Raw genomic sequence first — 47,065 nt, 5'->3', positions numbered from 1 at the left:
GGCGGGTCTGTTTGCGTTTGCCGGCGTACTCCGCATCGGCGAAGGACAGTTGCTTCATGCAAGGGGGGCTCCAGAGGGACTGGCGGCTATTTCACCAGATCGGGAAGTGTTTTTCAGACCTTCCCTAGGGTTTTTTAGTACCTTCCAAGGCCAGATCGGTTGGGGCCGTTGGGGGCTCAGGGCACCAACGGCCACGCCAATCGACTGACTGACTCGCACTGCTCGGCTGTTTCCACCGTTCCCCGCTTCGACGCAGCATGGCCGATGTGCAGCAGACATTGTGCATACCCTGGGTGAATTCGATCCGACGGACGCGGTCTACCCAGGGCCTGCCTGCCGAGGCAAAGGCCGCATGCCCATGTTAAGGTTGCCCCCTGATCCTGCTTGACCGTGGAAGTCGTCATGTCGAACCCGATCGCCGACCGTCAGTCGCGCCGTCGCCTGCTCAATGGCAGTGCGCTGCTGCTGACGCTGATCCAGCTCAGCGCCTGCGCCGAGCCCCCCATGTCCGGCGCCCCTGCCCCCGCAGCGCAGGTGCAACCGGCCCCGTCGGCCGCTGTCGCCGCGGCCCCCGTCGCCGAGGTGCAACAGAGCTTCAGCGAGTGGCGCGACGGCTTTCGCCGCGAGGCGCTGGCTGCCGGTATCGATAGCGCCACCTTCGAACGCGCCTTTGCCGGGGTGACTCCCGACCCGGCGGTGATCCGTGCCGACCGCAGCCAGCCGGAGTTCACCCGGCCGGTGTGGGAATACCTGGATAGCGCGGCGTCCCTGCCACGTGTGCGCAATGGCCAACGCCTGCTCGCCGAGCATGCCGAGACGCTGAGCATCATCGAGCAGCGCTACGGCGTCGAGCGCAACACCCTGGTTGCCATCTGGGGCATGGAGAGCAACTTCGGCGCCAATACCGGCAACATGAGCGTGATCCGCTCGCTGGCGACCCTCGCCCACGAAGGCCGCCGTCCGCAGTTCGCCCACGACCAGCTGCTCGCCGCGCTCTCGATCCTCGAGCATGGTGACGTGCAGCCACAGCGTATGCAGGGCTCTTGGGCCGGCGCGATGGGTCAGACCCAGTTCATCCCCACCACCTACCAGCGCTACGCCGTGGATTTCGATGGCGATGGCCGCCGCGATATCTGGGATTCCACTGCCGATGCGCTGGCCTCGACCGCCAACTATCTGCAGGCCTCCGGCTGGCAGACCGGGCAGAGCTGGGGCATGGAGGTGCGCCTGCCGGAGGGCTTCGACTATGCGCTGGCCGACCCGGAGCAGCGCAAGCCGCTGAGCGAATGGCTGGCGCTGGGCATCCGCCCGCTGAACGCCCCGCCGCAGGCTGCCGCCGGCGCGCAGAGCGCCAGCCTGCTGCTGCCCGCCGGCCACAATGGCCCGGCGTTCCTGGTGCTGGACAACTTCCGCAGCATCCTCAAGTACAACAACTCCACCGCCTACGCGCTGGCCATCAGCCTGCTCGGCGAGCGTTTCGGTGGCGGCGGCATGATTTACGGTAGCTGGCCGCGCTGGGAGCGGCAGCTGTCGCGCAGCGAGCGCATCGAGCTGCAGGAGCGGCTGAGCCAGCATGGCCATGAGACGGGCGCGGCCGACGGCATCATCGGCGCCAACACCCGCCGCGCGGTACGCGCCAGCCAGCAGCAGCTGGGCTGGCCGACCGATGGCTACCCGAACTATCGGCTGCTGGAGCAGCTGCGCCAGCTGCCTTGAACTTAAGCGCACACGGCGCGACGCATAGCCCTGGCAAAACCGAGGCTATGCGTTTGCCCCGTGCGCTAGCCCACCATGCATCGCACTGAAAGCGCCATCAGCCCCCAGCCGAACCACTCCCTTACCGTTCGTCGGCTCCAGGTCCTATTCGCTTCCGGCGATTCTGAAGATATTAACCTTTCTTAGACTTTAGTCTAAAATGCGTGCATCTAGACAGCCGGTCCACCGAGGACACGCACATGAACCAACCCCAGCTAAAAAACCTTCTTGATGATCTGGACTCCGCCAAGGCCGCATCCGACGGCCTAAGCCGCCTGGTGGTGACCCGCCTGGCCAAGCAGCGGATTCCCTACAAGGTGATGCTGGGTACGTTGGAGCTGAACGGCAAAGTGGTTTCGCCACACTTCTGGGTCGAGGCCAACGACTGCGTGATCGACTACCGCGCCCGTCAGCACCTGGATAATGCCAGCGCGCCCCATGGCGTGGTGCCGCTCGAAGGGCTCAAGGCGCACTATGAGGGCCAGGAAGTCGTCATCGATCCGCTGCCCGACTACCTGTTCAACCTGCTCAAGCACTGACCGGCGCGCAGCAGCGGATGCCTCCGGCATCCGCGCTCGCCCCACAACGCAAAACCCCGGCCAAGGCCGGGGTTTTGCGTTTCTGCAGATCGCTGAATGGCGCTCCTTGCGGAGCACGAACGGCTGTACAGGGCGGGGCAGACCGCAGTCCGCCCCACCTTGATCTCTCAGCTCTTCGTGTGGCCGTGGGCCTGCTGGTCGGCATGGTAGGACGAGCGCACCAGCGGACCGGAAGCGACGTTCTTGAAGCCCATCTTCGCCCCTTCCTCGGCGAACCAGGCGAAGGTGTCCGGGTGGACGAAGCGCTGCACCGCCAGGTGGTTGCGCGAGGGCTGCAGGTACTGGCCGAGGGTGAGCATGTCGATCTCGTGCTCGCGCATGCGCTGCATGGTCTCGATGACTTCCTCGTCGGTCTCGCCGAGGCCGAGCATCAGGCCCGACTTGGTCGGCACGCCCGGCACGCGCTTCTTGAACTCCTGCAGCAGGTCCAGCGACCACTCGAAGTCCGAGCCCGGTCGCGAGGACTTGTACAGGCGCGGCACGGTCTCCAGGTTGTGGTTGAACACGTCCGGCGGTTCGCTCGCGGTGATGTCGAGGGCGATTTCCATGCGCCCGCGGTAGTCCGGCACCAGGGTCTCCAGCTGCACGCCCGGCGACAGCTGGCGGATTTCGCGCAGGCAGTCGGCGAAGTGCTGGGCGCCGCCGTCGCGCAGGTCGTCGCGGTCCACCGAGGTGATCACCACGTACTTCAGGCGCAGGTCGGCGATGGCCACCGCCAGGTTCTTCGGCTCGTCCGGATCCAGGGCGTTCGGCCGGCCGTGGCCGACGTCGCAGAACGGGCAGCGGCGGGTGCAGATGTCACCCATGATCATGAAGGTGGCGGTGCCGCCGGAGAAGCATTCGCCGAGGTTCGGGCAGGAGGCCTCCTCGCACACGCTGTGCAGCTTGTGCTTGCGCAGCAGCTGCTTGATCCGCTCGACCTCCGGGGTGACCGGGATGCGCACGCGGATCCAGTCCGGCTTGCGCGGCAACTCTTCGGTCGGAATGACCTTCACCGGAATGCGCGCGACCTTCTCGGCACCGCGCAGCTTGACCCCGGCTTCAACCTTGCTCGGGCTCTGGTTGTTGTTGTCTGCAGTGCTCATGTCAGCTCCAGCCCTTGCGTGAGGGTTTCGTGTTCAGCGTAACCGAGCTGCGCCAGCAGCTGGCGAACCAGCGCGGCCTGCACCTCGGCAAAATCGATGGGTCCGGCCAGATCGCGCAGCTGGGTCATCGCCAGGCCGGCGTAGCCGCAGGGATTGATGCGCCGGAACGGCTCGAGATCCATGTCGACGTTCAACGCCAGGCCGTGAAAGGAGCGACCGTGGCGGATGCGCAGGCCGAGCGAGGCGATCTTCGCCGCGCCGACATAGACGCCGGGGGCGTCCGCCTTGGCGTAGGCCTCGACACCGTAGCCGGCGAGCAGGCCGATCAGGCTGCGCTCGATGCGGCTGACCAGCTCGCGCACACCCAGCCCCGAGCGGCGCACATCCAGCAGCAGGTAGGCGATCAGCTGGCCGGGGCCGTGGTAGGTCACCTGTCCGCCGCGGTCCACCTGCACCACCGGGATGTCGCCGGGCATCAGCAGGTGCTCGGCCTTGCCGGCCTGGCCCTGGGTGAATACCCGCTCGTGCTGCAGCAGCCAGATCTCGTCCGGAGTATCCGGGCCGCGCTCGTTGGTGAAGCGCTGCATGGCCTGCCAGACAGGCTGGTAGGGTTGCAGGCCGAGCTCGCGCACCCGCAGGGCGCTCATCAGAGCACCATGTGCACGCGGCCGGTGGCGCGCAGGTCGATATGGATCGACTGCAGCTGCTCGACGCCGGTGGCGCGGATCGCCACCTGCACCGAGACGAAACGGCCATTGCTGCTGTCGCGCAGGGTCAGGGTGGTGACATCCAGGTCCGGCGCATGACGGCGGACGATGTCGATCACCAGGTCGGCGAAGCCCTCGCCGGCATCGCCGATCACCTTGATCGGATAGCGCTCGCAGGGGAATTCGATTTTCGGAGCCTGAACTTCGGCCGTTGCAGGGGTATTGTCGGTCTTGATATCGGTCATGGTCGTGGCGGACTTGTGGCCCGCAAGGCGGACGCCCCGGATCGAGGCGTCACGCGCTGGTCAGAAGGTCAGTTGAACAAACCGTAGAAAAACAGTCGGATACTATCCCACACGCGGCGGAAGATACCACCCTCTTCGACCGCTTCGAGGGCCACCAGCGGCGCGCTGTGCAGCACCTGCTCGCCGAGGCGCACCTCGACCTTGCCGACTTCCTGGCCGGCCGCCACCGGGGCGACGATCATCGGCTGCAGGCTCATGCTGGCCTGCAGCTTGTCCAGCTGGCCGCGCGGCAGGGTCAGGGTCAGGTCCTCGGCCAGGCCGGCCTTGAGCTGACGCTCGGCGCCCTTCCACACCGGCGCCTGGGCCAGTTCGGCCCCCTTCTGGTAGAACTTGCGGGTCTCGAAGAAGCGGAAGCCGTAGGTCAGCAGCTTCTGGGTTTCGGCGGCGCGGGCCTGCTCGCTGTTGGTGCCGAACACCACGGCGATCAGGCGCTGGCCTTCACGTACTGCGGAGGCCACCAGGCAGTAGCCGGCTTCCTCGGTGTGGCCGGTCTTCAGGCCGTCGACGGTCTTGTCGCGCCACAGCAGCAGGTTGCGGTTGGGCTGCTTGATGTTGTTCCAGAAGAACTCCTTCTGCGAGTAGATCGCGTAGTGCTCGGCGTCCTCCTTGATGATCGCGCGCGCCAGCACGGCCATGTCGCGGGCCGACGAATAGTGCTCCGGATGGGGCAGGCCGGTGGCGTTCATGAAGTGGCTGTTGGTCATGCCGAGGCGCTGCGCCGTGGTGTTCATCAGGTCCGCGAAGGCGTCCTCGCTACCGGCGATATGCTCGGCCACCGCCACGCTGGCGTCGTTGCCGGACTGGATGATGATGCCGTGCAGCAGGTCGCCCAGGGCCACCTGAGTGCCGACCTGGACGAACATCCGCGAGCCGCCGGTGCGCCAGGCGTGCTCGCTGATGGTGACCTGGTCCTTCTCGCTGATCTGGCCCTTGCGGATTTCCAGGGTGGCGATGTAGGCAGTCATCAGCTTGGTCAGGCTGGCCGGCGGCAGACGCTCGTCGGAAACCTGCTCGACCAGCACGCGACCGCTGTCGGCATCCATGAGCACGTAGGCCTTGGCCGCCAGTTGTGGCGCAGCGGGAACGACCTGCTCGGCAGCCCAGGCGACGGGCGTAGCGGCGAACAGGACAAGCAGGAACAGGCGGTGCACGAAGGTGGTGATGTTCATCCGTCTCTCGAATAGCTAGGTAGGTCAATCAGGCCCTGGTGGGCATTACAGCACTGCGGTTTCAGTCCGGCCGCACCAGCGTCGGCTGGCCAAGACTGGCCACGCGCAGGGTGTCCTGCAGCTGCAGGACCTCATCCTGAGTTTCGATCGGCCCCAGCCGTACGCGGTGCAGCACCTGCTGGTTGCGCACGACCGAGCTGATAAACACCGGGGCAGTCCCCACCAGGCCGTTCAGCTTGGCCTTGAGGAGTTCCGCAGCGTCCGGGTTGGCGAAGGCGCCCACCTGGAGATACAGCCCAGCGACTGGGGCAGAAGCGTTTTTTTTTACCGCCAGTTCGACCGGCAAGACCGCGGCGGCGTGCTGTTCCGGCGGAGGCGTGTACTGCTCGATCGGCTGCGCCACGCTGCGCACCTCGGTCGGTGCCGGCAGGCTCAGCAGCTTGTTGCTGCGGTTGGCAGGCGCGCTGTTGCCGGCCAGTACCAGCGGCACCGGGCGGCCCTGCTGGGCCCACCACTGCTGCGGGTCGATACCCTCGACCTTGACCCGCGCGGTGCCCACCTCGGCATAGCCGAGCTTCTTCGCCGCGGCGAAGGACAGGTCGATGATGCGGTCGGAATAGAACGGTCCGCGGTCGTTGACCCGCAGGATCACGCTCTTGCCGTTCTCCAGGTTGGTCACTCGCACGTAGCTGGGCAGCGGCAGGGTCTTGTGCGCGGCAGTCATGCCGTACAGGTCGTAGGTCTCGCCGTTGGCGGTGGCCTGGCCGTGGAACTTGGTACCGTACCACGACGCGGTGCCGGTCACCCGATAGTTGCGCACGTCGCTGATCGGGTAGTAGGGCTTGCCGAACACCGTGTAGGGACTGGCCTTGACCGGGCCGTTGTGCGGCATCGGCACGGCATCGGGGATGCGCGAGACATCCACGTTCCACCACGGCTCGCCGTCCTTGTGCGGGCGGGCATAGTTGCCGGGTCCGGAGATGCGCTCGTCGGTCGGCGCGCGCGAGGTCGTGCAGCTGCCGAGCAGCAGGCTGACACCGATCAGCGCCAGCGGGGCCAGGGACGTCCGTAGGCGCATGCTCACGGCTCCTGACGCTGCGCCAGCAAGGCGGCGGACAGCTGATGCACGGCCAGCGAGTACATCACGCTGCGGTTGTAACGAGTGATCACGTAGAAGTTGGGCAGGCCCATCCAGAACTCGTCGCCCTGGGCGCCTTCGAGGCGGAAGGCGGTCACCGCATAGTTGTCGTTTACCGCGTCCAGCGGCGTCCAGCCCAGCTGGCGCAGGTCACCGACCGACTTGACCGGCTCCAGGCCCAGGGTCAGGCCGTCGGCGAAGCGGGTGCCGGCGACGCGCGCACGGGTCACCACCGGGTCGCCGGCGACCCAGCCGTGGCGCTGGAAGTAGCTGGCCACGCTGCCGATGGCGTCCACCGGGTTCTTCCAGATGTCGATGTGGCCGTCGTGGTCGAAGTCCACCGCATAGGCGCGGAAGCTGCTCGGCATGAACTGTGGCAGCCCCATGGCGCCGGCGTAGGAACCGGTCACGCTGAGCGGATCGACCTGCTGCTCGCGGCTGAGCAGGAGGAACTCGCGCAGCTCCTTGCGGAAGAAGTCGGCGCGCGGTGGATAGTCGAAGCCGAGGGTGGCCAGCGCGTCGATCACCCGCCAGTTACCGGTGTTGCGGCCGAAGAAGGTTTCCACGCCGATGATCGCTACGATCACCTGCGCCGGCACACCGTATTCGCGTTCGGCACGCGCCAGCGCCTCGGCATGCTGGTTCCAGAACTCGACGCCGCGGCTGATCCGCGCGTCGGTGAGGAAGATCGGCCGGTACTCCTTCCACGGCTTGACCCGTTCGGCCGGCCGCGCGATGGCGTCGAGGATCGGCTGCTTGCGCTCCACCTGGGCGAACAGCGCCTGCAGCTGGGGGGCGGCGAAGCCCTGGTCGCGGACCAGTTCGCCGATGAATTCGTCGACCACAGGCGATCCCTGATAGTCCCCGGCCAGCGCCGGAGTGGCGATGCCGATCAGGCCGACCAGGGCAATCCCTCGCCGCGCCCATGCGCGCAGTCTGTGCATCGTATGCTTCACTCTCGGATTCAAAGCGGCAGTCTCAAACCTGGGCGATCCACTTCCGGTGGGTGTGGATCGACATCAAAATGCCAAAACCAGACATCAGCGTCACCAGCGAAGTTCCGCCGTAACTGATGAAGGGCAAGGGTACTCCCACTACCGGCAGCAATCCGCTGACCATGCCGATATTGACGAACACGTAGACGAAGAAGGTCATGGTGATGCTGCCAGCCAGCAGCTTGCCGAACAAGGTCTGCGCCTGCACGGTGATGGTCAGGCCGCGGGCGATCACCAGCAGATAGACCAGCAGCAGCAGGCACACGCCCACCAGCCCGAACTCCTCGCTGAGTACGGCAATGATAAAGTCCGTGTGGCTTTCCGGCAAAAAATCCAGGTGCGACTGGGTGCCGAGCAGCCAGCCCTTGCCGAACACCCCGCCGGAACCGATCGCCGCCTTGGACTGGATGATGTTCCAGCCGGTACCCAGCGGATCGCTTTCCGGATCGAGGAAGGTGTGGATGCGCTGCTTCTGGTAGTCGTGCAGGACGAAGTACCACATGGCCACCGCGGTCGGCACCGCCGCCGCCACCGCGCCGCCGATCCACAGCCAGCGCAGCCCGGCGATGTACAGCACGAAGGCGCCGGAGGCGAGGATCAGCATGCCGGTGCCGAGATCCGGCTGCTTGAGGATCAGCACGAAGGGCACGCCGATCAGCACCAGGGCGATCAGCAGATGCTTGAGGCTGGGCGGCAGGCTGCGACTGGACAGGTACCAGGCGATGGTCAGCGGCATGATCAGCTTCATGAACTCCGAGGGCTGGAAACGGATCACCCCGGGGATGTTGATCCAGCGCGTGGCGCCCATCGCCGTGTAGCCGAAAAGCTCCACGGCGAGCAGCAGGGTTACCCCGCCGCCGTACAGCAGCGGCGCCCAGCGCGCCATGAAGCGCGGCTCCAGCTGGGCGATGACGGTCATCGCCAGCAGGCCGAGACCGAATGAGGTGGTCTGCTTGAGCAGCAACCCCCAGTGCTTGCCGCCGGCCGAATACAGCACGAACAGGCCGACGGCACCGAGGGTCAGCAGCAGCAGCAGCAGCGGGCCGTCGATGTGCAGGCGCTGCAGCAGGCTGGCGCGCCTGCGCATCACGTCCTCGCTGGACAGCGTGCGGTCGAAGTTAGTGGTCACGGGGTACCTCCGCCGCCTGCCGCGGTGCGAACTCGGCCTTGAGCCGGCCATTCTCGTCGAGCAGCCAGGCATCCAGCACCTGCTTGGCCACCGGCCCGGCTACGCCGGAGCCCGACTCGCCGTTCTCCACCATCACCGCCACCGCGATCTTCGGATCGTCGGCCGGGGCGAAGGCGACGAACAGGGCGTGGTCGCGGTGACGGTCGCGCACCTTGCTGCGGTCGTATTTCTCGCCCTGGCGAATCGCCACCACCTGCGCGGTGCCGCTCTTGCCGGCGATCAGGTAGGGCGAGCCGAGGCCGACCTTGCGTGCGGTGCCGCGCGCGCCGTGCACCACCTCGACCATGCCGTGGGTGACCAGATTCCAGTACTTCGGATCCTTGGCGACAATGTCCGGCGGCGTCTCGCGGCGCTCCAGCAGCTCGGCGTCCATCAGCTGCTCCGCACTCATGCCGTCGGCATCGCGGAGCAGGCGCGGGCGGCGCCACTGGCCGTGACTGGCGACCAGCGCGGTAGCCTGGGCCAGCTGCAGCGGCGTGGTGAGCATGTAGCCCTGGCCGATGCCGGTGATCACCGTCTCGCCGGGGTACCAGCCCTGGCGGCGGCTGATGCGTTTCCACTCGCGCGAGGGCATCAGGCCGGCGGCCTCCTCGGCGAGGTCGAGCGAGACCCGCTGACCGAGACCGAAGGCCGTCATGTACTGGTGCAGACGGTCGATGCCGAGCTTGATCGCCAGGTCGTAGAAATAGGTGTCGTTGGAGCGGGCCAGCGCCAGGTCGAGACTCACCCAGCCATCGCCGCTGCGGTTCCAGTTGCGGTACTTGTGAGTGTTGCCCGGCAGCTGGTAGTAGCCCGGATCGAAGACCCGCGTGCCGGCGTTGACCACGCCGGCGTCCAGCCCGGCCAGCGCCACCTGCGGCTTGACCGTCGAGCCGGGCGGATACAGGCCACGCAGCACGCGGTTGTACAGCGGCCGGTCGATGGAGTCGCGCAGCGCGGCGTACTCCTTGGCACCGATGCCGGTGACGAACAGGTTGGGATCGAAGCTGGGCTGGCTGGCCATGGCCAGCACGCCGCCGGTGGCCGGCTCGATGGCGATCACCGCACCGCGGCGTCCGGCCAGCGCCGCCTCAGCCGCCAGCTGCAGCTTGAGATCCAAGCTCAGGGTGATGTCCTTGCCCGGCACCGGGTCGGTGTGCTTGAGCACGCGCAGCACGCGGCCGCGGGCGTTGGTTTCGACTTCCTCGTAACCGACCTGACCGTGCAGGAGGTCCTCGTAGAACTTCTCCGCGCCGGTCTTGCCGATGTGGTGGGTGCCGCTGTAGTCCACCGGATCGAGGCGCTTGAGTTCCTGCTCGTTGATCCGCCCGACATAGCCGACCGAGTGGGCGAAGTGCTCGCCCTGGGGGTAGTGGCGGACCAGCTGGGCGACCACGTCGACCCCCGGCAAACGGAACTGGTTGACCGCGATGCGGGCGATCTGCTCCTCGCTCAGCTCGAACAGGATCGGCACCGGCTCGAAGGGCCGGCGGCCCTGGCGCAGGCGTTTCTCGAACAGACTGCGCTCCTCCGGACCGAGTTCGAGCACCTCGACGATGGTGTCGAGGGCCTGCTGCCAGTCCCCGGCGCGCTCGCGGCTCACGGTCAGGCTGAAACTCGGACGGTTGTCGGCGATGACCACCCCGTTGCGGTCGTAGATGCGCCCGCGGCTCGGTGGCAGCGGCTGCACGTGGATACGGTTGTTCTCCGCCAGGGTGGTGTGGTGCTCGTACTGGATCACCTGCAGGTAGAACAGCCGCGCGATCAGCGCACCGGTCAGCAGCAGCACGAACAGCCCGCCGACGATGGCGCGGTTGCGCACCAGACGGGCGTCGCGTTCGTGGTCCTTGAGCTGGATCGACTGCGGCATGAGAGACGGCGGGCTGCGCTACTTGTGGTACGGATGCCCGGACAACACGGTCCAGGCGCGATAAATCTGTTCGCCAAGCAGCACCCGCACCAGCGGGTGCGGCAGGGTCAACGGCGACAGCGACCAACGCTGCTCGCTGCGCGCGCACACCTCCGGCGCCAGCCCTTCCGGGCCGCCGACCATCAGGTTGACGGTGCGCGCATCGAGGCGCCAGCGGTCCAGCTCGGTAGCCAGCTGCTCGGTGCTCCACGGCTTGCCATGGACCTCGAGAGTGACCACGCGTTCCCCGGGCTGCACCCGTGCCAGCATGGCTTCGCCTTCCTGGCGGATCAGGCGGGCGACGTCGGCATTCTTGCCGCGGGTATGCAGCGGAATCTCCACCAGCTCCAGGGTCAGCTCGGGCGGCAGGCGCTTGACGTACTCCTGCCAGCCGTCCTCGACCCAGCGCGGCATGCGCGAGCCTACGGCAATCAGTCGGATGCGCATGCCCGCCGCTTACTCGTCAGCGTGCTGGGCGCGGCTCTGCTCGGCACCCTGCCACAGGCGCTCGAGGTCATAGAACTGGCGGGTGGCCGGCTGCATCACGTGCACCACCACGTTGCCGAGGTCGAGCAGACCCCACTCGCCGCTGTCCAGGCCTTCGCTGCCGATCGGCTTGACGCCCTGCGCCTTGACCTTCTCCAGCACGGTGTCGGCCAGCGACTTGACGTGACGGCTGGAGCTGCCCGAGGCGATCACCATGAAGTCGGTGATGCTGGTCTTGTCGCGCACGTCGATGGTGGTGATGTCTTGAGCTTTCATGTCTTCCAGGGCGGCAATCACCACCTGGACCAGTTGTTCGGCTTGCATTGTCAGATATTCACTCTTGAGTCGAAGGGGCGGCACGGTACAGGCCGTGCGCATGGATGTAGGCCAGCACCGCGTCGGGCACCAGAAAACGGATGGAACGGCCGCTGCCGAGGCGCTCGCGGACCTGCGTGGCGGAAATCGCCAGCGGCATCTGCCAGACGAAGGCGATCTGCCCGGCCGGTCCCTTGAGTGCCTTGGGGTCGGCCACGCTGCGCGCGGCCAGCAGGTTGCGCAGCGCATCGGGTGCCTCGCTGCCGGCGTCCGGCCGCTGCAGCACGAGGATGTGGCAGTGATCGAGCAGTTCCTGCCAGCGATGCCAGGTCGGCAGACCGCAGAAGGCATCCCAGCCGACCAGCAGCAACAATTGGACCTCGGCGCCCAGCTCGGCGCGCAACGATTCCAGGGTGTCGATGGTCCACGACGGCCTGTCGCGCCACAGCTCGCGGTCGTCCACGCTCAGCGGCGGCACATCGGCCACCGCCAGGCGCACCATGTCCAGGCGCGCCTGGGCGCTGACCTGCGGCGTGCCGCGATGCGGCGGACGCGCGCTGGGAATCAGGCGCAGCTCGTCGAGGGCGAACTGCTCGGCCACCTCCAGCGCGGCGCGCAGGTGGCCGATGTGGATCGGATCGAAGGTGCCGCCGAGCAGACCAATGCGTTGGGTCATCAGCCGCGCACGTGACCGTCGCCGAACACCACGTATTTCTCGCTGGTCAGGCCTTCCAGGCCGACCGGGCCACGTGCGTGCAGCTTGTCGGTGGAAATGCCGATCTCGGCGCCCAGACCGTACTCGAAGCCGTCGGCGAAGCGCGTCGAGGCGTTGACCATCACCGAGCTGGAGTCCACCTCGGTGAGGAAGCGCCGCGCGTCGGTGAAGCTTTCGGTGATGATCGCGTCGGTGTGCTGCGAACCGTAGTGGTTGATGTGCTCGATCGCCTGCTCCAGCGAGTCGAGCACGCGGATCGACAGGATCGCCGCGTTGTACTCGGTATGCCAGTCTTGCTCGGTCGCCTCCAGCACGTCGGCACCGAGCAGCGCCCGGGTGCGCGGGCAGCCGCGCAGCTCGACGCCCTTGGCGCGGTAGATGTCGGCCAGCGGCGGCAGCACACGAGCGGCGATGCCCTCGTGCACCAGCAGGGTTTCCATGGCGTTGCACGGCGCGTAGCGATGGGTCTTGGCGTTGTCGGCGACGCGAATCGCCTTGTCCACGTCGGCGGCGACGTCGATGTAGACGTGGCAGATGCCGTCCAGGTGCTTGATTACCGGCACCTTGGCGTCGCGGCTGATGCGCTCGATCAGGCCCTTGCCGCCGCGCGGCACGATGACGTCGACGAACTCCGGCATGGCGATCAGCGCACCCACGGCGGCGCGGTCGGTGGTTTCCACCACCTGCACGCAGGCCGCCGGCAGGCCGGCCTCGGCCAGGCCCAGCTGGATGCAGGCGGCGATGGCGCGATTGGAATGGATCGCCTCGGAGCCGCCACGCAGGATGGTGGCGTTGCCGGACTTCAGGCACAGGCTGGCGGCGTCGATGGTCACGTTGGGCCGCGACTCGTAGATGATGCCGATCACGCCCAGCGGGACGCGCATCTTGCCGACCTGGATGCCAGAGGGCAGGTAGCGCATGTCGCGGATGGTGCCGATCGGATCGGGCAGGCCGGCGACCTGGCGCAGGCCCTCGATCATGTCGTCGATGCGCGCCGGGGTCAGCGCCAGGCGGTCGAGCATGGCCTCGTCGAGGCCGTTGGCGCGGCCGTTGTCCAGATCCAGGGCGTTGGCGCGAATCAGCTCCTCGCGCGCGACATCGAGGGCGCGGGCGGCGGCCAGCAGGGCGTTGTTCTTCTGCGCGGTGGTGGCGCGAGCGGTGACGCGCGAAGCCTCGCGCGCGGCGCGACCCAGGCGGGTCATGTAATCGAGTACGGACTCGGTCATGGTCTCGGCGATCCGGCTGCGGGGAAAAAGTCCTCGATTATAGCCGCGCCACCGCCCCGAGCCCAGCGAAAGCGGGCGAGCGGCAGGAGTTGGCCACTTAGCCGAGGGGAATCGGTCGGGTACGCAGGCTGATCCGCACTGCGGGAATCGGCCCAGAATGCCGGCCGGCTGTGCGCAAACACACATCCTGCAGCCGGCGCTGCCGCCACATGACGGCCCAGCGGTATCTCTCCTGCGCCGCGATTGCCGGGGATTGCTACCATGGCACTCCGTTCAGCCGCCCATCTCGCTCTCATGCCAGCCCGACCTTCCGCTACGCCGCTGCCCTGGCCCGGCGCCCGCCCGCTGGCCGACGCCTTCTTTGACCGCGACGCCTGCCTGGTCGCCCGCGAGCTGCTCGGCAAGATCATCCGCCATCGGGTCGGCGAGCTGTGGCTGAGCGCGCGGATCATCGAGACCGAGGCCTACTACCTGACCGACAAGGGCAGCCACGCCTCGCTCGGCTACACGGAAAAGCGCCGCGCGCTGTTCCTCGACGGCGGGCACATCTACATGTACTACGCCCGCGGCGGCGACTCGCTGAACTTCAGCGCCCACGGCGCCGGCAACGCGGTGCTGATCAAGTCCGCCCTCCCCTGGCAGGATGCGGTGAGCGGCCCGGATTCGCTGGCTTGCATGCAGGCCAACAACCCCGACCGCCAGGGGCAGCCACGCCCGCGGGAGAAGCTGTGTGCCGGACAGACCCTGCTGTGCCGCACCCTCGGCCTCAAGGTGCCGGACTGGGACGGCCAGCGCTTCGACTGGCACCGGCTGTTCGTCGAGGATGTCGGCGAGCGGCCGGCGCAGATCGTACAGACCACCCGCCTGGGCATCCCCCGCGGCCGCGACGAGCATCTCGAGTACCGCTTCGTCGAGGCCGCCTATGCCCGCCACTGCACGCGCAACCCGCTGCGCCGCGGCCAGCGCGAGGGCACGGACTTCCATCTGATCGACGTCAAGGAGCAAGACGCATGAGCCAGTGGCTCGCCACCCTGACTGCCTGGCTGGGCGCCCACCCCGAATGGCTGGGCCTGGCGATCTTCCTGATCGCCTGCATCGAATGCCTGACCATCGTCGGCATCATCGTGCCGGGCACCGTGGTGTTATTCGCCGTCGCCGCCCTGGCCGGCAGCGGCGCCCTCCCCCTGTGGCAGACCCTGCTGCTCGGCTACGCCGGCGGCCTGCTCGGCGACGGCCTGTCCTACGCCCTCGGCCGGCGCTTCCACCAGGACATCCGCCGCCTGCCGCTCCTGCGCCAGCACCCGGAGTGGCTGGCCCAGGCCGAGTTCTATTTCCAGCGCTACGGCGTGGCCAGCCTGCTGATCGGCCGCTTCATCGGCCCGCTGCGGCCGATGCTGCCGACCGTGGCCGGCATGCTCGACATGCCGCTGCCGCGCTTCATCGGAGTGAGCCTGCTGGCCGCCGCCGGCTGGGCGCTGGCCTACCTGCTGCCCGGCTGGACCACCGGTGCCGCCCTGCGCCTGCCCCTGCCGGAGGGCTTCTGGTGGCAGGCCGGGCTACTGTTCGGCGCCCTGGCCGTAGTGCTCGGCCTGATCGCCCACGCCAGCCTGCGCGAGCGGCGACTGGCGGCGGCGCTGGCCGGCACACTCAGCGCACTGGTGCTGCTCGCCCTGTCCGTTGGCTGGCGCCACTTCGCAGTACTCGACCAGGCGCTGCTCGACGTGCTGCAGCAGCTGCGCACCCCCAACCTCGACCGCCTGATGGCGCAACTGACCCTCCTGGGCAACAGCAACATCCAGGTGTTCGCCGGCGCGCTGCTCGGCCTGCTGCTGGCGCTGCAGCGCCAGTGGCGCGCGCTGACCTTCGCCGCCCTGACCCTGACCGGCACCGCGCTGACCACTCTGGGCCTCAAGCAGCTGATCGGCCGCAGCCGCCCGGATATCCTGCTGCAGCCGCTGGACAGCTTCAGTCTGCCCAGCGCCCACAGCTCGGCCGCCTTCGCCCTGTGCCTGACCCTCGGCGTGCTGGCCGGTCGCGGCGCCGCCGCGCGCAGCCGCCTGGCCTGGCTGCTACTGGCTGGCCTGCCGGCCGCAGCCATCGCCCTGTCGCGGGTGTATCTCGGCGTGCACTGGCCGACCGACGTGATCGCCGGCGGCCTGCTGGCCGGCAGCGTCTGCGCCACCAGCCTGGCCCTGGTGCAGCGGCACGGTCCGCTGGCCGCCCCCGGTCCGCGCCTGTGGTGGTGGCTGGCGCCCGGCCTGTTGCTCCTCGGCCTGCTCGGCTGGCTGGCGGTCGACGGCAGCGCGCTGTACCGCTACTGATCAGGCTACCAGCGCCACCACCAGCGGCAGCAGGATCGCCGTCGCGCCCCCCATCAGGCTCATCGCCAGCGCCGAGAAGGCGCCGGTTTCCTCGCCCTCCTGCAGAGCCTGGGCGGTCCCCACCGCATGAGCGGTTATCCCCAGCGCCATGCCGCGCGCCGCCGGGCTGTGCACGCCGATGCGAGTCAACAGCCCGGGACCGCAGATCGCGCCAATCACCCCCACGATCAGCACGAATACCGCCGCCAGCGCGGCGATGCCGCCGAGCTGCTCGGCGATCAGCATGGCGATCGGCGAGGTCACCGACTTGGGCAGCACGGTCATCTGCATCACATGGTCGGCGCCGAACAGCCAGGCGAAACCGATGCCCAGCGCGGTGGCCAGGCTGCCGGCCAGCGCCAGGGTCAGCAGGACCGGCCAGAGCAACTGACGGATGCGCCTGAGGTTGAGGAACAGCGGCACCGCCAGCGCCACCGTGGCCGGACCGAGGAACACCGAAAGCATGTTCACGCTGGCGCGGTATTTGGCGTAGTCGATGCCGCACAGCAGCAGCACACCGACCACCAGGCCCATCGACAGCAGCACCGGCTGCAGGAACACCCAGCGGGTGCGCTCGAACAGCGCCAGGGCCAGTTGGTAGGCGCCGAGGGTGATGCCGAAGCCGAACAGCGGATGGTCGAGAATCGCCTGCAGGGCGGCCGTCAAAGTACCACTCATGCCCCGCCCTCCGCGCGTCGCCGCTGGCGGTCGATCAGCCTCTGCATCAGCCAGCCGGCAAACAGCATGGCCAGCAGCGTCGACAGCACCAAGGTGCCGGCCAGCGCCCAGAAATCGGCGGCAATCGCCTCGGCATAGGCCATCACCCCCACTGCCGGCGGCACCAGTAGCAGCGGCAGGTAGCGCAGCAACGCACCGCCTGCCTCGCCGATTGGCGCCGGCACCTCGCCACGCCACACCAGGAAGGCGAACAGCAGCAACATGCCGATGATCGGTCCCGGCAACATCGGCAGCAACAGCACGTTCAACCCCGTGCCCAGCAGCTGGAACAACACCAGCCAGGTGATTCCTCGCAACAGCATCACAACCCCTCCCAAGAACTTGAGTGCATTATAGGGACGAGCCCAGCAATTACACCCCAGCCTGCTTGACCACCGCGCGCCGCACATGCTGATCTAGACTGGTAACCACCGGCGCCGCACCAGGATGATCGCAGCCATGCCGCACTCCAACAGCCCCCGCAATCTGCTTATCTTCGGCGCCAGCGGCCTGACCGGCGAGCACCTGCTTGATCGCGTACTCAACGAACCCACCGTCAAGCGCGTGCTGGCGCCCAGTCGACGCCCCCTGGCGGCCCACCCGCATCTGGAAAACCCCTACGGCGATGCCGCGGATGTCCTGCCAAAACTGACGGGACCCGTGGATACCGCCTTCTGCTGCCTCGGCACGACCCTGCGCCAGGCCGGCTCCGAAAGCGCCTTCACCGCCATCGACCGCGACCTGGTGATCGCCTGCGCCCAACGCGCCCGCGAACTGGGCGCGCGCCACTTCCTGGTGCTCAGCGCGCTGGGCGCCGACCCGCAGTCGCGGGTGTTCTACAGCCGGATCAAGGGCGAGATGGAAGAAGCCCTCAAGGCGCAGGACTGGCCGCAACTGACCATCGCCCGTCCCTCCCTGCTGCTCGGCCAACGCCGCGAGCAGCGCCTGATCGAACAGGTCGCCGCGCCGATGGCGCGTATCTTGCTTGGAAAATGGCGCGGAGTCCCGGTATGCCTACTGGCTCGCGCGCTCTGGCGTCTGGCGCTGGAAGAACGCAGCGGTACACGCATCGTCGAGTCGGACGAACTGCGTCGCCTGGGGCGTTGAGACACGCTTATCACCGGGCTGTAACAATCCGTTGTTACCGTGCCGCGCAATACGAATTTGACCAACCAAGCCGCGAGCACAGCGGCGCATCCATGCCGGATGCTTGAAGAAGGGACACGTTATGACTGGATTCACTCCCTGGAAATCCCAAGACCTGAAGGGCATTGCCGTCATCGAGGCACAGCGCTGCTGGCTCAGCGAGCTGGCCGATACCCTCAGCGCACACCTGCCACTGAAGGACTCCCTGGACGCGGTCGGCGAGTGCCTGACCCACCTGCTGAGCGGCCTGCTGCAATCCATCGTCAGCGAGGAAGAAGCCTTTCTTGCCCTGGGCAGCCCGGTCGACGCCGCTCATCGCGCCGAACATAACGAGCTGTGCATGGAGGTGCTCGAACTGATCAAGCGCCACGAGTGCGGCGACAGCGTTGGCCCGCAACTGCTGCAGCGCCTGCAGGACTGGCTGACCCTGCACTGCGCAGGCACCCCGCACCACGCCGTCCTGCACTGAGACCGCCGTCGCTGCCGCCCGCCGATGGCGGCAGCGATTCTGCTTAGTTCCGTTTCGCCCTGACCACCGAGCCCGCGGCGCGGGCTGGTGGCTCTACTCAGCGTGCGCCGGGACGCTTGCCGGCCGGCTTTTTCTTGCCCTTGGCGAAAGCCTGCGCCTTGCCTTCCTCGCCCTTGCTCCACGGCTTGCTGCCATCACTGGCGCGTGGCGGCAGGCCGCTGTGCTGGGTCAGCAGCGGCCTGCCTGAGGCGACCCCACCAACCTTCTTGCTACCCACCGGGGTGGAGTTCTTGCGCCGCGCACTCTGGTAGCCGCCCTCGCCCGCCGGCTGAGTGGCTGGAATCAGCTGGTGCTTGCCGGGGCCGATCAGGTCGGCACGTCCGAGGTTCTTCAGCGCCTCGCGCAGCAGCGGCCAGTTGCTCGGGTCGTGGTAGCGCAGGAAGGCCTTGTGCAGGCGACGCTGGCGCTCGCCCTTGACGATGGCCACCCCCTCGCTCTTGTAGGTGACCTTGCGCAGCGGGTTGCGCCCCGAGTGGTACATCGCCGTGGCGGTGGCCATCGGCGACGGGTAGAAGGCCTGCACCTGGTCGGCGCGAAAGCCGTTGCGCTTGAGCCACAGGGCGAGGTTCATCATGTCCTCGTCGGTGGTGCCCGGGTGCGCGGCGATGAAGTACGGGATCAGGTACTGCTCCTTGCCCGCCTCCTTGGTGTACTTGTCGAACATCCTCTTGAAGCGGTCGAAGGTGCCGATGCCGGGCTTCATCATCTTGTCCAGCGGGCCGCGCTCGGTGTGCTCCGGAGCGATCTTCAGATAGCCGCCGACATGGTGGGTGACCAGCTCCCGGACGTACTCCGGCGACTCCACGGCGAGGTCGTAGCGCAGGCCGGAGGCGATGAGGATCTTCTTCACTCCGGGCAGCGCGCGGGCATCGCGGTACAGCTGGATCAGCGCCGAATGGTCGGTATTCAGGTTGTCGCAGATGCCCGGATAGACGCACGACGGCTTGCGGCAGGCGGCCTCGATCTCGCGGCTCTTGCAGGCGATGCGGTACATGTTGGCGGTCGGCCCGCCGAGGTCGGAGATCACCCCGGTGAAGCCCGGCACCTTGTCGCGGATCTCCTCGATCTCGCGCAGGATCGACTCCTCCGAGCGGTTCTGGATGATCCGCCCCTCGTGCTCGGTGATCGAGCAGAAGGTGCAGCCGCCGAAGCAGCCGCGCATGATGTTGACCGAGAAACGGATCATCTCGTAGGCCGGGATCTTCTCGCCGTGGTAGGCCGGGTGCGGCACGCGGGCGTAGGGCAGGCCGAAGACGTAGTCCATCTCCTCGGTGGTCAGCGGGATTGGCGGCGCATTCAGCCACACGTCGCTGTCGCCGTGACGCTGCACCAGGGCGCGGGCGTTGCCCGGATTGGTCTCCAGGTGCAGCACGCGGTTGGCATGGGCGTAGAGCACCGCGTCGCTGCGCACCTTCTCGAACGACGGCAGGCGGATCACCGTCTTGTCACGCTCCAGGCGCGGATGCGGCAGCAGCTCGACCGGCTTGGCCTCGTTGGGGTCGTCCACCTCACCGCGGTCGGCCGCCCCCTTGGCCTGCTCGATGGCGCAGACCTCGAGGTCCTGGGTGTTGACGTAGGGGTTGATGACCTTGTCGATCTTGCCGGGGCGGTCGATGCGCGTGGAGTCGAGCTCGAACCAGCCCTCCGGGGTGTCGCGGCGCACGAAGGCGGTACCGCGCACATCGCTGATCGCCTGCACCGGCTGGCCAGCGGCCAGGCGCTGCGCGACCTCGACGATGGCCCGCTCGGCGTTGCCGTACAGCAGGATGTCGGCCTTGGCGTCCATCAGGATCGAATGGCGCACCTTGTCCTGCCAGTAGTCGTAGTGGGCGATGCGCCGCAGCGAGGCCTCGATGCCACCGAGCACGATCGGCACGCCCTTGTAGGCTTCGCGGCAGCGCTGGCTGTAGACCATGCTGGCGCGGTCCGGGCGCTTGCCGGCCATGCCGCCCGGCGTGTAGGCGTCATCCGAGCGCGCCTTGCGGTCGGCGGTATAGCGGTTGATCATCGAGTCCATGTTGCCCGCCGCCACCCCGAAGAACAGGTTCGGCTCGCCGAGCTTCATAAAGTCGTCCTTCGACTGCCAGTCCGGCTGACTGATGATGCCGACGCGGAAACCCTGGGCCTCGAGCAGGCGACCGATGATCGCCATGCCGAACGACGGATGGTCGACGTAGGCATCGCCAGTGACGATGATCACGTCGCAGGAATCCCAGCCAAGCAGGTCCATCTCTTCCCGACTCATCGGCAGGAAGGGGGCGGGTCCGAAACATTCGGCCCAGTACTTGGGATAGTCGAACAGCGGCTTGGCGGCTTGCATGGCGGTGACCAGGAAATCTCGGGAGGGGGTTGGCGCGGGCGCGGAGGATAGCACAAAAAGTGAGCAAGTCCGACGCCCGGGGTCGGGATTGCGCCGCACGCCGCAGGGTGGAATATTCGCGCAGCGACTTTCCACCACGACACATCGCCGGAGCGGTGGACAAGGTGGCGCCGCTGTCCACCCAGGTGCGAGGCGAACTCAGTAGCGGTGCCGGCGCGGCACCCGTGCGGTGACCTTGCTCAGCAGCTCGTAACCGATGGTGCCGCAGGCGCCAGCCACCTCGTCCACCGGCAGTTGGGCACCCCACAGCTCCACCGGCGAGCCGACCTGCGCCTCGGGCACCGCCGAGAGATCCACCGTCAGCATGTCCATGGAAACGCGACCGACCAGCGGCACGCGCTGGCCGCAGACCAGTACCGGCGTGCCCGCCGGCGCGCTGCGCGGGTAGCCGTCGGCATAGCCGCAGCTGATGGTGCCGATGCGCGTCGGCCGCGCGGCAACCCAGCTGGCGCCGTAGCCGACGCTGTCGCCGGCCGGCACCTCGCGCACGGCGATCAGGCTGCCGCCGAGGGTCATCGCCGGCTTGAGGCCCAGCTCGGCGGCCGGGCGATCGGCGAACGGGCTGGCGCCATAGAGCATGATGCCTGGTCGCAACCAGTCCATATGCGCCCCGGGGCGGGTGAGGATGGCAGCCGAGTTGGCCAGCGAGCGGCAGTCGAACGCCAGGTCGTCCAAGCTGCGGTAGCAGTCCAGCTGAATCCGGTTGAGCGGGTGTTCGGGCTGGTCGGCACAGGCGAAGTGGCTGATCAGGTTGAGCTCGGCCACCTGCTCGGCAGCGGCCAGGCGCGCATGCCAGGCGCGCAGCTCCTCAGCCGCAAAACCCAGGCGATGCATGCCGGAATCCAGCTTGAGCCAGACGTTCAGCGGGCGATTCAGCGTGCTGCCGAGCAGCGCCTCGGCCTGCTCGCGACTCTGCACCACCACGTCCAGCGCCAGCTGCGCCGCCATCAGATACTCCTTCGCCTCGAAGCAGCCCTGCAGCAGCAGCACGCGCGCCTTGCCGTGCAGGGCGCGCACCTCGCCAGCCTCCTCCAGACAGGCGACGATGAAACCGTCGGCCTCCGGCAGGGCACTGACCACCTCGCGCGCGCCGTGGCCGTAGGCGTTGGCCTTGACCACCGCAAAGGCCAGCCGCTCCGGCGCACAGGCCTTGGCCAGCAGGTAGTTGTGGCGAATGGCGGACAGATCGATGGTGGCAACCAGCGGGCGCATGACGGTTCGGCCTCGAAACGGAAAACGGGCGCCCATCTTACCCGCTGGGCGCCCGTTTTCCTTGATCGAGCGATGGATGCGCGATCATTCGTCCTCGAAGTTGTACATCCCCGGCGCCAGGTTCTCGAAGCGTGTGTACTTGCCGAGGAAGGCCAGGCGCACGGTGCCGATCGGGCCGTTCCGCTGCTTGCCGATGATGATCTCGGCGACGCCCTTGTGCTCGGTTTCCGGGTGATACACCTCGTCGCGGTAGACGAACATGATCACGTCGGCGTCCTGCTCGATGGCGCCCGACTCGCGCAGGTCGGAGTTGATCGGGCGCTTGTTGGGCCGCTGCTCCAGCGAGCGGTTGAGCTGCGACAGGGCGATCACCGGGCAGTTGAACTCCTTGGCCAGGCCCTTCAGCGAGCGGGAGATCTCGGAAATCTCGTTGGTGCGGTTCTCGCCGCCCGAACCGCCGATCTGCATCAGCTGCAGATAGTCGACCATGATCAGCGCCAGCTCGCCATGCTCGCGCACCAGACGACGGGTGCGCGCGCGCATTTCCGAGGGCGTGATGCCGGCGGTGTCGTCGATGAACAGCTTGCGCTCGTTGAGCAGGTTGACCGCCGAGGTCAGCCGCGGCCAGTCGTCGTCGTCGAGGCGACCGGAACGCACCTTGGTCTGGTCGATGCGCCCGAGCGAAGACAGCATACGCATCACCAGCGATTCGCCTGGCATCTCCAGCGAGTACACCATCACCGCCTTGTCGCTGCGCAGCACGGCGTTCTCCACCAGGTTCATGGCGAAGGTGGTCTTGCCCATCGACGGACGGCCAGCGACGATGATCAGGTCGCCAGGCTGCAGGCCGCTGGTCTTGTCATCCAGGTCGGCGAAACCGGTGGAGATGCCGGTAATCGCCTCGTGGGTGTTGAACAGAGTGTCGATACGGTCGATGGCCTTGGCCAGCAGCTCGTTGAGGCCCACCGGGCCGCCACTCTTCGGCCGCGCCTCGGCGATCTGGAAGATCTTGCGCTCGGCCTCGTCGAGAATCTCGTCGGCACCGCGCCCCTGCGGGTTGTAGGCGCTGTCGCCGATCTCGTTGCTGATGCCGATCAGCTGACGCAGGGTGGCGCGCTCGCGGATGATCTGCGCGTAGGCCTTGATGTTGGCCACCGACGGCGTGTTCTTCGCCAGCTCGCCGAGGTAGGCCAGGCCGCCGGACTGGGCCAGTTGACCTTCCTTGTCCAGCTGCTCGGACAGGGTGACCACGTCGAACGGCTGGTTGCGCTCGGCCAGCTTGTAGATGGCGCGGAAGATCAGGCGATGATCGTGGCGGTAGAAGTCGCCGTCGGACACCAGGTCCAGCACCCGCTCCCAGGCGTTGTTGTCCAGCATCAGGCCGCCGATCACGGCCTGCTCGGCCTCGATGGAGTGCGGCGGCACCTTGAGGGCGGCGGTCTCCAGATCGTACTGTTCGGGGACGCTGATCTCGTTCATCGCTTCGCTACCGTGTTTACCGTACTGCAGAAAGACAAAGGGCACGCCTGCGAGTGCAGGGCGTGCCCGATGTTAGCTGCCCGGCATCTGGGATGCACGGGCATCGATGGCAGCCTTAGGCGGCCACCACCACCACGCGAACGGTGGCGTCGACGTCGCTGTGCAGGTGCACGGCTACGTCGTATTCGCCGACCTGACGGATGGCACCGTTGGGCAGGCGGATTTCGCTCTTGGCCACTTCAACGCCGGAGGCGGTCAGGGCGTCGGCGATGTCGTGGGTACCGATCGAACCGAACAGCTTGCCTTCATCGCCAGCGGTGGCGGTGATGGTGACTTCCAGCTCGCCCAGCTGGGCAGCGCGGGATTCGGCGTAGGCCTTCTTCTCGGCAGCCAGCTTTTCCAGCTCGGCACGACGGGCTTCGAACGCCGCAACGTTCTCGGCGCTGGCCACAGTGGCCTTGCCCTGCGGCAGCAGGTAGTTGCGACCGTAACCGGCCTTGACGTTAACCTTGTCGCCCAGGTTGCCCAGGTTGGCGATTTTTTCCAGCAGGATGATTTCCATTTGGCTTTAACCTCTTAACTTTTAACCTTCACCGTCCGTGGGCCCGTTCGCGCCATCGCGCGCCGCGCGCCCACGGAAATCAAACAGACTGTCGACAACGGCCAACACGACCAACAACGGATACACCAGCTGCATGAACAACAGCAGCGAGACGTACAAACCCACCAGCCAGAAGCGCGCCAGCCGCTGCTGCGCCACCAGCCCGTGCAGCAGGGCCACTCCGGCAAACGCCAGCGGCACACTGCACAACGGTGTCAGCATGGCCAGCTCGATGCTCAGTCCCGGCAGCAGGAAAATCCCCACCAGCAAGGACACGGCCATCGGTGCCGGCAGGCGGACGGCGCGAAACTCGCGACCGAAACCGCCCGGGTTGTACAGCAACGCCTGCCAGTAACGACCCAGCAGCACACAGAGCAGGCTGAGCAGTTGCAGCAGGCCGGCCATCAGGCCTGTCAGCACCGGCGCCAGCAGCTCGCCGATCCGCACCTTCTCGTCTGCCGTCATCTGCCGGTAGTTCTCGCCCAGCATCTGCGGCATCAGCTCGAGCAGCTCGCTAGCGTTACGCTTGACCACCTCGCCGAACACGGCATCGATGATCACGCCATACAGCACGCCGAGCAGCACGCTGGCCAGCAGTACCCGCGTCCAGGAGACGCTGACCCGCAGTACCAGTGCCAACGCCAGACTGCCGGACAACACCAGCAGCGGCCGCGGTTCGCCGAAGTACCACCACAGCAAGGTCGGCAACAGCGCCCAGAGCACGATCCCCAAGGCATCGTTCAGACCACGCCGCAGCAGAACCAGCGAGCCCGCCGCAGCGCTCACCCAGAACAGCAGGGGCAGCGCCGCTGCGACGACCACCGCAAGGGTAGCCTGCAGGCGGCCGCGCATGACGAAGTCAGCTAGTGCCCGCATGAATTACATCCGTTGACCTGTCGACGTCCGGGTCTCAACGACCGTGGCTGTCGGTGTAGGGCAGCAGGGCCAGGTAGCGGGCGCGCTTGATCGCGGTAGCCAGCTGACGCTGATATTTGGCTTTGGTGCCGGTGATACGGCTCGGAACGATCTTGCCGGTTTCGGAGACGTAGGCCTTCAGGGTGTTGAGATCCTTGTAATCGATCTCCAGAACGCCTTCAGCGGTGAAACGGCAGAACTTACGACGACGGAAAAAACGTGCCATGAAAGTGGCTCCTCAATACTGGTTACGAAGATTACTCGTCGGCGCTGTCGCCGTCGCTGCCTTCAGCGGCGCCTTCGGCGCTGTCGCTACGGTCACGACGCTCGCGGCGCTCGTTGCGGCTTTCTTCGGCCTTGAGCATCTCGGATTGTTCGGTCACGGCTTCGTCGCGACGGATCACCAGGTTGCGGATCACGGCGTCGTTGTAGCGGAAGTTGTCTTCCAGCTCGGCCAGGGCAGCACCGCTGCACTCGACGTTCATCAGAACGTAGTGAGCCTTGTGCACGTTGTCGATGGCGTAAGCCAGCTGACGACGGCCCCAGTCTTCCAGGCGGTGAACCTTGCCGCCGTCTTCTTCGATGGTCTTGGTGTAACGCTCGACCATACCGCCAACCTGCTCACTCTGATCCGGGTGAACCAGGAAGACGATTTCGTAATGACGCATAAATGCTCCTTACGGTTATGCAGCCTGCCGCCAGGGCGGTCAGGCAAGGAGTGAATATTTCGTGTGTGCTTGCCGGGCGCGGGCGCAAATACGCCTGCCGCGACGGCAAGGGGTGGCATTGTACGGAGGGGACCGCTGCCCCGCAAGCAATGCGGGGCAGCGATTCATGCTGGCACGGACGGGCGGCGCTGACGCACCGCCTCGAACAGGCAAACGCCGGTGGCCACCGAGACATTGAGGCTGCTGACGCTGCCCCCCATCGGCAGGCGCGCCAGATAGTCGCAATGCTCGCGGGTCAGGCGGCGCATGCCCTTGCCCTCGGCCCCCATCACCAGCACGGTCGGCCCGCGCAGGTCGAGATCGTAGATCTCCTGGGTCGCCTCGCCGGCGGTGCCGACGATCCACAGCCCCTGCTGCTGCAGCTTCTCCAGGGTACGCGCCAGGTTGGTCACCGCCACCAGCGGAATCACTTCCGCCGCACCGCAGGCGACCTTGCGCACGGTGGCATTGAGGGTCGCCGACTTGTCCTTGGGCACGATCACCGCCTGCACCCCGGCGGCATCGGCAGTGCGCAGGCAGGCGCCGAGGTTGTGCGGATCGGTCACCCCGTCGAGCACCAGCAGCAGCGGCACGGATTCGCCGCGCGCCAGCAACTCGTCGAGGAAGTTCTCGCCCCACACCTGGCTCGGACTGACCTCGGCGACCACGCCCTGGTGCACGCCCTCAGCCCACTCATCCAGTTCGCGCCGCTCGCGCTGGCCGACCGGCACCCGCGCCTCGCCGGCCAGCTGCACCAGCGCCTGCACCCGCGGATCCTGGCGCCCCTCGGCCAACCACAGCTGCTTGACCCGCTTGGGGTGATGGCGCAGCAATGCCTCTACGGCATGCACGCCGTAGACCCGCTCCCACTGACTCATTCTTTGACCTTGCGTTTACGTATGGCTCGCCCCGCGGGCGCACTGTCGGCCGCCCCGGCCTTCTTGGCCGGCTTGGCCTTGCCCGCACCGGAAACCCTGACCGGGCGAGGGATGGCCTTCTTCTTCTCTGCGGCCTTACCGGCAGCGGCCGCCTTGGCCTTGCTCTTGCCCTTGTCGGCCTTGGCGGACGGCTTTTCCGGCGCCTTGGCCTCCTCGAGCAGCTTCTTCTTCAGCGCCCGGCTCTTCTGTACGTCGACATTGCCCAGCAGCGCATCGGCCTGCTCCTCCAGCGCCGGCGCCACTTCCGGCAGAGCTTGCACCCGCCCGGTCTTGCGCGCCGGACCACGCGGACTGCGCGACTCGGCTACCGGCTCTGGCTCGCGCGCGGCGCCACGCTTGCGCCCTGGCGCCTTGCCGGCGCCCGCCCGCCCCTCTTCAGCCTTGCCCGCACGCTTGCGCGACGGCGGCACGGACTGCGCGGCGTCGCCGAGCTCGAAGTCGATCTTGCGCTCGTCGAGATCGACCCGCGCCACCAGCACCTCGACGGTGTCACCGAGGCGGAAGCTGCGCCCGGAACGCTCGCCACTCAGGCGATGATGGACCGGGTCGAAGTGGTAGTAGTCGCCCGGCAGGGCGGTGACGTGCACCAGGCCTTCGACATAGATGTCGGTCAGCTCGACGAACAGACCAAAGCCGGTCACCGCGGTCACCACCCCCGGGAAGCGCTCGCCGACCCGCTCGCGCATGTACTCGCACTTCAGCCAGTTGACCACATCGCGGGTCGCCTCGTCGGCGCGCCGCTCGGTCATCGAGCACTGCACGCCGAGCTGCTCCAGACGCCCCTCGTCGTACGGATAGATGCGCGCCTTGGGCATGCTCGCCGCGCCGACGCGACGCACCTTGGCGGTGGTGCGCTTGGAGCGGATCACGCTGCGGATCGCCCGATGCACCAGCAGATCCGGATAACGGCGGATCGGCGAGGTGAAGTGGGTGTAGGCCTCGTAGTTCAGACCAAAGTGCCCGGCGTTGTCCGCGCTGTACACCGCCTGACTCAGCGAGCGCAGCATCACGGTCTGGATCAAGTGCTGATCCGGGCGCTCGCGCACCGCCTCGAGCAGCTTCAGGTAGTCCTTGGGCGTCGGATCGCCCTTGCCGCGATTCAGGGTCAGGCCCAGTTCGCCGAGGAAGCTGCGCAATTTCTCCAGCTTCTCCGCCGGCGGACCGTCATGCACGCGGTACAGCGCCGGCACCTCGTGCTCCGCGAGGAACAGGGCCGTGGCGACGTTGGCGCAGAGCATGCACTCCTCGATCAGCCGGTGCGCATCGTTGCGCTGGGTCGGGCGGATCTCGGTGATCTTGCGGTCGGCGCCGAAGACGATGCGCGTCTCCTGGGTCTCGAAGTCGATGGCGCCGCGCACGTGGCGCGCCGCCAGCAGCACCTTGTACAGCGCATACAGCTGACGCAGGTGCGGCACCAGATGCGGCATCTGCTCGCGCAGGTACTTGGCCTCGGTGGAGTTGGGCTTCTCCAGCAACTGGCTGACCTTGGTGTAGGTCAGCCGCGCATGGGAGTGGATCACCGCCTCATAGAACTGGTAGCCGGTCAGCTCGCCGCTCTTCGACACCGTCATCTCGCAGACCATGGCCAGACGATCGACCAGCGGATTCAGCGAGCACAGACCATTGGACAGCTCTTCCGGCAGCATCGGGATCACCCGCTCGGGGAAATACACCGAGTTGCCGCGCTTGACCGCCTCCTCGTCCAGCGCCGAGCCTACCTTCACATAATGGGAGACGTCGGCAATGGCGACGAACAGACGCCAACCGGCGCCCTTGACCGCCTCGGCGTAGACCGCGTCGTCGAAGTCGCGGGCATCCTCGCCATCGATGGTGACGAAGGGCAGGCCGCGCAGATCGACGCGCTTCTCCTTGTCCTTCTCCTCCACTTCGGGCTTGAGCTTCTTCGCCTCCTTGAGCAGGGCCTCCGGCCACTCGTGCGGCAGGTCGTAGCTGCGCATGGCAACCTCGATCTCCATGCCCGGCGCCATATAGTCGCCGAGCACCTCGACCACCTCGCCCTGGGCCTGGCGGAACGCCGTCGGCCACACGTCGATGCGCACCTGGACGAACTGGCCATGGCGCGCCGCGCCCTGCTTGCCCGCCAGGACCAGCACCTGCTGCTGGACCTTCGGGTTGTCGGCCACCACCATGGAGACACCGCTTTCCTCGAAGAAGCGGCCGACTAGGGTTTCGTGGGCGCGTTCGAGCACCTCGACCAGCGCGCCTTCGCGCCGGCCGCGGCGATCGAGACCGGCGACCCGCGCCAGCGCGCGGTCGCCGTCGAACACCAGGCGCATCTGCGCCGGACTGAGGAACAGATCGTCGCTGCCGTCGTCGGGAATCAGGAAGCCGAAGCCATCGCGGTGGCCGCTGACGCGGCCGCGAATCAGGTCCAGCTTGTCCACCGGGGCATAGGCACCGCGGCGGGTGTAGATCAGTTGACCATCGCGCTCCATAGCGCGCAGTCGGCGGCGCAGGGCCTCCTCGGCCTCCTCGCCATGCAGCCCGAGCTCCTCGAACAGCTGCGCACGGGAAGCCGGCGCACCGCGCTCGGCCAGGTGCGCGAGGATCAGCTCACGACTGGGAATGGGGTTTGCGTATTTTTCCGCCTCGCGGGCGGCCTCGGGATCGAGGGTTTGCCAATCATCGGCCATATGTCCGGTTTTACCTGTGGTTGTCTTGCTTGTGGTCATGCCTATATTGAAGCGCGAAAGCGGCGCCGAGCGCAGCCTTGTCGGCACAATAAAATTTTTTCATATCAGGGGTTTACAAGCACCCCAAGCCCCCGTATAGTTTGCGCCCACAGCAGCAGTGAACGCTGTAACGATAGAGCAGATGAGCAATCATCGCACTATTAGCCCAGGTGGCGGAATTGGTAGACGCGCTGGTTTCAGGTATCAGTGGTGGCAACACCGTGGAAGTTCGAGTCTTCTCCTGGGCACCAATTCCAAACAGACGCTTTTGCGGATGTTTGTAAAAAGAAGCAGTCAGGCTTCGCCGGCAACGGCAAACATGGCACGCCCAGATGGCGGAATTGGTAGACGCGCTGGTTTCAGGTATCAGTGGTGGCAACACCGTGGAAGTTCGAGTCTTCTTCTGGGCACCAATTTGAAAAAACCGGATCTCACGATCCGGTTTTTTTTCGCCTACAGAAAAGCAGCCACTTCCAGCATCTCACAGCAACACCATCTCGCACCTTCTCCAGGCAAAAAAAGACCGCCCGAAGGCGGTCTCTTTCCGGCAACCAGCGATCAGGCGTAGGGATGACGCAGGACGATGGTTTCGTTGCGATCCGGACCGGTGGAGATGATGTCGATCGGCGCACCGACCAGCTCCTCGACGCGCGCGATGTAGGCGCGGGCATTGGCCGGCAGGTCGTCGATGGACTTGGCGCCCACGGTGGACTCGCTCCAGCCCGGCATTTCCTCGTAGACCGGCTCAAGCCCAACGTAGCTGTCGGCGTCGGTCGGCGCTTCGCTCATGAGCTCGCCGGCGGCGTTCTTGTACGCCACGCACAGCTTGACGGTTTCGAGACCATCGAGCACGTCCAGCTTGGTCAGACACAGACCGGAGATCGAGTTGATCTCGATGGCGCGACGCAGGATCACCGCATCGAACCAGCCGCAGCGACGGGCACGCCCGGTGGTGGAACCGAACTCGTGACCGACCTTGGCCAGGCGCGCACCGACGTCGTCGAACAGCTCGGTGGGGAACGGGCCGGAGCCGACGCGAGTGGTGTAGGCCTTGGTGATGCCGAGGATGTAGTCCAGATACAGCGGACCGAAACCGGAACCGGTGGCGGTACCGCCGGCAGTGGTGCTGGAGCTGGTCACGTACGGATAGGTGCCGTGATCGATGTCCAGCAGCGAGCCCTGGGCGCCCTCGAACATGATGTAGGCACCGGCCTTGCGCAGCTCGTGCAGGCGGGCCGCCACGTCGGTGACCATCGGCTTGAGAATCTCGGCGTAGGCCAGCGCCTCGTTCAGGGTCTTCTGGTAGTCGACCGGATCGACCTTGTAGAAGTTCTCCAGAACGAAGTTGTGGTAAGTCAGCAGCTCCTTGAGCTTGACCGCGAAACGCTCCGGATTGAACAGGTCGGCGATGCGCAGGCCGCGGCGCGCCACCTTGTCCTCGTAGGCCGGGCCGATGCCGCGACCGGTGGTGCCGATCTTGCCTTCGGAGCGGGCCGCTTCGCGGGCCTGGTCCAGAGCCACGTGATACGGCAGGATCAGGGTGCAGGCCGGGCTGATGCGCAGGCGCTCGCGCACCGGCACACCCTTCTCTTCCAGCTTGGTGATTTCCTTGAGCAGCGCATCGGGCGCCACCACCACACCGTTGCCGATCAGGCACTGCACGTTCTCGCGCAGGATGCCGGACGGAATCAGGTGCAGCACGGTCTTCTCGCCATCGATCACCAGGGTGTGACCGGCATTGTGGCCGCCCTGATAACGCACCACGGCAGCAGCCTGGTCAGTCAGCAGGTCGACGATCTTGCCCTTGCCCTCATCACCCCACTGGGTGCCCAGGACGACGACATTCTTACCCATAACACTTGTCCCCTCGTGAAAGGTCGGTACCGGCGCGCACGCCGAAGAAAGTACTCAGGAGGCCAGCGGCGAGACCTGCCAGCCACCCTCCTGCAAATGCAATTCGCTGTCGCAGCCCGCCGCACGGGCCTCCGCCAGGGTCTGCCCGGGCAGCGCCTGTACCACCCGCCGCCCGCTGCGACGCAGCTCGAGAACCGCCTGCCAGAGCAGCGCATCGCCGCCCTGTGGTGCCCAGACGCCTCCCGGAGCCTCGGCCTGAATGGCCTGCCCCAGACTGACCAGCACCTTCAGATCGGTGGAAAAACCGGTGGCCGGTCGCGCCCGGCCGAAATGCGCGCCGATGTCGTCGTAACGTCCACCCTGGGCAATCGCCTGACCGATGCCGGGCACGAAGGCCGCAAACACCGCACCGGTGTGGTAGTGGTAGCCGCGCAGCTCGCCCAGGTCGAAATACAGCGGCAGCGCCGGGTAGCGCGCGCTCAACAGGTTGGCCAGCTCTTCCAGCTCGGCCAGCGCCGCGAGCACCTCAGCCGGCGCTGCGGCCAGTTGCGCGCGCGCCTGCACCAGCACTTCACGTCCGCCGCACAGCTGGGCCAGAGCGCGCAGCATGGACGCCTGCTCGACCGGCAGAGCCGCAGTCAAGGCGGCCACTTCGTCGATCGCCTTGCGCTGCAGGGCCTCGAACAACTGCTGTTCGGCTTCGCCGGACAGACCGGCGGCACGCGCCAGGCCGCGATAGATGCCGACATGACCGAGGTCCATGTGTACCTCGGCGACCCCCGCCAGCTCCAGCACCTCGAGCATCAGGCTGATGATCTCGCTGTCACTGGCGGTGCTGGCGTCGCCATACAGTTCGGCGCCGATCTGGATCGGACTGCGCGAAGTGGACAGCACCCCCGGACGCGCGTGCAGCACGCTGCCGGCATAGCACAGGCGGCTCGGCCCTTCCTGGCGATGGGTATGCGCATCGAGACGCGCGACCTGCGGCGTGATGTCGGCACGGAAGCCCATCTGCCGGCCGGACAGCGGATCGGTGACCTTGAAGGTCCGCAGATCGAGATCCTGACCCGCACCGGTGAGCAGGGACTCCAGGTATTCGATATGCGGGGTAATGACCAGCTCGTAGCCCCAGTTGCGGAACAGATCCAGCACCTGACGGCGAGCCGTCTCTATGCGGGCCGCCTCTGCCGGCAGCACCTCTTCGATTCCATCCGGCAGCAGCCAGCGGTCCAGCGTTGCCATATTGTCTCTCCCCGTTCAGCCGGGCGTGGTATTCAACGAAGCCCGTACAACAGGGCCGTTCCCAGCAGCATGCTGCCCAGTCCGATCAGCCGCAGCTGGCGATCCTCCAGCCGGGCCAGACTGACGACAGCCTCGCGCCAGCGCCGCGGACAGAGGAACGGCAGAATGCCTTCCAGCACCAGCAGCAGACAAAAAGCGATGCCCAGTTCTTGCCACATGGTTCCCGCAGACGCAAAAAAGCCGGGAAATCCCGGCTGATTCATAATAACACGTTTTCCCCGAGGTCACCCCGGCAGCCGCGCAACGGCCGCCGGGTGGACGTCTCAGGGCTTGGACTGCTCCAGATAGCGGAAGAAGTCGCTCTTCGGATCGAGCACCATCATGTCGCGCTTGCCGGAAAAGCTCTGCCGATAGGCCTGCAGGCTGCGGTGGAAGGAGTAGAACTCCGGATCCTGGCTGTAGGCCTTGGCATAGATCGCCGCCGCCTGGGCATCACCCTGGCCACGCAGCTCTTCCGACTCGCGATAAGCGCCGGCCAGCAGCACGCGACGCTGGCGGTCGGCGTCGGCACGGATGCCTTCGGCCAGCTCGCGACCCTTGGCGCGGTGTTCGCGGGCCTCGCGCTCGCGCTCGGTACTCATGCGCTCGAACACGCTGCGATTGACTTCCTTGGGCAGGTCGATGGCCTTGACTCGCACGTCAAGCACCTCGATCCCCAGTTCGCGCCGTGCCATGCGATCCAGCAACTGGGTGATATCGGCCATCAGCGCATCGCGCTCGCCGGACACCACTTCGTGCAGGGTGCGCTTGCCGAATTGGTCGCGCAGACCGGACTCCAGACGCCGCGACAGACGCTCGTCGGCAATCTGCTTCATGCCCGAGGTCGCGGTGTAGAAGCGCTCGGCATCGGCCACCCGCCACTTGGCGAAGGCGTCGACCATCACCGCCTTCTTCTCCAGAGTGAGGAAGCGCTCGGTCGGCGAGTCCAGCGTCAGCAGGCGCGCATCGAACTTGCGCACCTGGTTGACGTAAGGGATTTTCACATGCAGACCCGGCTGCACGTCGGCCTGGACAATCCGGCCAAACTGCAGCAGCACCGCCTTCTCGGTCTGCAGCACGATGTAGAAGCAGTTCCACCCGATCAGCGCCAGCACGGCAGCTGCAATCAGGGCGATCAGCGACTTGTTGCTCATCAGCGGCTCTCCCTCGAACGCAGGTCACGCTGCAGGTCTACTGTCGCCCGCGATGCAGGCTCGGCCGCCCCGGCCTGAGCACTCGGCGCCACCGCACTGGCCGCCGGCGCCCGGCTATCGATCATCTTGTCCAGCGGCAGATAGAGCAGATTGTTCTGCCCCTGCTCGCCGGTGACCAGCACCTTACTGGTGTTGCTCAGCATTTCCTGCATGGTTTCCAGATACAGGCGCTCACGGGTCACGTCCGGCGCCTTGCGATACTCGGCAACCAGCCGGCTGAAGCGGTCCGCCTCGCCCTGGGCGCGCGCCACCACTTCCTCGCGATAGCCGTTGGCATCCTCGACGATGCGCTGAGCCTGGCCGCGCGCTTCCGGAATCACGCCGTTGGCGTAGGCCTCGGCCTGGTTCTTCTCGCGCTGCTCGTCCTCGCGGGCGCGGATCACGTCGTCGAAGGCTTCCTGCACCTCGCGCGGCGCGGCGGCGCTCTGGATGTTCACCTGGGTCACCGTGATGCCGGTTTTGTAGGTGTCGAGGAAGCGCTGCAGGCGTTCCTTGACCTCACCCGCCATCTGCTCGCGGCCCTCGGTCAGCACCTGATCCATCGAGGTCGAGCCGACCACGTGGCGCAGGGCGCTGTCGGTGGCGTGCTGCAGGCTGATTTCCGGCTGGTCGACGTTGAGCACGAACTCCTGCAGGTTGCTCACCCTATACTGCACGGTCAGCGGTACCTCGATGATGTTCTCGTCCTCGGTGAGCATCTGCCCCTGCTTGGTGTAGGCGCGCTCGCGGGTGACGTTATCCTGAAACTTGCGGTCGATCGGCGGGAAATAGAGGTTCAGGCCCGGCCCGACGGTTTCATAGTACTTGCCGAAGCGCAGAATCACTGCCTGCTCCTGCTCGTCGACCACATAGACGGCACTGTACAGCCAGAGCGCGGCCAGCAGGCCGAAGCCGATCGCCAGCAGTCCGACACCGCCACCCTTGCCGGCACCACCGTCCCCACCGCTACGCTTGCGCCCCCCGAACAGACTGTTCAGGTTGTCCTGCAGCTTGCGCAAGGCTTCATCCAGGTCTGGCGGCCCCTGACGGCCGCCGCCACGGCGACCACCCCAGGGATCCTGGTCGTTCGAGTTGCCACCACCCGGCTCATTCCAAGCCATAGCGTTCTCCCCACTGATAACGCATAGACGCGCATTCGGCGCACATCCGCCCATGCTACAGAAAGCCCCGGATCAGCGGCAAAGCCGGCAGCCCGGGCTTTATTGCAAAGTGTGTTGTGCAAGAAAGTCTTCGGACTTCCAGCCCTCGCGACTGACCAGCTTGTTCAGCTCCACCCGTTGCAGGCGCACCTTCAACAGGATGGCACCTTCCTCGTCATGCTGCTCGTCCTGAACCGCGCCGAGCGCAAACAGCTGCGCGCGCAGACGACCGAGCTGCTGCGGCAGGCGCAGGGTGCCGACGAACAGTTCGCTGCCCAGCAGCTCGCTAATGGCCTGGCGCAGCAGGTCCAGCCCCTGCCCTTCGCGGGCCGACAGCCAGACGCGCACCGGTCGGCCGGTATCGTCGCGCTGGATCTGCGGCGCCACATCGGGCAGCAGGTCCAGCTTGTTGTACACCTCGAGAGTCGGCAGCTGGTCCGCGCCGATCTCTTTGAGCACCGAATACACCTGCTCGATCTGCAGCTGGCGCTCGGGTTCGTGGGCATCGATAACATGCAGCAGCAGGTCGGCATTGCTCGACTCCTCGAGCGTGGCGCGGAACGCCTCGACCAGCTTGTGCGGTAGGTGCCGGATAAAGCCCACGGTATCGGCGAGGATCACACCGCCGACGTCGTCGAACTCGAGACGGCGCAGGGTCGGATCGAGCGTGGCAAACAGCTGATTGGCGGCATAGACATCCGCGGAGGTCAACGCATTGAACAGCGTCGACTTGCCGGCGTTGGTATAGCCGACCAGCGAGACCACCGGCACTTCCGCGCGCTTGCGCCCGCGCCGTGCCAGCTCACGCTGGCTGCGCACCTTCTCCAGGCGTTGCTTGATCTGGCCAATGCGCACGCGCAGCAGGCGACGGTCGGTTTCCAGCTGGGTTTCGCCGGGGCCACGCAGACCGATACCGCCCTTCTGCCGCTCCAGGTGGGTCCAGCCACGCACCAGACGCGTGCTCAGGTGATCCAGCTGGGCCAGCTCGACCTGCAGCTTGCCCTCGTGGGTCCGCGCCCGCTGAGCGAAGATGTCGAGAATCAGACCGGTACGGTCCAGCACACGACACTCGAAAACCCGCTCGAGGTTGCGCTCCTGACTAGGCGTAAGGGTGTGGTTGAAGATGACCAGGTCGGCCTCATCGGCCTTGACCTGCTCGCAGATCTCCTCGACCTTGCCGCTGCCGATCAGGAAACGCGCCGTTGGCTGATGCCGCGGGATAGTGACGAAACCGACCACCTCGGCGCCTGCCGAACGGGCCAGCTCGAGGAATTCGTCGGGATCTTCACGCGCCTCGGGCGCCTGGCCTTCCAGATGAACCAGAATGGCCCGCTCACCGCCCTCATGACGCTCGAAGAACAAGACTGGCGACTCCGCTTATTCGTCGCTGCCCGACTCGCCCTGTTCGCTGCTGGGCAGACGTACCGGACGGCTCGGAACCACGGTGGAGATGGCGTGCTTGTAGACCATCTGGCTGACGGTGTTCTTCAGCAGGATGACGAACTGGTCGAACGATTCGATCTGGCCCTGCAGCTTGATGCCGTTGACCAGATAGATGGAAACCGGAACGCGCTCTTTGCGCAGGGTGTTCAGGTAAGGGTCTTGTAGCGAATGCCCTTTTGACATTGTCCACACTCCTTCAGGGGGTAAGTAATTTTATGGGTAAGTCGAAATCGACCCAATGTGGCTTATTCCTGCACTTTTTTACAGGATAGCCGGCAACGGCCGAAACTCAGTTTTTAATGGCGATCGTTTGCAGATATTTCAAGGTGCGTGCCAGATTGTCGCAGGCCAGGCTGTCGAGCCAGTGCAACTGCGACCAACTGCGCAGCCAGGTGAATTGTCGTTTGGCCAGCTGGCGGGTGGCGATGATGCCGCGTTCGGTCATCTCGTCCCGGGTCAGACGTCCTTCGATATATTCCCATACCTGCCGGTAGCCCACCGAGCGGATCGAGGGCAGTCCCGGATGCAGGTCGCCACGGGCATGCAGCGCTTCGACTTCCGCGACGAACTCCTGTTCCAGCATGAGGTGAAAACGCCGGGCAATGCGCTCGTGCAATACCTGACGTTGCGCTGGGGCAATGGCCAATTGCGCGACAGTATAAGGCAAAGCCTGTCCCTGCGGCGTACCCGCGTGCAGATTTTGCAACACCTGACGCCGCCGGTGTTCGCTCATGCTCAAGCCGCTGACGCGGTAGACCTCCAGCGCCCGGATCAGCCGCTGCGGATCGTTGGGATGGATGCGTGCCGCCGACTCCGGATCCACCCGCGCCAGCTCGGCATGCAGCGCCGCCGGACCTTCGGCGGCGAGCTGCGCCTCGAGCTGGCTGCGCACCTGCGCATCGGCCGACGGCATGTCGGCCAGGCCTTCGAGCAGCGCCTTGAAGTACAGCATGGTGCCGCCGACCAGCAGCGGAATGCGCCCGGCGGCGGTGATCTCGGCCATCGCCGCCAGCGCATCGCGGCGAAACTCGGCGGCCGAATAGCTCTCTGCCGGATCGCGGATATCGATCAGGCGGTGCGGGAACTCGGCCAGCAACTCGCGCGACGGCTTGGCCGTGCCGATATCCATGCCGCGATAGACCAGCGCCGAATCGACGCTGACGATCTCGCACGGCAGCGTTCGCGCCAGCTCGATGGCCAGATCGGTCTTGCCCGAGGCGGTCGGACCCATGAGGAAGATGGCGGGAGGCAGCGCAGACATCGGGACACTCTTGCTCGACAATTGAATGGAATGGCTCCCCCGCTCCGGCGAGGCAGATCAGCCCGCGCGTCAGGGCGGGCGGCGAGGGTCTTGCGGCTTTCAGCGACCGCGCAAAAACAGCTTGTCCAGATCATCCATGCCCAACTGGGTCCAGGTCGGTCGGCCGTGGTTGCACTGGCCGCTGCGCTCGGTCTGCTCCATATCGCGCAGCAGGGCGTTCATTTCCGGCACGGTCAGCCGGCGGTTGGCGCGCACCGCCCCATGGCAGGCCATGGTCGCCAGCAGCTCGTTGAGATGGGCCTGGATGCGATCGCTGGAGCCGAATTCCAGTAGGTCGCTGAGCACATCACGCACCAGCTGGCTGGCCTCGGCCTGCTTGAGCAGCGCGGGAATCTGGCGGATCGCCAGGGTTTCCGGGCCGAGGCGCTGCAGCTCGAAACCGAGGCGGGCGAACCAGTCGGCATGCTCCTCGGCACAGTCGCCCTCGCGCTGGCTCAGGGCGATGGACTCCGGCACCAGCAGCGGCTGGCCGCGCAGGCCCTCGCTGGCCATGGCGCTTTTCAGGCGCTCGTAGGTGATCCGCTCGTGCGCCGCGTGCATGTCCACCAGCACCAGGCCCTGGGCATTCTCGGCGAGGATGTACACCCCCTTGAGCTGGGCCAGGGCATACCCCAGCGGCGGCACATCGCCCTGGCCCTGCGGCAGCGTTGGCGGCGCAGCTTCCGTCAGCGGGGCGAAGAACTCGCGATAGGCCCCCTGCAGTTCGGCCTGCGGCTGGCCGTTCGCCGGTGGCGGCGGACGATAGCCGCCACCGCCGCCGCCGACACTCTGCCCGCCCAGCGTGGGCTGCCAGCGCGAGGCCTCGACGGGCGCAGACGGCACATGCGCGGCCAGCGCCATCTCGTTCTGTCCAGCGAATTCGCCAGCCGCCAGACCGCTGATCGGCGCCTCGCCACGCAGGGTCGCCGGCGCCGCCAACTGATCCTCCGGGCGCACATCGGCCAGCGCGCGATGCAGGGTGCCATAGAGGAAATCGTGCACCATGCGGCTGTCGCGGAAACGCACCTCGTGCTTGGTCGGGTGCACGTTGACGTCGACCACCGCCGGGTCGATCTCGAGAAACAGCACGAAGGCCGGATGGCGGCCGTTGTACAGCACGTCACGGTAGGCCTGACGCACCGCGTGAGCGACCAGCTTGTCGCGCACCATGCGGCCATTGACATAGAAATACTGCAGGTCGGCCTGGCTGCGCGAGAAGGTCGGCAGGCCGACCCAGCCCCACAGGCGCAGGCCGTTACGCTCGATGTCGATGGGCAGCGCCTGCTCGAGGAAGGCCGGCCCGCAGACGCTGGCCACGCGCCGGGCGCGACTGATCTCGTCGCCGGCCGGATGCAAGGCCAGCACACCCTTGCCGTTGTGGCGCAAGTGGAAGCCAACCTCGAAGTGGGTCAGCGCCAGACGCCTGATCACCTCCTGCAGGTGGTCGAACTCGGTCTTCTCCGCACGCAGGAACTTGCGCCGCGCCGGGGTGTTGAAGAACAGGTCACGCACTTCCACCGTGGTACCGTCGGGATGGGCGGCCGGCTGCACCCGCGTCGCCATGTCGCGCCCCTCGGCCTCCACCTGCCAGGCCTGCGGCGCGCCGCGCCGACGCGAGGTCAGCGTCAGCCGGGCCACCGAGCTGATCGAGGCCAGCGCCTCGCCGCGAAAGCCCAGGCTCAGCACCCGCTCGAGGTCTTCCAGCTCGCGGATCTTGCTGGTGGCGTGGCGCGCCAGGGCCAGCGGCAGATCATCCGGGGCGATGCCGCCGCCGTCGTCGCGCACCCGCAGCAGCTTGATGCCGCCCTGCTCCACTTCGACGTCGATGCGCTTGGCCCCGGCATCCAGGCTGTTTTCCAGTAGCTCCTTGGCCACCGACGCCGGCCGCTCCACCACCTCGCCGGCGGCGATCTGGTTGGCCAGCCGCGGCGTCAGCAGCTGGATGCGTGCGGCCTCACTCATGGCTGCGCCGCCAGGGTCGGTGCCGGAATGGCCAGCATCTGGCCGACTTTCAGGCCGTCGCTGGCCAGGCGGTTGGCGCTGCGCAGCGCCGCCTGGCTGACCTGATAGCGCTGAGCGATCAGCGCCAGGCTCTCGCCCGGCGCCACCCGGTGCTCGCGCTGGCCGAGCTTGATCTTGCCCTGGTCACGCAGCCAGGCGATGTAGGTACCCGGCGGCGGATTCTCGTGGAAGAAGCGGCGGATGCCGCCCTCGATCGAGCGCGCCAGCGCCTGCTGGTGGCTGGAACTGGCCAGCTTCTGCGACTCGGCGGGATTGGAGATGAATCCGGTCTCCACCAGGATCGACGGAATGTCCGGCGACTTCAGCACCATGAAGCCGGCCTGCTCGACCCGCCGCTTGTGCAGCGGGGTGATCCGCCCCATGTTCGACAGCACCTTGTGGCCGACATCCAGGCTCGAGGACAGGGTGGCGGTCATCGACAGATCGAGCAGCACCCCGGCGAGCATGCGGTCCTTGTCGTCGAGGCTGACGCTGCCGACGCCCCCGACCAGGTCCGAACGGTTTTCGCTGTCGGCCAGCCAGCGCGCGGTTTCCGAGGTGGCGCCGCGATCGGACAGGGCGAACACCGAGGCGCCGAAGGCGCTCGAACTCGGCGCGGCGTCGGCGTGCACCGAAACGAACAGGTCGGCGCCCTTCTTGCGGGCGATCTCGGTGCGCTTGCGCAGCGGGATGAAGTAATCGCCGGTGCGCACCAGCTCGGCACGGAAGCCTTTCTCCTGATTGATCTGCCGCTGCAGCTCGCGGGCGATGGCCAGCACCACATCCTTCTCGTGCAGACCGCGCGGGCCGAGTGCCCCCGGGTCCTCGCCGCCGTGGCCGGCGTCGATGGCGATGACGATGCTGCGCTTGCCCCGCGGTGCCGGCGGCTGGCTGGCCGGCGCAGGGGTGTCGGGCACCACGGTTTTCGGCACCGGCGTGCTCGCCGCGGCAACCGTGGCGACAGGGGCGCTCGGGGCGGGGTTGTTGCCCGAGGCGGCACTCGCCGACATGGCGGCGCCCGACTGCGGCCGCACCGGCTCGCTGGCCACCGGCTGGGCCGCAGCGTTCGAGGCCGGCACGCCCGCCCCCTCCTCCTGATCGAACAAGTCGACCACCAGGCGATGCCCATACTGCTGGTTAGGCGCCAGGGTGAAGCTCTTCGGCGACACCGGAGCCGCCATGTCGAGCACGATGCGCAGCTTCCCGGCCCCCTGCTCCGCAGCACGCAGACCGGTGATCGGCGTTTTGGCGATGGCCAGCTGCTCCAGGCGGGCCTTCAGCTCCGCGCCCTCGACGTCGATGACGATGCGATTCGGCGCCTCCAGAATGAACACGCTGTGCTGCACCGGCGCGCTCAGGTCGAACACCAGGCGGGTGTTGTCCGGTGCACGCCACAAGCGCACGCTGCGAATCTCGCTGGCTGCCAGTGCCGCCTCGGCTGCCAGCAGCGCCAGCGTGGCCGCAAAGGCGACCAACACGGCGCGCGGACGGATACTCCATCCCATTGGTCAAACTCCCCCAGTCAAAGCGGCACACCAGGACTCGCCGCGCGCACTCAGCGGCGCCAGGCGCAGAGTGCGGCCGGCAGCTTGTGCAGCGATGGTGATGTCCAGGTCCGCCTTCGGCAAAATACCGGTGCCGCGCTCGGGCCATTCGATCAGGCACAGCGCGTCACCTTGGAAATAGTCACGAATCCCGAAGAATTCCAGCTCCTCCGGGTCGGCCAGACGGTACAGATCGAAGTGGTAGACCCGCCGCTCGCCCAGTTCGTAGGGCTCGACCAGGGTGAAGGTTGGACTCTTCACCGCGCCGGAGTGCCCCAAACCGCGCAGGATACCGCGCGACAGGGTGGTCTTGCCGGCGCCCAGATCACCATGCAGGCAGATCACGCCGATACCACCGGTCACTTCGGCCAGTCGCGCGCCCAGCGCCAGCATGGCTGCCTCATCGGCCGCGTACAGGGTCACTTCAGGCACGGACTGTGCTCCTCCAGCAGATCACGGATACTTGTCATCAGATCGGCCGCCACCAGGCCACGGCCCGCGCGGCCAAGGCGCTCGCCGGCGCAGGCGTGCAACCACACCCCCAGCTGCGCCGCCGCGGTCATCGTCAGGCCCTGGGCCAGCAGCGCGCCGAGCAGGCCGGCGAGCACGTCACCCAGGCCGGCGCCGGCCATCGCCGGATGGCCACGGTCGCACAAGTACAGCTCGCCGGACGGGGTCGCCACCAGGCTGCCAAGGCCCTTCAAGACCACCAGGGCATTCAATTGGCGTGCCAGTGCCAGCGCCGCCGCCGGTCGATCGGCCTGCACGGCGGCAGTCGTCGTCCCCAGCAGGCGCGCCGCCTCGCCGGGATGCGGGGTGACCAGCCAGTTGCCGGCCGGTGCCGTCAGCTGGCCGGCGGCCAGCAGGTTGAGCGCATCGGCGTCCCATACCTGCGGCTTGTCCAGCGCGCCCAACCCGGACAACAGGCTGCGCGCCCAGGCCCCCTGGCCGATGCCGGGACCGAGCACCAGCACGTCGGCCGCCGCCGCCAGGTCCTGAATCTCGTTGGCCGAGCGCACGCCGCGCGCCATGACTTCCGGCCGCCGCGCCAGCAGCGCCGCCACGTATTCGCCACGGGTGGCCAGGCTGACCAGCCCGGCGCCGCTGCGCAGGCAGCTTTCCGCCGCCAGCAGCGCCGCGCCGCCAAAACCGCTGTCGCCACCGACCACCAGCACATGGCCGAACAGCCCCTTGTGGCCGTTGCGCGGGCGCGGCGCCAGCGCCGGCAAGCCTGCGCCAGTCAGGCGTTGCGCCGCCGGCACGCCCGTCGCCAGCAACCGCGGATCGGCCTGCAGATCGGCGAACGCCAGCGCACCGCAATGGTCCGGGCCGTCGAGGCAGAACAAGCCGAGCTTGAGGCCGATGAAGGTCACCGTCAGCTCGGCACGCACGGCCACGCCGAGCACCCGGCCGGTGTCGGCACACAGCCCGGAGGGGATGTCGACGGCCAGCACCGGCTGGCCACTGGCGTTGAGCAGGCGGATGGCCTGGGCATAGGGCTCGCGCACCGCGCCACTCAGGCCGGTACCGAGCAGCGCATCGACCAGCACGCCGGTGAGCGGCGCGCACTCGCTCCACGGCAGGATGGCCACGCCGGCGGCGCGCGCCTCGGCACAGGCCAGCGCGGCATCGCCGCCCAGCTGCGCAGGATCGCCGACCGCCAGCACCCGCACGCGCCAGCCCGCCCGCTGCGCCAGAGCGGCGAGCAGGTAGCCGTCGCCAGCGTTGTTGCCGCGACCGGCCAGCACGGTGACTTCGTCAGCCTGCGGCCAGTGGCGGCGCAGGGCACGCCAGGCGGCGCGGGCAGCACGCTGCATCAGCTCGAAACCGGGCGTACCGGCGGCGATCAGACGGGCATCCAGCTCGCGTACCTGGGCGGCACGATAGAGGGCGGTGGGCAGGCAATCCTGTACGTCGGGCATGGGCTCATTCGGCGGCGGGCTCTGGCACAATTATACCCCTCCCGCCCCCGAGCACCGCCAGCCATGTCGACCAGCGCCCCCGATCTTTCCGCCCTCGCCCAGTCGCTCAAGGACTGGGGCCGCGAGCTGGGCTTCCAGCAGGTCGGCATCGCCGGGATCGCACTGGGCGAGCACGAGGCTTATCTCGAGCGCTGGCTGGCCGCCGGCCATCACGGCGAGATGGACTACATGGCCGCCCACGGCAGCAAGCGTTCGCACCCGGCCGAGCTGGTGCCGGGCACCCTGCGGGTGATCTCGCTGCGCATGGACTACCTGCCCGGCGACACGCGCATGGCCGAGGTGCTGGCCAGCCCGGACAAGGCCTACGTGTCGCGCTATGCGCTGGGCCGCGACTACCACAAGCTGATCCGCAAGCGCCTGCAGCAGCTGGCCGAACGCATGCAGGCGGCCATCGGCCCGTTCGGCTACCGCGCCTTCGTCGACAGCGCGCCGGTGCTGGAGAAGGCCCTGGCGCAGCAGGCCGGGCTGGGCTGGATCGGCAAGAACACCCTGCTGCTCAACAGGCAGGCCGGCAGCTGGTTCTTCCTCGGTGAGCTGTTCACCGACCTGCCGCTGCCCGTGGACATGCCCCACGCCAGCGAACACTGCGGGCGCTGCCAGGCCTGCCTGGACATCTGCCCGACCGCCGCCTTCGTCGGCCCGCAGCAGCTGGACGCACGCCGCTGCATCTCCTACCTGACCATCGAGCTGAAGGGCGCGATTCCCGAGGAGCTGCGCCCGCTGATCGGCAACCGGGTGTTCGGCTGCGACGACTGCCAGCTGGTCTGCCCGTGGAACCGCTTCGCCCGCCCCACGCAACAGGGCGACTTCCAGCCGCGGCACGGGCTGGACAATGCCGAGCTAGCGACGCTGCTGCGCTGGAGCGAGGAAGAGTTTCTGACCCGCACCGAAGGCTCGCCCCTGCGCCGCGCCGGCTACGAGCGCTGGCTGCGCAACCTCGCGGTGGGCCTGGGCAACGCCCCCGGCAGCATCGCCGTGCTCGAGGCGCTGGAGCTGCGCCGCAACCACCCGTCCTCCCTGGTGCGCGAGCACGTCGAATGGGCGCTGGCGCGGCATGGCGCGCTGTGAAAGCGGTCTAGCCCAGCCGCGCCAGCCGCCTGACCATCAAAACTTGATGAAGTGCTCGCGGTAGTGACGCAGCTCGGCGATCGAATCGCGGATGTCGTCCAGCGCCAGGTGGCTGCTTTCCTTCTTGAAGGCGTCCTTGACCGCCGGCGCCCAGCGCGCGGCCAGTTCCTTGAGGGTGGAGACGTCGATGTTGCGGTAGTGGAAGAAGGCTTCCAGCTGCGGCATGTAGCGATTGAGGAAGCGCCGATCCTGGCCGATGCTGTTGCCGCACATCGGCGATGCCCCGGCCGGCACCCACTGGGCGAGGAAAGCGATGGTCTGCGCCTCGGCCTCGGCCTCGCTCAGGCGGCTCGCGCGCACCCGCTGGGTCAGCCCGCTCTTGCCGTGCTGCTCGATGCACCAGGGATTCATGCTGGCCAGCACCTCGTCGCTCTGGTGGATCACCAGGGCCGGTCCCTCGGCCAGCACGTTGAGCTGGGCGTCGGTGACGATGGTGGCCATCTCGATGATCACGTCGGTCTGCGGCTCCAGGCCGGTCATTTCCAGATCGATCCAGATCAGGTTCTGCGGGTTCGCTGCGCTGTGCATGAAAGTCTCCTCGAGATATGCCGGCATTCTAGCAGGCGGGGCGCATGCTAGACTCGCCGCCGGAATCGCATACGGAACCATCATGGCCAAACGCCAACTGAGCCGCCGGCAGAGCTGGCGCATCGAGAAGATCCAGGAAGAACGCGCCGCCCGCGCCTCCAAGCGCGAGTCGCGCGCGGTGGACGAGCTGGAAGGCGGCGACCTCGGTCCGGAGCAGAACGGCCTGGTGATCGCCCACTTCGGCGTGCAGGTCGAGGTCGAAGCCCTCGAAGGCGAACTGGCCGGTCAGGTGTTCCGCTGCCACCTGCGCTCCAACCTGCCGGTGCTGGTCACCGGCGACCGCGTGGTCTGGCGCGCCGGCAACCAGGGCATCGGCGTGATCGTCGCCCAGCTGCCCCGCAGCTCCGAACTGTGCCGGCCGGACATGCGCGGCGTGCTCAAGCCAGTGGCGGCCAACGTCGACCAGATCGTCATCGTCTTCGCGCCGCTGCCCGAGCCACACGCCAACCTGATCGACCGCTACCTGATCGCCGCCGATCATGCCGGCATCCGCCCGCTGCTGCTGATGAACAAGGCCGATCTGGTCAACGAGGCCAACGCGGCGAAGCTCGACGCCCTGCTCGATGTGTACCGCGCCCTCGACTATCCGCTGCTGGAAGTCTCGGCGCACAACGGCAACGCCATGGACGATCTGCGCGCCACCCTCGACGGCCGGGTCAGCGTGTTCGTCGGCCAGTCCGGGGTGGGCAAGTCGTCGCTGGTCAACGCCCTACTGCCCGGCGTCGACCTGCGCGTCGGCGCGCTGTCCGAGCTGACCGGCAAGGGCACCCACACCACCACCACCGCGCGCTTGTTCCACTTCCCCGGCGGCGGCGAGCTGATCGACTCCCCCGGCATCCGCGAATTCAGCCTCGGCCACGTCACCCGCGCCGACGTCGAGGACGGCTTCGTCGAGTTCCGCGACCTGATCGGCCGCTGCCGCTTCCGCGACTGCCAGCACGACCGCGAGCCCGGCTGCGCGCTGCTGGGCGCCCTCGAAGAGGGGCGCATCCATCCGCAGCGCCTGGCCAGCTACCGGCACATCCTCGCCAGCCTGCCCAAGACCGAGTATTGAGCCCAGGCTGGCGTGCAACGGCAAAGCCGTAGGGTAGAAAACCCGCGCAGCGGTTTTCTACCGCCCTACGCCACGGCCTGACTGGGGGGACAATCGCGATCGCGAGTGGCCACCCTACGGCCAGCCGACACATTTCAGTACACTCCTGTTTTTACCACTCCACCGGAGCTCGCCATGTCCGCCTTTTCCGACCTGCCGCTGGTGATCGAGCCGGCCGATCTGGCCAGCCGCCTGAGCGCGCCGGAACTGATCCTGGTCGACCTGACCAACGCCGCCCGCTACGCCGAGGGCCACATACCCGGGGCGCGCTTCGTCGATCCCAAGCGCACCCAGCTCGGCCAACCGCCGGCGCCCGGCCTGCTGCCGGAATGGAGCTCGGTGCAGGCGCTGCTCGGTGAGCTGGGCCATCGCCCGGACGCCGTCTACGTGCTCTACGACGACGAAGGCGGCCCGTGGGCCGGGCGCTTCGGCTGGCTGCTCGACCTGATCGACCACCGCCACTGGCACCACCTCAACGGCGGCCTGCAGGCCTGGCTGGCCGAGGGCCGCGCGCTGTCCAGCACAGTGCCGGCGCCGGCCGGCGGCCCGGTGGCGGTGCAGCCCTGCGCCAATGTGCTGGCCACCCGCGAGTACCTCCTCGGCCGCCTCGGTGCCGCTGACCTGCTGATCTGGGATGCCCGCTCGCCGGAGGAATACCGTGGCGAGAAGGTGCTGGCGGCCAGAGGCGGCCACATCCCCGGCGCGATCAACCTGGAGTGGACCGACTGCCTGGACCGCGAGCGTACCCTGCGCCTGCGCAAGGACCTGGCGCAGCTGCTGGCGGCGCGCGGCATCACCCCGGACAAGGAAATCATCACCCACTGCCAGACCCACCGCCGCTCCGGCTTCACCTATCTGGCGATGCGCGCACTGGGCTACCCGAACATCAAGGGCTACGCCGGCTCCTGGTCGGAATGGGGCAACCACCCCGACACCCCGGTGGAAATCTAAGGACCTGCCATGAACCTCAAAGAACGCCTGTTCCTCGCCGGCCAGTACCTGCTGCCGCACCACACCCTGTCGCGCCTGATCGGCCTGGCCGCCGAATGCCGCGCCGACTGGTTCAAGAACCCGCTGATCAGCTGGTTCGTCAAACGCTACCAGGTCGACATGAGCGAGGCCGAGGTCGGCAACCCGCACGCCTACGAGCACTTCAACGCCTTCTTCACCCGCGCCCTGCGCGACGGCGCGCGGCAGCTGGACAGCACTCCCGGCGCCATCCTCAGCCCGGCCGACGGTGCCATCAGCC

At 67.2% G+C, this 47,065-nt stretch carries 47 protein-coding genes and 2 tRNA genes (1 of these 49 running past the window's edge); 13 read left to right on the top strand and 36 right to left on the bottom strand.

Annotated features, from left to right (window positions below; genetic code table 11):
- The 3 genes from KRX52_RS12920 to KRX52_RS12910 form a co-directional block, all read left to right on the top strand.
- Window positions 1-208, top strand: a 208-nt coding sequence (locus KRX52_RS12920; protein WP_217682132.1) for a hypothetical protein, incomplete at its 5' end; no start/stop codon positions are given.
- Between the two features lie 194 nt (window positions 209-402).
- Window positions 403-1,716, top strand: a complete 1,314-nt coding sequence (locus KRX52_RS12915; RefSeq protein ID WP_217682131.1) for a lytic murein transglycosylase — start codon at window positions 403-405, stop codon at window positions 1,714-1,716.
- A 239-nt stretch (window positions 1,717-1,955) separates the two neighbouring features.
- Window positions 1,956-2,294, top strand: coding sequence for a hypothetical protein (locus KRX52_RS12910; protein WP_217682130.1), 339 nt, complete (start codon window positions 1,956-1,958; stop codon window positions 2,292-2,294).
- A 167-nt stretch (window positions 2,295-2,461) separates the two neighbouring features.
- Here KRX52_RS12910 and lipA read toward each other — a convergent pair whose 3' ends face one another.
- The 12 genes from lipA to KRX52_RS12850 all read right to left on the bottom strand — a co-directional run bounded on the left by lipA (window position 2,462) and on the right by KRX52_RS12850 (window position 13,572).
- Complete coding sequence (gene lipA / locus KRX52_RS12905; protein ID WP_217682129.1) at window positions 2,462-3,439, bottom strand: lipoyl synthase; 978 nt, start codon at window positions 3,437-3,439, stop codon at window positions 2,462-2,464.
- Window positions 3,436-4,086 (bottom strand): lipoyl(octanoyl) transferase LipB, encoded by a 651-nt coding sequence (lipB, locus tag KRX52_RS12900; RefSeq protein WP_217682128.1) that lies wholly within the window; start codon window positions 4,084-4,086, stop codon window positions 3,436-3,438. Before lipB ends, lipA begins: the two co-directional genes overlap by 4 nt.
- Entirely contained in the window at window positions 4,086-4,391 is a 306-nt protein-coding gene (locus tag KRX52_RS12895; protein WP_217682127.1) for a DUF493 domain-containing protein, read from the bottom strand. Before KRX52_RS12895 ends, lipB begins: the two co-directional genes overlap by 1 nt.
- Window positions 4,392-4,459: 68 nt before the next feature.
- Complete coding sequence (locus KRX52_RS12890) at window positions 4,460-5,620, bottom strand: D-alanyl-D-alanine carboxypeptidase family protein (RefSeq protein WP_217682126.1); 1,161 nt, start codon at window positions 5,618-5,620, stop codon at window positions 4,460-4,462.
- Window positions 5,621-5,681: 61 nt separating this feature from the next.
- Window positions 5,682-6,704 (bottom strand): septal ring lytic transglycosylase RlpA family protein, encoded by a 1,023-nt coding sequence (locus KRX52_RS12885; protein WP_217682125.1) that lies wholly within the window; start codon window positions 6,702-6,704, stop codon window positions 5,682-5,684.
- The gene (gene mltB / locus KRX52_RS12880) at window positions 6,701-7,702 is read right to left on the bottom strand and encodes a lytic murein transglycosylase B (protein ID WP_217682124.1); all 1,002 of its coding nucleotides are present in this window, start codon (window positions 7,700-7,702) and stop codon (window positions 6,701-6,703) included. The genes KRX52_RS12885 and mltB overlap by 4 nt, the downstream gene beginning before the upstream one ends.
- Before the next feature lie 34 nt (window positions 7,703-7,736).
- Complete coding sequence (gene rodA / locus KRX52_RS12875) at window positions 7,737-8,882, bottom strand: rod shape-determining protein RodA (protein WP_437439702.1); 1,146 nt, start codon at window positions 8,880-8,882, stop codon at window positions 7,737-7,739.
- On the bottom strand, window positions 8,872-10,791 hold the full coding sequence (gene mrdA / locus KRX52_RS12870) for a penicillin-binding protein 2 (RefSeq protein WP_217682123.1): 1,920 nt from the start codon (window positions 10,789-10,791) through the stop codon (window positions 8,872-8,874). Before mrdA ends, rodA begins: the two co-directional genes overlap by 11 nt.
- An 18-nt stretch (window positions 10,792-10,809) precedes the next feature.
- Complete coding sequence (gene rlmH, locus KRX52_RS12865; RefSeq protein ID WP_217682122.1) at window positions 10,810-11,277, bottom strand: 23S rRNA (pseudouridine(1915)-N(3))-methyltransferase RlmH; 468 nt, start codon at window positions 11,275-11,277, stop codon at window positions 10,810-10,812.
- A gap of 9 nt (window positions 11,278-11,286) precedes the next feature.
- Complete coding sequence (gene rsfS / locus KRX52_RS12860) at window positions 11,287-11,640, bottom strand: ribosome silencing factor (protein WP_217682121.1); 354 nt, start codon at window positions 11,638-11,640, stop codon at window positions 11,287-11,289.
- 10 nt (window positions 11,641-11,650) lie between these two features.
- Entirely contained in the window at window positions 11,651-12,307 is a 657-nt protein-coding gene (nadD, locus tag KRX52_RS12855) for a nicotinate-nucleotide adenylyltransferase (RefSeq protein ID WP_217682120.1), read from the bottom strand.
- The gene (locus KRX52_RS12850; protein WP_217682119.1) at window positions 12,307-13,572 is read right to left on the bottom strand and encodes a glutamate-5-semialdehyde dehydrogenase; all 1,266 of its coding nucleotides are present in this window, start codon (window positions 13,570-13,572) and stop codon (window positions 12,307-12,309) included. The genes nadD and KRX52_RS12850 overlap by 1 nt, the downstream gene beginning before the upstream one ends.
- A gap of 294 nt (window positions 13,573-13,866) precedes the next feature.
- Here KRX52_RS12850 and KRX52_RS12845 point away from each other — a divergent pair, with 294 nt between their 5' ends.
- Together KRX52_RS12845 and KRX52_RS12840 are read left to right on the top strand one after the other, a co-directional pair.
- Window positions 13,867-14,586, top strand: a complete 720-nt coding sequence (locus KRX52_RS12845; RefSeq protein WP_217682148.1) for a DNA-3-methyladenine glycosylase — start codon at window positions 13,867-13,869, stop codon at window positions 14,584-14,586.
- Entirely contained in the window at window positions 14,583-15,893 is a 1,311-nt protein-coding gene (locus KRX52_RS12840; protein WP_217682118.1) for a bifunctional DedA family/phosphatase PAP2 family protein, read from the top strand. The genes KRX52_RS12845 and KRX52_RS12840 overlap by 4 nt, the downstream gene beginning before the upstream one ends.
- On the opposite strand, the gene KRX52_RS12835 is transcribed toward KRX52_RS12840, so the two are convergent.
- Window positions 15,894-16,610, bottom strand: coding sequence for an LrgB family protein (locus KRX52_RS12835; protein WP_217682117.1), 717 nt, complete (start codon window positions 16,608-16,610; stop codon window positions 15,894-15,896). It lies immediately after the preceding gene.
- Complete coding sequence (locus KRX52_RS12830) at window positions 16,607-16,972, bottom strand: CidA/LrgA family protein (RefSeq protein ID WP_217682116.1); 366 nt, start codon at window positions 16,970-16,972, stop codon at window positions 16,607-16,609. Before KRX52_RS12830 ends, KRX52_RS12835 begins: the two co-directional genes overlap by 4 nt.
- Window positions 16,973-17,108: 136 nt before the next feature.
- Between KRX52_RS12830 and KRX52_RS12825 the strand changes: the two genes are divergently transcribed.
- Complete coding sequence (locus tag KRX52_RS12825) at window positions 17,109-17,756, top strand: oxidoreductase (RefSeq protein ID WP_217682115.1); 648 nt, start codon at window positions 17,109-17,111, stop codon at window positions 17,754-17,756.
- 121 nt (window positions 17,757-17,877) lie between these two features.
- Window positions 17,878-18,264 (top strand): hypothetical protein, encoded by a 387-nt coding sequence (locus tag KRX52_RS12820; RefSeq protein ID WP_217682114.1) that lies wholly within the window; start codon window positions 17,878-17,880, stop codon window positions 18,262-18,264.
- Between the two features lie 97 nt (window positions 18,265-18,361).
- Here KRX52_RS12820 and KRX52_RS12815 read toward each other — a convergent pair whose 3' ends face one another.
- The 9 genes from KRX52_RS12815 to rnr form a co-directional block, all read right to left on the bottom strand.
- The gene (locus KRX52_RS12815; protein WP_217682113.1) at window positions 18,362-20,644 is read right to left on the bottom strand and encodes a YgiQ family radical SAM protein; all 2,283 of its coding nucleotides are present in this window, start codon (window positions 20,642-20,644) and stop codon (window positions 18,362-18,364) included.
- A 198-nt stretch (window positions 20,645-20,842) separates the two neighbouring features.
- Window positions 20,843-21,916 (bottom strand): alanine racemase, encoded by a 1,074-nt coding sequence (gene alr, locus KRX52_RS12810; RefSeq protein ID WP_217682112.1) that lies wholly within the window; start codon window positions 21,914-21,916, stop codon window positions 20,843-20,845.
- An 84-nt stretch (window positions 21,917-22,000) separates the two neighbouring features.
- Window positions 22,001-23,395, bottom strand: a complete 1,395-nt coding sequence (gene dnaB / locus KRX52_RS12805) for a replicative DNA helicase (RefSeq protein ID WP_217682111.1) — start codon at window positions 23,393-23,395, stop codon at window positions 22,001-22,003.
- Window positions 23,396-23,510: 115 nt separating this feature from the next.
- The gene (gene rplI / locus KRX52_RS12800) at window positions 23,511-23,957 is read right to left on the bottom strand and encodes a 50S ribosomal protein L9 (RefSeq protein ID WP_217682110.1); all 447 of its coding nucleotides are present in this window, start codon (window positions 23,955-23,957) and stop codon (window positions 23,511-23,513) included.
- Between the two features lie 21 nt (window positions 23,958-23,978).
- Window positions 23,979-24,872 (bottom strand): YybS family protein, encoded by an 894-nt coding sequence (locus KRX52_RS12795; protein ID WP_217682109.1) that lies wholly within the window; start codon window positions 24,870-24,872, stop codon window positions 23,979-23,981.
- A 34-nt stretch (window positions 24,873-24,906) separates the two neighbouring features.
- Window positions 24,907-25,137: a 30S ribosomal protein S18 gene (gene rpsR / locus KRX52_RS12790; RefSeq protein ID WP_090213622.1), complete on the bottom strand. Its 231-nt coding sequence runs from the start codon at window positions 25,135-25,137 to the stop codon at window positions 24,907-24,909.
- A gap of 31 nt (window positions 25,138-25,168) precedes the next feature.
- Complete coding sequence (rpsF, locus tag KRX52_RS12785) at window positions 25,169-25,579, bottom strand: 30S ribosomal protein S6 (RefSeq protein ID WP_217682108.1); 411 nt, start codon at window positions 25,577-25,579, stop codon at window positions 25,169-25,171.
- 164 nt (window positions 25,580-25,743) lie between these two features.
- Window positions 25,744-26,496 (bottom strand): 23S rRNA (guanosine(2251)-2'-O)-methyltransferase RlmB, encoded by a 753-nt coding sequence (rlmB, locus tag KRX52_RS12780; protein WP_217682107.1) that lies wholly within the window; start codon window positions 26,494-26,496, stop codon window positions 25,744-25,746.
- Window positions 26,493-29,210 carry a ribonuclease R gene (gene rnr / locus KRX52_RS12775; protein ID WP_217682106.1) on the bottom strand — a complete coding sequence of 906 codons (2,718 nt, stop codon included), beginning with the start codon at window positions 29,208-29,210 and terminating at the stop codon, window positions 26,493-26,495. The genes rlmB and rnr overlap by 4 nt, the downstream gene beginning before the upstream one ends.
- 203 nt (window positions 29,211-29,413) lie before the next feature.
- On the opposite strand from rnr, the gene KRX52_RS12770 reads away from it, so the two are divergent.
- Together KRX52_RS12770 and KRX52_RS12765 are read left to right on the top strand one after the other, a co-directional pair.
- Window positions 29,414-29,500, top strand: a tRNA-Leu gene (locus KRX52_RS12770).
- Window positions 29,501-29,575: 75 nt separating this feature from the next.
- A tRNA-Leu gene (locus KRX52_RS12765) sits at window positions 29,576-29,662 on the top strand.
- A gap of 145 nt (window positions 29,663-29,807) precedes the next feature.
- Here the strand turns inward: KRX52_RS12765 and KRX52_RS12760 are convergent.
- The 12 genes from KRX52_RS12760 to KRX52_RS12705 all read right to left on the bottom strand — a co-directional run bounded on the left by KRX52_RS12760 (window position 29,808) and on the right by KRX52_RS12705 (window position 42,947).
- Window positions 29,808-31,103, bottom strand: coding sequence for an adenylosuccinate synthase (locus tag KRX52_RS12760; protein ID WP_217682105.1), 1,296 nt, complete (start codon window positions 31,101-31,103; stop codon window positions 29,808-29,810).
- A gap of 54 nt (window positions 31,104-31,157) precedes the next feature.
- A complete protein-coding gene (locus KRX52_RS12755; protein WP_217682104.1) occupies window positions 31,158-32,345 on the bottom strand; it encodes an ATP phosphoribosyltransferase regulatory subunit in 1,188 nt (395 codons plus the stop codon).
- A gap of 32 nt (window positions 32,346-32,377) precedes the next feature.
- Window positions 32,378-32,563, bottom strand: a complete 186-nt coding sequence (locus KRX52_RS12750) for a DUF2065 domain-containing protein (protein WP_217682147.1) — start codon at window positions 32,561-32,563, stop codon at window positions 32,378-32,380.
- Between the two features lie 105 nt (window positions 32,564-32,668).
- The gene (gene hflC / locus KRX52_RS12745) at window positions 32,669-33,538 is read right to left on the bottom strand and encodes a protease modulator HflC (RefSeq protein WP_217682103.1); all 870 of its coding nucleotides are present in this window, start codon (window positions 33,536-33,538) and stop codon (window positions 32,669-32,671) included.
- Window positions 33,538-34,698, bottom strand: a complete 1,161-nt coding sequence (gene hflK / locus KRX52_RS12740; RefSeq protein ID WP_217682102.1) for an FtsH protease activity modulator HflK — start codon at window positions 34,696-34,698, stop codon at window positions 33,538-33,540. The genes hflC and hflK overlap by 1 nt, the downstream gene beginning before the upstream one ends.
- A 99-nt stretch (window positions 34,699-34,797) precedes the next feature.
- Window positions 34,798-36,099 carry a ribosome rescue GTPase HflX gene (hflX, locus tag KRX52_RS12735; RefSeq protein ID WP_217682101.1) on the bottom strand — a complete coding sequence of 434 codons (1,302 nt, stop codon included), beginning with the start codon at window positions 36,097-36,099 and terminating at the stop codon, window positions 34,798-34,800.
- 15 nt (window positions 36,100-36,114) lie between these two features.
- Window positions 36,115-36,363, bottom strand: a complete 249-nt coding sequence (gene hfq, locus KRX52_RS12730; RefSeq protein WP_217682100.1) for an RNA chaperone Hfq — start codon at window positions 36,361-36,363, stop codon at window positions 36,115-36,117.
- Between the two features lie 106 nt (window positions 36,364-36,469).
- A complete protein-coding gene (miaA, locus tag KRX52_RS12725) occupies window positions 36,470-37,441 on the bottom strand; it encodes a tRNA (adenosine(37)-N6)-dimethylallyltransferase MiaA (protein ID WP_217682099.1) in 972 nt (323 codons plus the stop codon).
- Between the two features lie 99 nt (window positions 37,442-37,540).
- Window positions 37,541-39,442: a DNA mismatch repair endonuclease MutL gene (gene mutL, locus KRX52_RS12720; RefSeq protein ID WP_217682098.1), complete on the bottom strand. Its 1,902-nt coding sequence runs from the start codon at window positions 39,440-39,442 to the stop codon at window positions 37,541-37,543.
- On the bottom strand, window positions 39,439-40,986 hold the full coding sequence (locus KRX52_RS12715; protein ID WP_217682097.1) for an N-acetylmuramoyl-L-alanine amidase: 1,548 nt from the start codon (window positions 40,984-40,986) through the stop codon (window positions 39,439-39,441). The genes mutL and KRX52_RS12715 overlap by 4 nt, the downstream gene beginning before the upstream one ends.
- 3 nt (window positions 40,987-40,989) lie before the next feature.
- Window positions 40,990-41,457, bottom strand: a complete 468-nt coding sequence (gene tsaE, locus KRX52_RS12710) for a tRNA (adenosine(37)-N6)-threonylcarbamoyltransferase complex ATPase subunit type 1 TsaE (RefSeq protein ID WP_217682096.1) — start codon at window positions 41,455-41,457, stop codon at window positions 40,990-40,992.
- On the bottom strand, window positions 41,445-42,947 hold the full coding sequence (locus KRX52_RS12705; protein WP_217682095.1) for an NAD(P)H-hydrate dehydratase: 1,503 nt from the start codon (window positions 42,945-42,947) through the stop codon (window positions 41,445-41,447). The genes tsaE and KRX52_RS12705 overlap by 13 nt, the downstream gene beginning before the upstream one ends.
- A 63-nt stretch (window positions 42,948-43,010) precedes the next feature.
- Between KRX52_RS12705 and queG the strand changes: the two genes are divergently transcribed.
- On the top strand, window positions 43,011-44,075 hold the full coding sequence (queG, locus tag KRX52_RS12700) for a tRNA epoxyqueuosine(34) reductase QueG (RefSeq protein ID WP_217682094.1): 1,065 nt from the start codon (window positions 43,011-43,013) through the stop codon (window positions 44,073-44,075).
- A gap of 36 nt (window positions 44,076-44,111) precedes the next feature.
- On the opposite strand, the gene orn is transcribed toward queG, so the two are convergent.
- Window positions 44,112-44,663 carry an oligoribonuclease gene (orn, locus tag KRX52_RS12695; RefSeq protein ID WP_217682093.1) on the bottom strand — a complete coding sequence of 184 codons (552 nt, stop codon included), beginning with the start codon at window positions 44,661-44,663 and terminating at the stop codon, window positions 44,112-44,114.
- An 82-nt stretch (window positions 44,664-44,745) separates the two neighbouring features.
- Between orn and rsgA the strand changes: the two genes are divergently transcribed.
- From rsgA to asd, 3 genes are all read left to right on the top strand, one after another.
- Complete coding sequence (gene rsgA, locus KRX52_RS12690; protein ID WP_217682092.1) at window positions 44,746-45,777, top strand: small ribosomal subunit biogenesis GTPase RsgA; 1,032 nt, start codon at window positions 44,746-44,748, stop codon at window positions 45,775-45,777.
- A 174-nt stretch (window positions 45,778-45,951) separates the two neighbouring features.
- Complete coding sequence (locus KRX52_RS12685) at window positions 45,952-46,767, top strand: rhodanese-like domain-containing protein (RefSeq protein ID WP_217682091.1); 816 nt, start codon at window positions 45,952-45,954, stop codon at window positions 46,765-46,767.
- Window positions 46,768-46,776: 9 nt separating this feature from the next.
- On the top strand, window positions 46,777-47,065 hold the 5' end (the start) of the coding sequence (asd, locus tag KRX52_RS12680; RefSeq protein ID WP_217682090.1) for an archaetidylserine decarboxylase. Its footprint extends 578 nt past the window's final position; 289 of the gene's 867 nt are visible here — the first part of the coding sequence; it begins with the start codon at window positions 46,777-46,779; its stop codon lies off the right edge, out of view.

The organism is Geopseudomonas aromaticivorans, from assembly GCF_019097855.1.
Lineage (GTDB): Bacteria > Pseudomonadota > Gammaproteobacteria > Pseudomonadales > Pseudomonadaceae > Geopseudomonas > Geopseudomonas aromaticivorans.
This window is presented reverse-complemented; position numbering and strand designations above follow the sequence as displayed.

Coding starts and splice junctions, on each gene's coding strand:
- KRX52_RS12815 (WP_217682113.1), bottom strand. CDS start 20,644: ATGCAAGCCGCCAAGCCGCTGTTCGACTATCCCAAGTACTGGGCCGAA.
- KRX52_RS12890 (WP_217682126.1), bottom strand. CDS start 5,620: ATGAACATCACCACCTTCGTGCACCGCCTGTTCCTGCTTGTCCTGTTC.
- rsfS (WP_217682121.1), bottom strand. CDS start 11,640: ATGCAAGCCGAACAACTGGTCCAGGTGGTGATTGCCGCCCTGGAAGAC.
- KRX52_RS12910 (WP_217682130.1), top strand. CDS start 1,956: ATGAACCAACCCCAGCTAAAAAACCTTCTTGATGATCTGGACTCCGCC.
- orn (WP_217682093.1), bottom strand. CDS start 44,663: ATGCACAGCGCAGCGAACCCGCAGAACCTGATCTGGATCGATCTGGAA.
- mltB (WP_217682124.1), bottom strand. CDS start 7,702: ATGCACAGACTGCGCGCATGGGCGCGGCGAGGGATTGCCCTGGTCGGC.
- hfq (WP_217682100.1), bottom strand. CDS start 36,363: ATGTCAAAAGGGCATTCGCTACAAGACCCTTACCTGAACACCCTGCGC.
- hflC (WP_217682103.1), bottom strand. CDS start 33,538: ATGAGCAACAAGTCGCTGATCGCCCTGATTGCAGCTGCCGTGCTGGCG.
- KRX52_RS12850 (WP_217682119.1), bottom strand. CDS start 13,572: ATGACCGAGTCCGTACTCGATTACATGACCCGCCTGGGTCGCGCCGCG.
- KRX52_RS12895 (WP_217682127.1), bottom strand. CDS start 4,391: ATGACCGATATCAAGACCGACAATACCCCTGCAACGGCCGAAGTTCAG.
- mutL (WP_217682098.1), bottom strand. CDS start 39,442: ATGAGTGAGGCCGCACGCATCCAGCTGCTGACGCCGCGGCTGGCCAAC.
- KRX52_RS12750 (WP_217682147.1), bottom strand. CDS start 32,563: ATGTGGCAAGAACTGGGCATCGCTTTTTGTCTGCTGCTGGTGCTGGAA.
- hflK (WP_217682102.1), bottom strand. CDS start 34,698: ATGGCTTGGAATGAGCCGGGTGGTGGCAACTCGAACGACCAGGATCCC.
- KRX52_RS12705 (WP_217682095.1), bottom strand. CDS start 42,947: ATGCCCGACGTACAGGATTGCCTGCCCACCGCCCTCTATCGTGCCGCC.
- rlmB (WP_217682107.1), bottom strand. CDS start 26,496: ATGAGTCAGTGGGAGCGGGTCTACGGCGTGCATGCCGTAGAGGCATTG.
- nadD (WP_217682120.1), bottom strand. CDS start 12,307: ATGACCCAACGCATTGGTCTGCTCGGCGGCACCTTCGATCCGATCCAC.
- miaA (WP_217682099.1), bottom strand. CDS start 37,441: ATGTCTGCGCTGCCTCCCGCCATCTTCCTCATGGGTCCGACCGCCTCG.
- KRX52_RS12835 (WP_217682117.1), bottom strand. CDS start 16,610: ATGAGTGGTACTTTGACGGCCGCCCTGCAGGCGATTCTCGACCATCCG.
- KRX52_RS12760 (WP_217682105.1), bottom strand. CDS start 31,103: ATGGGTAAGAATGTCGTCGTCCTGGGCACCCAGTGGGGTGATGAGGGC.
- rpsF (WP_217682108.1), bottom strand. CDS start 25,579: ATGCGTCATTACGAAATCGTCTTCCTGGTTCACCCGGATCAGAGTGAG.
- mrdA (WP_217682123.1), bottom strand. CDS start 10,791: ATGCCGCAGTCGATCCAGCTCAAGGACCACGAACGCGACGCCCGTCTG.
- rsgA (WP_217682092.1), top strand. CDS start 44,746: ATGGCCAAACGCCAACTGAGCCGCCGGCAGAGCTGGCGCATCGAGAAG.
- KRX52_RS12820 (WP_217682114.1), top strand. CDS start 17,878: ATGACTGGATTCACTCCCTGGAAATCCCAAGACCTGAAGGGCATTGCC.
- lipB (WP_217682128.1), bottom strand. CDS start 4,086: ATGAGCGCCCTGCGGGTGCGCGAGCTCGGCCTGCAACCCTACCAGCCT.
- lipA (WP_217682129.1), bottom strand. CDS start 3,439: ATGAGCACTGCAGACAACAACAACCAGAGCCCGAGCAAGGTTGAAGCC.
- KRX52_RS12830 (WP_217682116.1), bottom strand. CDS start 16,972: ATGCTGTTGCGAGGAATCACCTGGCTGGTGTTGTTCCAGCTGCTGGGC.
- rlmH (WP_217682122.1), bottom strand. CDS start 11,277: ATGCGCATCCGACTGATTGCCGTAGGCTCGCGCATGCCGCGCTGGGTC.
- KRX52_RS12845 (WP_217682148.1), top strand. CDS start 13,867: ATGCCAGCCCGACCTTCCGCTACGCCGCTGCCCTGGCCCGGCGCCCGC.
- KRX52_RS12915 (WP_217682131.1), top strand. CDS start 403: ATGTCGAACCCGATCGCCGACCGTCAGTCGCGCCGTCGCCTGCTCAAT.
- rpsR (WP_090213622.1), bottom strand. CDS start 25,137: ATGGCACGTTTTTTCCGTCGTCGTAAGTTCTGCCGTTTCACCGCTGAA.
- KRX52_RS12685 (WP_217682091.1), top strand. CDS start 45,952: ATGTCCGCCTTTTCCGACCTGCCGCTGGTGATCGAGCCGGCCGATCTG.
- KRX52_RS12715 (WP_217682097.1), bottom strand. CDS start 40,986: ATGGGATGGAGTATCCGTCCGCGCGCCGTGTTGGTCGCCTTTGCGGCC.
- alr (WP_217682112.1), bottom strand. CDS start 21,916: ATGCGCCCGCTGGTTGCCACCATCGATCTGTCCGCCATTCGCCACAAC.
- KRX52_RS12795 (WP_217682109.1), bottom strand. CDS start 24,872: ATGCGGGCACTAGCTGACTTCGTCATGCGCGGCCGCCTGCAGGCTACC.
- KRX52_RS12840 (WP_217682118.1), top strand. CDS start 14,583: ATGAGCCAGTGGCTCGCCACCCTGACTGCCTGGCTGGGCGCCCACCCC.
- dnaB (WP_217682111.1), bottom strand. CDS start 23,395: ATGAACGAGATCAGCGTCCCCGAACAGTACGATCTGGAGACCGCCGCC.
- rnr (WP_217682106.1), bottom strand. CDS start 29,210: ATGGCCGATGATTGGCAAACCCTCGATCCCGAGGCCGCCCGCGAGGCG.
- KRX52_RS12825 (WP_217682115.1), top strand. CDS start 17,109: ATGCCGCACTCCAACAGCCCCCGCAATCTGCTTATCTTCGGCGCCAGC.
- KRX52_RS12755 (WP_217682104.1), bottom strand. CDS start 32,345: ATGGCAACGCTGGACCGCTGGCTGCTGCCGGATGGAATCGAAGAGGTG.
- queG (WP_217682094.1), top strand. CDS start 43,011: ATGTCGACCAGCGCCCCCGATCTTTCCGCCCTCGCCCAGTCGCTCAAG.
- rplI (WP_217682110.1), bottom strand. CDS start 23,957: ATGGAAATCATCCTGCTGGAAAAAATCGCCAACCTGGGCAACCTGGGC.